This window comes from Marichromatium sp. AB31 (genome assembly GCF_003718685.1).
GTDB lineage: Bacteria > Pseudomonadota > Gammaproteobacteria > Chromatiales > Chromatiaceae > Marichromatium > Marichromatium gracile.
This window is the reverse complement of sequence record NZ_RHFI01000019.1, coordinates 1-55,250: the sequence shown is the minus strand read 5'-3', so window position 1 is coordinate 55,250 and position 55,250 is coordinate 1. Positions and strand designations below refer to the sequence as shown.

Below are 55,250 nucleotides of genomic sequence, written 5' to 3'. Positions count from 1 at the left end.
CCGCGATGTACTGCTCCGCACGCCGCACCATCCAGCGGTCGAACGGAGGCTTAACCCCTGATTCTCCGACCTTTTGCACGTACCGGTGCCAAAACGACCGTACCTTTTCCCTATAGGTTGACGGGTTGTTGTCCATGGCCTAGTCTCAGTTCGTGTATGCGTGGTTGGTTGGGACGGCTACATCGCGAAATTTTGAGGATAGCGAGGGTGCGTACACGAATCATAGACACGCTATGCAGATTCTGTCTAGTTCAGAAATTAGAGAATCTGGGTGGTGCCCTGACCGATAGGCTTCGATAAGATCAGAGTCTCTTGCTTTAAGGGTGAAGACGATGTATCCGACATGTCCGCAGTGTCACTCCAATCATGTGACCAAAAATGGATTCAACCGGCTGAAAAAGCAGTTGTACAAGTGTCAAGATTGCGGTCGCCAGTTCGTTCTCCATCCTGCCAAGGGGCCAGTTTCTCAGGAAACCCGCGAACTGATCGATCGGTTGCTGCTGGAAAAAATCTCCCTGGCCGGAATTGCCCGTGCGGTGAAGGTCTCCGAGGCTTGGCTGCAGAGCTACGTGAACGAGAAGTACAAGAAGGTCCCTCGTCAGGTCGCGCTAAGTCAGGTCGCGCTAAAAAAAACACCACACCCTACGGAGTAATCCTGGAGTGCGACGAACTGTGGTCCTTTGTCGGAAAACGCCTGAACAAACAATGGATCTGGCTCGCCATGGATCGCCTGACTCGGCGTATCGTCGGGGTCCATGTTGGCGATCGTACGGAGCGCTCCGCACAGGCGCTGTGGGATTCCATCCCAGCGCAATATCAGACTTCCGCTCCCGTCTACACAGATTTCTGGAGCGCCTATGCGAAGCAAAGGGACACCCACTTACCGTTGACGCTCCCAAGGCCCTCTTCTACGCTTCTCCCAACACCTGCAGCGGAGATGCCCCATGACCCGTCCCCGCGCCGCGCTCGTCTCCTTGTCCGATACGCCCTGGTATCACGTCGTCACGCGCTGCGTGCGCCGGGCGTATCTGTGTGGCTTCGATCGGCTGACGGGACGGAGTTTCGAGCATCGGCGCGGGTGGGTGGAGTTGCGGTTGCGCCAGCTCGCGGGGGTGTTCGCGATCGATGTGGCGGCCTATGCGGTGATGAGCAATCACGTGCATCTGGTGGTGCGGGTGGATGCGGATCGAGCGGCGGGGTGGTCGGATGCCGAGGTGCTGCGGCGCTGGCGGTGTCTGTTCCGGGGGCCGATGGTGGTGGAGCGGTTCTTGTCGCCGGCGACGCGGGTGGGGATGACCGAGGCGGAGCTGGATGGGGTCGCGGGGTTGGTTGCGACCTACCGGGCGCGGTTGGCGGATCTCTCCTGGTTCATGCGGGTGTTGAACGAGTCAATCGCGCGGGCGGCGAATCGGGAGGATGGGGTACGCGGGCGGTTCTGGGAGGGGCGCTTTCGTTCGCAGGCAATCCTCGACGAGACGGCGCTGCTGGCGGTGATGGCCTATGTCGATCTCAACCCGATCCGGGCGGGGATCGCGGAGACGCCGGAGGAGAGTGCGCATACCGGGATTGCGGCGCGGATTGCGGGCTTGCGGGCGGGCGACGAGGGCACGATGACCGGACAGCAGCTCGACATAGCGCACGGCTCAGCTGCTGAGCAACAAGCACCACCAGACGTCCATCCCGACTTGCAACGACCGATTCCCCAGCTAAAGACGATCACGCCCTCCGAGGCTGACGGCGCCTCTCCAGCCAGTCACATATCCACATCGCCCGAGGCCGCGGGCAACGCCTCACCGAATCCAGACGCCCGCAGCGTCACCCTCTGGGAGACCGTCTTCGATCGCCTTCCCCCTGCCCCACTACTGCCCTTCGGCAACCCCGCCGAGATCCCCGCGTCGATCCCCTTCACCTTCGACGACTATCTGACCCTGGTCGACTCGCTCGGTCGCGCCCTGCATCCACGCAAGCGCGGGGCGATCCCGGCGGAGTTGCCCGAGATCCTCTCCCGGCTCGGGATCGCGCCGGAGCGCTTCGTCGAGCACGCGGGTTTCCTACTCAAGGGGTTTGGTGCCGCGATCGGTGCGCCAGAGCGGCTGACGGCACTCGCCGCGCGCCGGGAGTGTCGTTATCTGCGGGGTGTCGGGCGGGCCAGGACGCTGTTCGGGCCGGGGCGGGGGCTGGCGGCCTGAGGCCGGCCAAGCGCCTGCCCGAGGTCCGGCTCATCTGAGACCGCACGACGGCTCGGCGCCGTTCTGGTGGACATCACGACGCCCTGTCGCGCCTTGCCGAGCCTTCACCGATCAGCGCACACCGGCTCAACGCCCCCAGGGCGGGACGGCGAACGCCTGCGTCTCGTCGTCGCTGCCCGGGGGCATGAAGTCGTGGATCGACTCATCGGTGAAGTAGCGCCAGAACGCCTCGGCCAGGGCGGGGTCGTGGATGCTGAAGGCGCCCGCGGTCTGTTGCGCGTCGAGGAAGGCGCGATAGGCATCGAGCGGTTCCGGGCCGAGCTGTTGATAGATGATGCGCCCGCCGTACTCTTGGTGGAGTGCACGGTTGACCTTCCAGTGACGGATCAGCGCGCGGGCCATGTCGCGCTGCATGACCGCCAGTTGTTCACGCTCCTCCGGGCTCAACCTGGTCTCGGCATCCAGTCCCGCCGCCGCCCGACCGGCGCGCAGCCGTTCGAGCAGGGCGGCGATCTCCTCTGGCTCGGCGACGATACCCTGCTCGTCGGCATAGTGCTCGAACAGGCGCCCGAGGATGATCTCCTGGAGCTGCGTGGCATCGACGTCGCGCAGCGACTCGCCGAAGAGGGTCGCGACCGGTGCCGGGGGCTCGAGCGGCGCCAGCTCGATGATGGAACCGTCGGCCATGGTGGCGAGGAAGAGGTGTCCGCCCTCGATGACATAGCTCCGCACCCACTGGAACTGCGCCAGATAGCGCTCGGACAGGGAGCCTGGCGGGCACAGCGCCCGGGTCGTCGCGATGGCGCCGAAGCGCAGCTGACCGGGCGCGTCCGACGCCCAGGTGCCGGTACCGAGCTGGCAGTCGGCGCGAATGGCCACCATGCCGTCATCGCGCAGTTCGAGACTGTACTCGGCGCCCTCCTCGGGGACATAGACCTGATCGTCCATCGACTGGATCTCGACCAGCCTCCAGGCCGTCCCCGCCAGGGGCGAGGACTCGGCCAGCGCCAGCGAGCTAACGCTGCACAGCAGCGCGATCAGCAGAATGGTCGGATATCTCATCGCCTCAGCCTCCCTCGATCGCGGCGAGTGGCACCTCATAGACCTCCTGGCCGTCGATGACGACGGTCCAGGTATCGCCATCGCGCGAGGCCTCGACGCTGCGGTTGGTGGCGTTGACGTAGCCGGTCATGAAGTTGATGGTGAACTGCTCACCGGCTGGGCTCTGCACCACGATCGAGGCCTGGCCCTCGTCCATGCGCAGGATGCCGGCCGGGCACTGGCCGAACGCCTCGGCGGTGAGGGCGCGACAGCGCAGCAGCGTGGTGGCGTCGTAGTCGGCGGTGGAGAAGGGCCAGGTCGGGTTGTCCGCGGCGGTCGTCGTCGGGCCGCGATCCCAGTAGACATAGAGGCTCTCGTCGGGGAAGCGGAAGATCAGCCCCTGGTCGCCGAGCCCGCTCTGGCGATAGACCGGGCGGCCCGCCTGATCGCGGAAGTTGCCCACCGCCTCACCGCTCGGCGCCAGCTCGTGCACCACGCCGTCCTCGCGGGTGATGGTCACATAGCCCTGGCGCTGGCTGAAGGTACAGGGAAGCGTCTGCTCGGCACGGTCCTCACCCTTGGGGTAGATCTCGCAGCGCGCGTCGGTCCAGTCGGCGGTGGCCGGGAGCGCCCACAGCCCGGTGACGACGACCAGCAACAGGGGTTGAACCCGCATAATCGATACCTCCTCGTGTGATGGCGCCCTCGCGCCCGGCATGGAGAGCGGCCAGCGCGCGCCGACCCGTGCTCTCTGAGGGCCGCGCGTCCTGGGTTCAAGGCTGGTCGCGCTCGCCGAACGCCTCTAAGATGCCGCCCCTCCCCCACTACCGCGAGACTCCCCGCCGTGCTGACGACCATCGCGCTCTATGCCCTGATCTGGCTGTCGATCCACTTCGGGGCGGGCTATCTGGCGCATCGCCTGCCCGAGCGCCTGCTCGCCGGGCTGCCGCTGCTCGGTCGCAGCTATCGCTGGGAGCTGGACGGTCGGCTCTATCAGCGGCTCGGCATCCAGACGTGGAAGGATCATCTGCCCGAGGCCGGGGCCTTCTATGCCGGCGGCTTCTCCAAGCGCAACCTGCGGGGTCAGGATCTCGCCTATCTGCACCGCTTCGTGCGCGAGACCACGCGCGCCGAGGTCTCGCACTGGCTGACCTGGGCGATGGCGCTGAGCTTCTTCGTCTGGACCCCCTGGCCGGTCGGCGTGGCGATGCTGATCTATGGTGCGCTGGTCAACGCCCCCTGCATCCTGGTGCAGCGCTACAACCGCGCGCGGCTGCTGCGCGCGATCGCGCTCCTAGCCCGGCGTGCGCACCGCGATCGAGCGCCCCTTCCAGCGCACGCTGTTGCACACCAGGGTGCGATAGAGCGAGCGGAAGAAGACCGCGACGAAGAAGGCCAGTGAGACCGGATAGGTGAGCGCCGTGGCCAGCCCGAAGTTGCCGAGCCGGCGCAACAGCCACCACAGCTGCGCGACATAGGCCGCGTAGGCGATCAGCCCCGCGACCACCCAGGTCGACAGCCCCTGGCTCGCCCAGCCCAGCGAGGCGTCGACGGCGGCCACCGCGCCATAGATCCAGTAGGTGGTCATCAGCAGCATCAGCGGACCGGTGGTCATCGCCCCGCGCGCGAGGTTCTTGGTCCAGCCGTCGGCGAGATCGCGCACCCCGTCGGGATACATGCGAAAGGCGATGGTGCCGGCGCCGATGAAGTTCGAGGTCGGCACGCCGCGTCGCGCCATCTCGCGCGCCAGCGCCACGTCATCGACGATCTCGGCGCGCACCAGACGATGCCCGCCGGTGCGGAAATAATCCGCGCGCGAGCACACCATGCAGGGACCGAAGCTGCCGTTGGCGCGCAGCGCGTCGCCGGCCAGGGTGAAGGAGCGGATGCTCGCCATCATGATGACGAAGAAGATCGACGACAGCCGCTCGTAGGCCGCGACCATGCGGTGATAGGGCTGCACCGAGACCAGCCCGCCACGCGCGGCATGGGTGGCGGCGATGCGCCGCAGTCCGGCGGGTTCGAGCTCGGTGTCGGCGTCGAGAAAGACCAGCAGGTCGCCGCTCGCCGCCTGCGCCCCGACCCAGCAGGCATGGGGCTTGCCGAGCCAGCCGGGCGGCAACTCGCCGAGACACAAGGTCTTCGCTCCGGCGGCACGCGCCAGCGCCGCGGTGGCGTCGGTGGAATTGTCGTCGACGACGATGACCTCGTACTCGGCGTGGTCCTGCGCGCGCAGCGAGGCGAGCAGCGGCGGTAACCGCGACTGTTCGTTGCGCGCCGGGATGATCACCGACACCTTGCCCCCACCGACCGGACGCGTCAGCGGCGGGCAGGCGCGCAACCGACCGAGAAAGATGAACGCGAGGCTCCACGGCAGGAGCAGCCAGAATAGCTCGATGGGCACGGCGGATGGACTCGTTTCGGGGTTGGAAGAGGGTGACGTGCGACGCTGAACGTCGCTGACGCCACGCTGCAACTCAGGGGCGGCGGCAGTATGGCCGGGGCGGCGGCGGAAGGCAAACTTTCCACAACGGATTCAGTCGACTGCGGCCCCTTTGCCCGATCCGAATGCACACCGACGGGCGACCCGCGCACCATTGACTACGCTTGCACCTAGCGCCCCGAACCCCGGGGCGGTGGCGATGGAGGGATTGGCGATGGTGACGCGAAAGATCGAGTCGATCAGCCCGGAGGAGCAGGATGCACTGCTCGCGCCGGCCTATGCGCGGCGACGCATGCTGGAGGCGGTGCCGCGATACCGTCTGCCGGAGCACGAGATCGAGCCCGAGACGGTCTATGACCTGATCCACGACGAGCTGATGCTCGACGGCAATGCCCGGCTCAACCTGGCGACCTTCGTCACCACCTGGATGGAACCCCAGGCCGAGCGGCTGATGGCCGAGGCCTTCGACAAGAACCTGATCGACAAGGACGAGTACCCGCGCACCGCCGAGATCGAGGCGCGCTGCGTCAACATCGTCTCCGACCTCTTCCACGCCCCCGAGCAGGGGATCGGCGCCTCGGCGATCGGCTCGAGCGAGGCGGTGATGCTCGCCGGAATGGCGCTGAAGTGGCGCTGGCGCGCGCGTCGCCGCGCCCGCGGCGAGGATACCCACCGTCCCAACCTGATCCTCGGGGCTAATGTCCAGGTGGTTTGGGAGAAGTTCTGCCGTTACTGGGACGTCGAGCCGCGCTACATCCCGATGGAGAAGGGGCGCTATGTCATTACCCCGGAGGAGGTGATCGCCCGCACCGACGCGCACACCATCGGCGTGGTCGCCATCCTCGGCACCACCTTCACCGGGGAGTACGAGCCGATCGAAGCGATCCACGCCGCGCTGGAGGCGCAGAACGCCACCACCGGCTGGGAAATCCCGATGCACGTCGACGCCGCCAGCGGCGGCTTCGTCGCCCCCTTCCTCGACCCCGAGCTGGTGTGGGACTTCCGCCTGCCGCTGGTCAAGTCGATCAACGTCTCCGGGCACAAGTACGGCCTGGTCTATCCCGGCGTCGGCTGGGTGGTGTGGCGCGGCCACGAGGACCTGCCCGAGGAGCTGATCTTCCGGGTCAACTATCTCGGCGGCGACATGCCGACCTTTACCCTCAACTTCTCCCGCCCCGGCAACCAGGTGGTGGGGCAGTACTACAACTTCCTGCGTCTGGGGCGCGCCGGCTACACCCAGGTGATGACGGCACTGCGCGAGGTGGCCACCGAACTGGCGCGCAACGTCGCCGACCTCGGCCCCTTCGAGCTGGTCAGCGACGCCAGCACCATCCCGGTGTTCGCCTTCAAGCTGCGCGACGAGATCACCGACTACAGCGTCTTCGACATCTCCCACAAGCTGCGCGAGAGCGGCTGGCAGGTACCCGCCTACACCATGCCCGAGCACGCCGAGTCGGTCGCGGTGCTGCGCGTGGTGGTGCGCGAGGGCTTCAGCGCCGACCTCGCCGAGCTGCTGCTCGCCGACCTCGCCAAGGCTGTCGCCCACTTCGAGGGGTTACGCGCACACGACCCGGCGCCGCCCGCGCCCAGCTTCGCCCACTGAGGGCGCGCGCCGGGGCGCGCTGGCCCCGGCGCACCGGCTCAGTCGCTGCCGGAGGCGTCCATGAAGGTGAAGGGCTCGGCGGCGGTGAAATGCGCGGCGGCGTTGCCGGCATAGACATAGCCGCCGTCGACCGGCAGGGTCTTGACCTCGGCCCCGGGCGAGAAATCGAGGTCGTCGAGCGCGACCCAGAAGGTGTTGGGCGTGGTCGCCGAGGAGAAGTAATAGACCCGATTCTTCTGGTCGGCGGCCACCGACCACAGGGTCGAGGCGAGGTTGGGCTGGTGCTCGACGCTGATGCCCAACGGCACCGAGACGGCGCGCTGCACCGAGAGCACCTGGGCGACGGCCTGGTTGGCATAGGTACGATTGGGCACGGCGTCGAGATAGTCGTCGTCGAGCGACTTGGGCACCGCATCGAGCAGGAAGGAGGCGCGCGCATAGCGATCGGCGGCGCGCACCGTGCCGGGCAGGAAGGCCATACCGCCGACCCCCTGCCAATAGGTATCGATCGCCAGCTGCTCGGCATAGGGCGGCGAGTTGGTCATCACCCGGTACTCGGGGCCGTGATGGACGACCAATTCGCCGTCGAGGTACTCGAAGATCGCCGAATCGCCACTGGGGTCGGAGAGCGAGAGATGGAGCGCGGCGGGCTTGCCGTTGGGCAGATCCTTGGCGACCACCCGCAGCGGCTGCTCGGTCAGCCCCTGCACCGCCTCGGCGACGGTGGCGTAGTTGTCGAGCGCGTACTGCGCCCAGAGCGCGATCGAGAGCGGCGGCAGCGCGGCGTCCTCACCGTAGTCGGACTCGGCCAGATAGAGCAGGTTGGCCACCAGCCCCTTCTCGTTCATGCCGTCACTGGTTGCCAGATCGTAGGACGAGGCGACCAGGCTGCCGTACTTCGACACCCAGCTCGGCGAGTCCGGTCCCGCCCGGCCATCGCGCGCCATGCCGCGCGGGAACACCCAGAGCGCGGTCTCCATCGACTGCATCCAGTCCATGTTGCGACCGGTGATCACCGTCTCGTCGTCGCCGACATAGAGGGTGCGGGTACAGGCCTCGCCGCCCTGGGGCAGGCCGATACCGGCGGCCAGACAGGCCGCGGCGACGGTCGTGATGCGCTTGCTCATACACAGGCTCCTGCGGTTGCGATCGGAACACCATCGGGTCCAGAGCGTTAAGCATAGCAGCACCACGAACGAACGCAGGACCAGCATTGACGAGACGCTCGGTGCGACTTGCCACCGACCGTTCGCACCCCGATCATCCGTCAACATCGACCAGCCAGGAATCGTCATGACTTCCCCCAAAGAACCACGCGACGACACCCCGGAGACGTCCCACCCGGCCCCCGGTGCTTACGGCATCCGCGGCAGCGCGACCCCGGAGTCGCTGATCCTCGAACAACTCAGCCAGGGTCCCAAGGCCCAGGCCTGCCGACGCTCCAAGGCGGCGCTGCACCAGCTCATCCGCGACGCCGAGCAGGCGCACAAGGCGCGCAGTCGGGTCGGCACCGAGACCTGTCCGCAGTGCGGCCAGCCCCACCTCGCCCACTATCGACTCGCCGAGCGCTTCCATCTGCTCGAGTGCGCGCACTGCGGCCACCACGGTCGCGGCACCAGCGCGGCAGCGGCGCGCGCCGATGCCGAGTCCGGTGTCGGCAGCGGTCGCGATTGGCGGACTGCGCCCGGCTAGCGCAGCCCGAAGACCTCCAGATAGCGCCCGGCGCTGGTCTCCAGACGGTACTCGGCGACTGCCTCGCGCAACCGCTCGGCGGGCAGCGGCCGATCGAGGGTGCGCTCGATCGCCTCGGCCAGGGCCGCGACGTCGCCGACGGCGACCAGCGGGCCGTACTCGCCGCCACGGGTGATCTCGCGCGGACCGCTGCGACAGTCGGTGGCGACCACCGGGGTGCCGAGCGCGAGCGCCTCGGTGAGCACGTTGGGCGAACCCTCCCAACGCGAGGACAACGCGAACAGCGCGGCGCGGGCGAGGAAGCGATAGGGGTTGGACGCGAACCCGGGCAACGCCACCGCCTCCGCCACCCCCAGCTCGGCGGCCAGACGCAGCAAGCGCTCGCGCTGACGGCCCTCGCCGAGGATCAGCAGCCGACACGGGCGTGTCTCGCGCACCCGGGCGAAGGCGCGGATCAGCGTCTCGAAATCCTTCTGGGTACGCAGCCCACCGACCCCCATGATCACCGGCTCGGCGCCGGGCGCGAACCAGGGGTGATCGACCTCGGCCGCGGCCAGTGCCGCCAGTTCCGGGGTGATGTTGGGGTTGCGGATCACCCGCACCCGCTCGCGCGGGATGCCGGTGATGGCGACGATGTCCTCGGCCACGCCGTCGGAGACCGCCACCACCGCGTCGGCGCGACGATAGAGCGCGCGCAGCCGGCGCGTCTCGCGCCAGCGCCACAGCCAGCCCTTGCCGCGGGCGCGCCAGCGCTCGCTCATCGCGGTGCCGGGACGCAGCACGTAGCGGGTGTCGCCGCCGAGCCGACGCTTGACCGCGAGCGCGACCCGGTCGTCGCGGGTCTTGGCGGTGAGCACCGCCGCCGGGCGGGTGCGCGCGACCAGCTCGGCGAGAAAACGGGTGCGCGCGCGCAGCCCGCTCGCCGCGAGCACGTGCACCCGCACCTCGGGCGGCAGGGTGTCGACGAAGGGCGCCCCGGCGTCGTTGACCACGAAGTCGACCGGATGGCCGTGCCCGGCGATCCCGCGGGCGATGTTGACCATCATCCGCTCCACCCCGCCGTCGCCGAAGCTGGGGATGAAGAGACACACGGGGCGGGGGCTCGGCTGGCTGGGGGTCGCTGGGGTCATGCTCGGGGTCCGGAGGCTGGCGGTGGGCCGACGCGTGGCCGGCGGGATGGACATCATTATGGCGAAAACCGGCGGGGTCCGGACAGCCGCGCGGCGCCCGGCGATTTCTGGGATCATAACGACCATCAGCAACCCCGCCGGTCGCCCCGGCCGGACACCATCGTTGCGCCGAACCCGATCAACCGACATGTCACCAAGCCCAGATCCCAACGCCCCGCGCATCCTGCTGGTGCGCCTCTCGGCCATCGGCGACGTGGTCTTCGCCTCGCCGCTGGTCGCGGCACTGCGCCGCAGTCATCCACACGCCCACATCGCCTGGCTGGTCCAACCCGAGTGCGCGCCGCTGCTCGCCCAGCACCCCGACCTCGACGAGGTGATCCCCTGCCCGATCAACCGCTGGCGCAGACTGGTGCGCGAGCGTCGCCTGGGCACGCTCGCGCGCGAGCTGCGCGCGATGCGCGCCGAGTTGCGCGCGCGCCGCTTCGATCGCGCCATCGACCTCCAGGGGCTGCTCAAGAGCGGCATGCTGACCTGGTTCAGCGGCGCGCCCGAGCGCATCGGTCTGGGCTCGCGCGAGGGCAGCCAGTGGCTGATGACCCACACCGTGGCGCGCGACGGTCCCTACAAGCGCATCGGCTCCGAGTATCTGCACCTGGCCCGGACCCTCGATCTCGCCGTCGAGCCCTTCGCGATGGCGGTGCACCATGGCGAGGCCGAGCGCGCGCGCGTCGCCGAGCTGGTCGCGCCGGCCGGGGCCGGGGCGCGGCTGGTCGCGCTCAGCCCCTTCACCACCCGGCCCCAGAAGCACTGGATCGAGTCGCGCTGGGCGGACCTCGCCGAACGGCTGCACCAGGAGCTGGGGCTCGTCCCGGTACTGCTCGGCGGCCCCGGCGACCGCGCGGCGGCGGCGCGGATCGTCGCGCGCTGCAAGGCGCCGCTGCTCGATCTCGCCGGCGCCACCAGCCTCACCGAGGCCGCCGCGCTGATCGACCGCGCAGCGCTCGCGGTGGCGGTCGACACCGGGCTCGGCCACATCGGCATCGCCATGAACACCCCGAGCCTGCTGTTGTTCGGCTCGACCTGTCCCTATCTCGACACCACCCGCGACAACGCCCGGGTGCTCTATCACCCGCGCCCCTGCTCACCGTGCAAGCGCCATCCGAGCTGTGAGGGGCGCTTCGACTGCATGCGCGAGATCACCGTCGAGGCGGTGGTCGAGGCCGCCCGCGAGCTGCTCGCCGATGACTGAGCCGAACCCTGAGCGGACATTGCGCGTCCTCCACGTCGAGGGCGGGCGTCATCTCTACGGCGGCGCCTTCCAGGTGCTGCACCTGCTGCGCGGACTGCACGCGCGCGGTCATCACAACCTGCTCGCCTGTCCGCGCGGCTGCGACCTGGCCCGGGCCGCGGCCCCGGTGGCCGAGGTCCACGGCATGCCGATGCACGGCGACGCCGACCTGCTGATGGCCGCGCGGCTGGCGCGGCTGATCGACCGCACCCGGCCCGACCTGGTACACCTGCACAGCCGCATCGGCGCCGACGTCATGGGCGGCATCGCCGCGCGGCTGCGCGGGGTGCCGGTGATCCACACCCGCCGCGTCGACAACCCCGAGCCGCGCTGGCTGGTGGCGCTCAAGTACCGGCTGCACGACCGCGTGGTGGCCATCTCCGAGGGCATCGCCCGGGTGCTGAGCGACGAGGGGCTGGCGGCCGACAGGCTGCGCGTGGTGCGCAGCGCGATCGACCCCGCACCCTATGCCGGGCCCTGCGCGCGGGCGCTGATCACCGCCCGGCTCGGGCTACCCGCCGACGCGCTGATGGTCGGGGTGATCGCCCAGCTGATCCGGCGCAAGGGCCATGCGATCCTGCTCGAGACCCTGCCCGCGCTGATCGCGCGCCACCCCCGGCTGCACCTCTGCTGCTTCGGTCAGGGACCGGAGGCGGCGGCGCTGGCCGAGCGTATCGACGCGCTGGGGCTGCAGGGCCGGGTCCATCTGTGCGGCTTCCGCGACGACCTCGCCGAGATCCTGCCCTGTCTCGATCTGGTGGTGCACCCGGCGCTGATGGAGGGACTGGGGGTGTCGCTACTGCAGGCGGCGAGCGCCGGGGTACCGATCGTCGCCAGCCGCGCCGGCGGCATCCCCGAGGCGGTGCGCGACGGCGAGAACGGGGTACTGGTCGAGCCGGGCGACGCCGAGGCGCTGGCCACGGCGATCAGCGCCCTGCTCGCCGACCCGGCGCGTCGCCGTGCGCTCGGCGCCGGCGGTCAGGCGCTGATGCGCCGCGACTTCTCCATCGACGGCATGGTCGAGGGCAACCTCGCCGTCTACCGCGAACTGCTCGCCGAGCGCGCTGGGAATCACAACCGCAAAGACGCGAAGCGCACAAAGGAATGATCGTCTTTGTGCACTTCGCGCCGGTATCAAACGTGCCCGAAAAGCCCGGCGACCGTGAAGATGACAACCGCAAAGGCGCGAAGTGCGCAAAGGGATGCGCGGCTTCGCGGACTCGGCGCCTGGATCAAGCGTCACGGCAAGGCTCAGTGGCAGGCGCAAGCGCCGACAGCGACCGGCCCCCAGCCTCCAGTCGCCAGTACCGCAGGCCATGACGGCTGCGAGAAGACGCCGAGCACGCGGCGGGATCGCCGCTGGGTTCGGCGTCTTTACCGAACAACCATCGACCCGCAAAGACCGCGATCAGGCATGAAGGCGTGCTGAACACCGAGCAAAGGCGCACTTTCGATCCCTTCGCGTCCTTCGCGCCTTTGCGGTTCAATCTTTCGCGGCTCGATCCTTCCCTTGCGCTCGCGGTCCGAGCCGATTCGACCTCAGGAATTCCGCATGTCCGACCCCAGTAGTCTGCAGATCGTCGCCAGCAAGGCGCTCGGTGGCGCCGAGCGTTGGTTCATCCGCTTCGCCGAGGCGCTCGCCGAGCGCGGTGCGCCGGCGGAGCTGGCGATCCGCCGCGACAGCGCGCTCGACGGCCACCCGCTCGGCGCTCTGGCCTGTCACCGCCTGCCCTTCCTCACCACCTGGGACCCCTATTCGCGCCATGCCCTCTCGCGGCTGATCGCGCGGCGCCGTCCCGAGATCGTGCAGACCTACATGGGACGCGCCACCCGGCTGACGCGGCTCTCGCCGCGCGGCGGCCCGATCCATCTCGCCCGGCTCGGCGGCTACTACAAGCTCTCGCCCTATCGCCATGCCCACGGCTGGATCGGCAACACCCGCGGGCTGTGCGACTGGATGGTGCGCCAGGGGCTGCCCGCCGACCGCGTCCATCACATCTACAACTTCGCCGACCCGGCGGTGCCGGTCGCAGCCGACACGGTCGCGGCGCTGCGCGCGCATCACGCCATCCCCGATGACGCCTGGGTGCTGGTCACGCTCGGGCGCTTCGTCCCGGTCAAGGGGCAGGCCCACCTGCTCGCGGCGCTCGCGGCGCTGCCCGAGCGCATCGCCGGACGAGCGCTGCGTCTGGTGATGGTCGGCGACGGCCCGCTGGCCGAACCGCTGCGCGCCCAGGCGCGCCAGCTCGGTCAGGAGGAACGCATCGTCTGGGCCGGCTGGCAGCGCGATCCCCGACCCTATCTGCAACTGGCCGATCTGGTGGTCTTCCCCTCGCTCGAGGCCGAGACCCTGGGCAACGTCATCCTCGAGGCCTGGAGCTGGGGGCGCCCCCTGGTCACCGCCGAGTTCCGCGGCGCGCGCGAACTCACCCGTCACGGCGAGGACGCCTGGTGCGTGCCCTGCGCCGACGCCGCGGCGCTCGCCACCGGCATCCGCGAGACCCTCGGCGACGAGACGCTGCGCGCCGCGCTGGTGGCGCGCGGGCGCGAGCGGGTCGAGCACGAGTTCGGCCGCGCGGTGATCATGGATCAGTATCTCGCGCTCTATCGCCGCCTCGCCGGCGGCTGACACCGACCACCGCCCCTACCACAGCCCCGGCGCATCCAGTATGTTTGAGCCGACGGCTCCAGCACGCACCCCGGCGCGTCACCACCGCCCGACCCAGGGTGCACAAGGACCTGGGGCCAGAGGAGCGCACGCGCGTGCGGCCCCGCGCCGGACACGCGCCCCGTCACCGCAGCCGGAGCCGAGTCACATGCACCCCGATACCCTGGTCCGCGATATCGACACCCTGTTCTCCCTGCCCGAGGTCGCGCTGCGGCTCAATCAGTTGATCGACCACCCCGAGACCACCCCAGCCGATCTCGCCGAGGTGATGCGCTGCGATCCCGCGCTCTCGGCGCGGTTGCTGCGGCTGGTCAACAGCGCCGGGCGCAGCCAGGTACAGGCGGTGGAGACGGTCGGTCAGGCGATCGGACTGATCGGCTATCGCGCACTGCGCGATCTGGTGTTCGCCACCTGCGCGGTGGAGATGTTCAAGGGGTTGCCGCCGGAGCGGGTGAACATGGAACGCTTCTGGCTCCATGCCATCGCCTGCGCGATCGCCGCGCGCCAGCTCGTGATGCGTAGCGGCAGGCACGACGGCGAGCGGCTGTTCATCACCGGGCTGCTGCACGGGCTGGGACGGCTGGTGTTCTTCGCGCGCTGCCCCGAGCGCTATCTGCGGGTACTCGAGCAGGTCGACACCAAGGGCGCGACGCTCACCGAGGCCGAGCGCGCCGAATTCGGCTTCGACGCCGACGCGGTGAGCGCGGCGCTGCTCGCGCACTGGCACTTCCCCGAATCGATCCGCGAGCCGATCGCCTGCCGCCTCCACCCGGAGCGCGCGAGCACCGCCGAGCGGACACGCGACGCCGCCATCCTCGGCGCCGCCGAGCGCATCGCCCGCGAGCTGCGCGATTGTCTGCTCGAGGGGCGCGCGCCCGACGCCGAGCTGCTGCACGCCCAGGCACGCGCGCTCGGGCTGGTCGACTCGGCGCTCGACGGCATGCCCGAGGCGATCAACCTGGAGGTGGTGGAGCTGTTCGAGACCCTGCTGCCGGGCTCGACCCTGCTGCCCTGAGGGCGGCTCAGTCGTCCCCCGGGACGAACAGCCCGACCAGATCGTCGAGGAAGTCGCGCCCGCGCGCGCTCGGTACCACCCGAGCCGGATCGGGCTCGATCAGTCCCAGCGCGCGCGCACGTTCGAGCGGGGCGGCCAGGCGCGTCACCGGTAGCCCGGTGGCGCGGACGAAGTCCGCCGGCGCAAAGCCCTCGACCAGCCGCAGCGCGTTGAGCGCGAACTCGACGATCAGGTCATCGGCATCGAGCACCCGCCGCTCCGCGATCAGCGCCTCGGGCGCGGCACCCAGATAGGCCTCGGGGTCGGCCAGGCGCGCCTCGCGCCACACCCGTTCGACCCGTCCGTCGCGCCAGCGCGAGAGCTTGGCGTGGGCACCGGCGCCGATGCCGAGATAGTCGCCGAAGCGCCAGTAGTTGAGGTTGTGACGGCAGCGCCGCCCCGCGCGTGCGTAGGCCGAGACCTCGTAGCGCGCCAGCCCGGCGGCGGCGAGCCGTTCCTGCCCGGCGGCGGCGATGTCGGCCACCAGGTCGGGGTCGGGCAGCGGCGGCGGGTCGTCGTGGAAGGCGCTACCGGGTTCCAGGCTGAGCTGGTAGTAGGAGAGGTGTTCGGGCGCGAGCGCGAGCGCTGCCTCGAGGTCGTCGCGCGCGAGCGACGGGGTCTGTCCGGGGAGGCCGAACATCAGGTCGAGGTTGAGGTTGTCGAAGCCCGCCGCGCGCGCCATCGTCACCGCCGCGCGCGCCTCCTCCGGGGAGTGGATGCGCCCGAGCGCGACGAGCCGCTCGGCCTCCAGGCTCTGCACCCCGATCGAGAGCCGGTTGACCCCGGCCTCGCGATAGGCGGCGAAGCGCCGCGCCTCGGCGGTACCGGGGTTGGCCTCGAGGCTGATCTCGGCATCGGGGGCGAGCGTCAGGCGCGCCCGTACGCCGTCGAGCAGGCGGGCCACCGCTGACCCCGGGAGCAGGCTGGGGGTGCCGCCGCCGATGAAGATCGAGACCACCGGACGGCGTGCCTCGGGGACGGCGAGCGCACGGTCGAGATCGGCGAGCAGGTGCTCGACATAGGCCGCGAGCGCGGCACCGGCGACCGGATGGGAGTTGAAGTCGCAGTAAGGGCACTTGCGCACGCACCAGGGCAGATGGATATAGAGCCCGAGGGGCGGCGCGCCGCCCCCGGCCCCGGCGGCGTGCCCGGTCACACCTGGTCGCGCGCGCGCAGGTAGGTCTGCTCGGAGATCGCGCTCCACTCGCGGGCCTGGGCGAGGAACTTGCGATAGGAGGTGTAGACCTTGGCCGAGAAGGCATCGCGCTCGGCGATCTCGGCGACCACCTCGTCGGCCAGGCCGCGCAGCTTGGCGATGACGTCATCGGGCAGACGGCGCAGCTCGACGCCGTGCTCGTCGACCAGGGTCGAGAGCGCCACCGGGTTGCGTGCGGTGTACTCGGCGAGCATGTCCTGGTTGATCACCTTGCAGGCGTTCATCACGATCGCCTGCAGGTCCTTGGGCAGCGACTCCAGCGCCTCGCGGTTGACCATCGCCTCCATGATGGTGCCCGGCTCGTGCCAGCCGGGATAGTAGTAGTAGCGCGCGGCCTTGTAGAGACCGAAGGCGAGGTCGTTGTAGGGACCGACCCATTCGGTAGCGTCGATGGTGCCGTTCTGCAGCGCGGTGAACAGCTCGCCGCCGGGGAGGTTGACCGGGGTGCCGCCGGCGCGCGCCAGCACCTCGCCGCCGAGACCGGGGATGCGCATCTTCAGCCCCTTGAGGTCGTCGACCGAGTTGATCTCCTTGTTGAACCAGCCGGCCATCTGCACCCCGGAGTTGCCCGCCGGCGCCGGCACCAGACCGAACCGGCCGTAGAGTTCCTGCCACAGCTCGAGTCCGCCGCCGTAGTAGATCCAGGCGTTCATCTCCTGGGCGGTCATGCCGAAGGGCACGGTGGAGAAGAACTGCGCGGCCTCGCTCTTGCCCTTCCAGTAGTAGGCCGAGCCGTGACCCATCTCGGCGGTGCCGCGCGAGACGGCATCGAACACCTCGAAGGCGGGGACCAGCTCGCCGGCGCCGTAGACGCGCACCGCGATGCGCCCGCCGCTCATCTCGCCGATCAGCTCGGCGAGCTTGTTGGCGCCGGTACCGAGCCCGGGGAAGTTCTTCGGCCAGGTGGTGACCATCTTCCAGCGATACTCGGCCTTGGCGTGCGCCGCCCCGGTGGCGGCCGCGCCGAGCGCCAGCGAACCGACACCCACCCCCTTGATGAAGTCACGACGTTGCATGGGTCCCTCTCTTCTCGTTGGTGTTGTGCGTGGCGACGGGCGCCGGACGGCGCCCGCCACGGACCTCAGTCCTTCTGCAACTGCGCCTTGAGCAGCTCGCCGAAGCTGCCGATGGCCTTCTCCTCGCCCTGCCCCTTGCGGGCCTTGGGCGCATAGGCGCTGGCGTCGACCACCGCCTCGGCGGCGCGCTCGGCATCGAGCGAGAGCTTGATGCGCTTGCGCTCGCGATCGATCGCGATCACCGTCGCCTCGACCTCGTCACCGACCTTGACCACCTCGCTCGGGTCGTTGATGCGCCGTCCGGCGCCGAGCTCGCTGATGTGGATCAGACCGTCGACCCCGGGGGCGATGGCGACGAAGACGCCGAAGGGCTGCAGCCGCGAGATCTTGCCGCTGACCAAGCTGCCAACCGGATGACGATCGGCAACCTCCAGCCAGGGATCGCGCGCGAGCGCACGGACCGACAGGGCGATACGCTCGCGCCGCTTTGCGGTGGCCGGCTCGATGCGCAGCACCGCGACCTCGACCACCTGCCCCTGGGTGAGCACCTCGTTGGGGTGCTTGATGTGGCCGTAGGCCAGCTCGCTGACGTGGATCATGCCCTCGATCCCGCCGAGATCGACGAAGGCGCCATAGTCCTTGAGCGAGGTGACGGTGCCGCTGAGCACCGCGCCCTCGACGAGCTTGGCGCGGGTCTCCTCGGCCTGGATGCGCTGCGCCTCCTCGAGCACCGCGCGGCGCGACAGCACCAGGTTGGGCCGCCGCCCGCCCTCGAGCTTGGTGACGCGGAAGTCGAGACGCTGGCCGACGAACTCGGAGAGATCCTCGATGAAACGGACATCGACCTGGGAGGCGGGACAGAAGCCGCGCAGCCCGGCGACCTGGACCTCCAGCCCGCCCTTGACCGCGCCGCTGACCTGGCCCTGCACCGGCTGTCCCGCCTGATAGGCGCGCTCGACCTCTTCGATGCCGTGGGAGCGCTGGCCGTGCTGGGTGCCGAGCAGCAGCATGCCGCTCTCGGGATCCTTGCCGCTGACCTTGCTCTCGATGCGATCGCCGATCTCGAGCTTGAGTTGGCCCTCGGCGTCGCGATGGGCGGCCAGCTCGATGCGCCCCTCGGACTTGGCGCCGAGGTCGACGAGGCCGTACTCGCCGTCGATCGCGATCAGGGTGCCGCTCACCGGCTCGCCCACCTTGGGCTCGCCCTTGACGGACTGCGGATTGGCCTGATCGAACTGTTGGAGGAGGTCTGCGAAACGCTCGGAGTCGGACATGATGTGCTTGCTGCCGCTAGGCTCGGGTTGATGGATCGGGGGATATTGTAGGGCGGAATCGACACGCGCCCCAGTCCCGACGGCGGGACGGGGCGCGATGGGCGCTCAGCGCTGCGAGATCGGCAGGTAGTCGCGCTGGTCCGGGCCGCAGTAGATCTGACGCGGACGACCGATGCGGTTGTTGGGGTCGGACATCATCTCCATCCAGTGCGACACCCAGCCGACGGTGCGCGCCACCGCGAACATCACCGTGAACATGTTGCGCGGGATGCCGAGTGCGCGATAGATGATGCCGGAGTAGAAGTCGACGTTGGGGTAGAGCTTGCGCTCGACGAAGTAGTCGTCGTTGAGGGCGATCTCCTCGAGTTCCATCGCCAGCTCGAACAGCGGGTTGTTGACGTCGGCGACCTCTTCGAGCACCTGGTGACAGACCTCGCGGATGATCTTGGCGCGCGGGTCGTAGTTCTTGTAGACACGGTGGCCGAAGCCCATCAGCCGGAAGGGGTCGTCCTTGTCCTTGGCCTTCTCCATGAAGCGCCGGACCTCCTTGACGTCACCGATCTCGAGCAGCATGTCGAGCACCGCCTCGTTGGCGCCGCCGTGGGCCGGACCCCACAGCGAGGCGATGCCGGCGGCGACACAGGCGAAGGGGTTGGCCCCGGAGCTGCCGGCCAGACGCACGGTCGAGGTGCTGGCGTTCTGCTCGTGGTCGGCATGGAGGATGAACAGCAGGTTGAGCGCCTTCTCGGCGATCAGCTCGGGCTCGTAGTCGTCGCACGGGGTGGCGAACATCATCCGCAGGAAGTTGGCGCAGTAGCGCAGGTCGTTGCGCGGATACATGATCGGCTCGCCGATGCTGTGCTTGTAGGCAGCGGCGGCGATGGTCGGCACCTTGGCGATCAGCCGGTGCGCGGAGATCTCGCGGTGGCGCTCGTCGTGGACGCTCAGCGAGTCGTGATAGAAGGCCGAGAGCGAGCCCACCACGCCGACCAGGATGGCCATCGGGTGGGCGTCGTGATGGAACCCCTTGAAGAAGTCCTTGAGGTTCTCGTTGAGCATGGTGTGACGGGTGATCACACCCTCGAAGTTATCGAGCTCCTGCTCCTTGGGCAGCTCGCCGTAGAGCAGCAGATAGGCGACCTCGAGGAAGCTCGCCTTGGTGGCGAGCTGTTCGATCGGATAACCGCGATAGCGCAGGATGCCCTGCTCGCCGTCGATATAGGTGATGGCGCTGTTGCAGGAGGCCGTGGACATGAAGCCGGGATCGTAGGTGAAGATGCCCGCCTCCTTATAGAGCGAGGAGATGTCGGCCGCGGCCGGACCCACGGTGCCACGACGCAACGGGAACTCGAACTGCTCCCCGGTCGCGTTGTTGTTGATGGTGACGGTATCGTTCGCCATAGGCTCGCTCCTGAGCGGTCCCGGGACGCCTGGTCGCGGGGCCGGTGGATGGTTGGGTGGATTCGCGTATCGCCCGAGGGGACCGCCCGCGCTCGGGCCGGCCCCGGCATCCGTCCGACTGGACGTCCGCGAATGGTCGGTTCGAAAAGCAGGGCCGCGCACGCGCGGCCCGGGGTCTTCAGCTGATCTCGCGCAGTCGCTCGATATCGGCGCGCACCGAGGCCGCCGAGCGGTCGAAGTCGGCGCGCTCGGTCGCTTCGAGGTCGAGTTCGACGACCTGCTCCACGCCCTGCCAGCCGAGCACGCAGGGCACGCCCATGGCGATATCGCGCTCGCCGTACTCGCCATCGAGGATGGCGACACAGGGCAGCAGCCGACGTCGGTTGCGCACGATGGCGTCGATCATCGTCGCCACCGCCGCACCGGGGGCATCGTAGGCGCTGGAGTTCTTGCGCAGCGCGAGGATCTCGGCGCCACCCTTGCGGGTGCGCTCCATGATCGCCGCGATACGCTCCTCGGGAAGGAAATGACTGAGGGGGATGCCGTTGATGGTACAGAAGCGCGACACCGGCACCATGGTGTCACCATGGCCGCCGAGCACCATGGTGGTGATGTCGCGCACCGAGAAGCCGGTCTCCTGGGCGATGAATCCGGCCATCCGCGAGGCGTCGAGCACCCCGGCCTGACCGAAGATCCGCCGCCGGTCCCAGCCGGTGCGCTGGGCGACGCGATAGGTGAGGGTGTCGACCGGGTTGGAGACGACCAGGATCATCGCATCCGGGGCGTGGGTCATGATCTCGTCGGTGACCGCGTCGATCACCCGCACGTTGGCCTCGAGCACGTCCGAGCGCGACATCCCCGGCTTGCGCGCCTGCCCCGCGGTGATCACCACCAGATCGGAGCCGGCGAGGATGCTCGGGTCATCGCTGCCGATCACCCGGCTGTCGAACTTGAAGAAGGGTGAGGTCTGAACGATGTCGAGCGCCACACCCTCGCTCATGCCCTCGTTCACGTCGAGCAGCGCCACCTCCCGGCACAGCTCCTGTTCGGCCAGGATCTGCGCGGTCGTCTCGCCGACTCGGCCGGCCCCACCAACGATGCTGATCTTGTTCACGTCGCTTGTCTCCCGTCGGTGAGCGGCGAGCCTCCTCTCGGGGCTGGCACGCCGCTCAGTGGATGGATGGGACGGAGATCGCGCCCGCTGCGGGCTCAGCCGGGATAGTGCGCCGGATACGGGGCACGCGCGACACCGCTCTCGATGGCGGCACGGGCCACCGCGGCCGACACCCGCTCGCGCAGACGCGGATCAAAGGGTTTGGGGATGATGTAGTCCGGGCCGAACTCCAGCGACTCCAGCCCCTCGTAGGCGGCGAGCACCTCGGCCGGCACCGGCTCGCGGGTGATGGCGCGCAGCGCCTCGACCGCGGCGATCTGCATACTCTCGTTGATCCGCGAGGCACGCACGTCGAGCGCGCCACGGAAGATGAAGGGGAAGCCGAGGACGTTGTTGATCTGGTTCGGGTAGTCCGAGCGACCGGTGGCCATGATCAGATCGTCGCGCACCTCGCGGGCGAGCGCCGGACGCACCTCGGGCACCGGGTTGGAGAGCGCGAAGACCACCGGACGCGGCGCCATCGAGGCGAGCATGTCGGCGGTGACCAGATCCGGCCCCGAGACGCCGATGAAGGCATCGGCCCCGTCCATGGCGTCGGCCAGGGTGCGGCGCTCGGTATCGGCGGCGATGCCGAACTTGTAGGGGTTGAGGTCCTGACGACCGACATGGATCACACCCTGTCGATCGATGGCGAAGATGTTGTCGCGGTGGGCGCCGAGGGCGAGCAGCAGACGGATTGCCGCGATCCCCGCGGCACCGGCGCCGAGCACCACGATGCGCGCCTCGGCAAGCGACTTGCCCTGGAGTTCGAGGGCGTTGAGCAGACCGGCGGCGATGATGATCGCGGTGCCGTGCTGGTCGTCGTGGAACACCGGGATGTCGAGCTGCTCGATCAGCGCCTGCTCGATCTCGAAGCAGTGCGGCGCGGCGATGTCCTCGAGGTTGATGCCGCCGAAGGTCGGGGCGATGCGCACCACGGTCTCGATGAAGGCCTGGGGGTGACGGGCCTCGACCTCGATGTCGAAGCAGTCGATGTCGGCGAAGCGCTTGAACAGCACCGACTTGCCCTCCATCACCGGCTTGCTCGCCTGTGCGCCGACCTTGCCCAGGCCGAGCACCGCGCTGCCGTCGGTGATCACCGCCACCAGGTTGCCCTTGTTGGTGTAGCGGTAGGCGTTCTCGGGATCGTCGTGGATGTGGCGCACCGGCTCGGCAACGCCCGGAGTATAGGCGAGCGAGAGCTCATGCTGGGTGCTGGCCGACTTGGTGACCTCGATACCGATCTTGCCGGGCCGCGGCTCGGCATGATAGGCGAGCGCCTGCTTGTTCAGGTCCGCGTCGTGATGGGCGAAGCTCTCGGGATCGGTCACTGCTGGTCTCCAACAAACAACATTGTTCAGGGTGCCACTGGGGCGATCGTAGCGAACAATCATGTTCGCGCCCGGCCCGCGAGTCAAACGGCGCGGACTCCACTGCGAGGCGTTCCGCTCGCGCGCGCGTAGCCTAGCGCGCCGGCGCCCACGCGGGGCCGTGCTGAGATCGCGAGGGGGAGTCGGGGCGACGCGCACGATGGCGCACGCGGCCTCAGGCGTGCAGGACACCCGGGCATGGGGAGCGGGAGAACTCCGCGCCAGCACGAGAGGTGCGGCGCGGCGGAGCGGGGACGACGCGGGCGGCGCGAGACTTAGCGCGCGTAGCGACGACGGAACTTGTCGACGCGACCGCCGGTGTCGATCACCTTCTGCTTACCGGTGTAGAACGGGTGGCAGGCGGAGCAGACTTCGACCTGCATGACATCGTTCCCCAAGGTGGAGCGGGTGGCAAATTCGTTCCCGCAGCTGCAGACCACCTTGACTTCGGCGTATTCCGGGTGGATTCCTTCTTTCATGGCTGACCCTTCTGGCCCGGCTCGGGCTGTGGAAAATTCAGTAAACGCGCGAGGATACCACGCACACCCACCCTGCGCAATTGTCAAGACCGAGGCATCGACCAGCGGTCGCGCATGCTGGCCGACGCCCACGCAATCGATCTACACTTGCCCCGCCGCGACCGCCAGACCGACCAGGATCGTCCCCTCTTCATGGCCCAGACCGACACCCGCGAGCCCCGCCATCGCACCGCGGCACACTGGCTCGACGCACTCGATGCGCGGCTCCAGCCCGCCCGTATCCGGATCGCCCGCTGCCTGCCGGAACGACTGCGTCGGGCGCTCATCGATCGCAACCGCAGACTGCTGATCGAGCCCGATGACGGCCAGGCCCGACTGACGCAGCTGCGCGGCGAGGCCCGCGAACCGGTCGGCAGCCTCACGCTCGACACCGAAGAGCGGCTGCCCGAGGCACTCGCCGACCATCGTCGTCGCACCACGCTGCGCCTGCCCGAGACCGCGGTGCTGCGCCGCGAGCTCTCGCTCCCCGCCCAGGTCAGACCGCGCCTGAGCGAGGTGCTCCACCACGAACTCGACCGGCTCTCGCCCTTCCCCGCCGACCAGCTCTTCTATGATGCGCGGCTGCTGCCGACGGCCAAGCGCGCCGCACGCATCCGCGTCGAGCTCGCGCTCTGTCCGCGCGCCCCGCTCGAGGACTGGCTCGCGCGGCTGGCGCGGGCCGGAGCCACGGTCGAGCGCATCGACTGGAACGGCGCCTGGCGCGGCGCCAACCTGCTCCCACCGCATCGGCGTCCCCGTCGTCGGCCGCCGCGACTCGGGACCGACGGCTGGCTCGCGCTGGCGCTGCTGATCGCGGCGCTGGCGTCCCCGCTGTGGCAGCGTCATGCCCATCTCGCGCAGCTCGAGCAGGCGCTCGGGGCGGCGCGCGCCCAGGCGCTCGAGAGCGACCGGGTGCGCCAGGCGCTCGAACAGGCCCGTCAGGGCAGTCTCGTCGCCCTCGAACAGCGCCGTCTCCAGCCCCGCGCGCTCGAACTGCTCGGCGCGCTCAGCACCCGCCTCCCCGACGACACCTGGGTGCAGAGCCTGGAGTTCGACGGTCGCCAGGTCGAGCTGACCGGTGAGTCGGCGAGCGCCACGGCGCTGATCGCCCTGCTCGAAGGCGCCCCCGGGATCGCCTCGGTGCGATTCCGCTCGCCGGTGGTCCAGATCGACCGCAACGGCAAGGAGCGCTTCAACCTCGCCTTCCGGCTGGAGGCGGCGGAGCCTGCACCATGACGCGGGGACGCACCGACTGCCTGCTCGTCTGGGGACTCGCCGGGTCGCTGCTGGCCGGCCTGCTCGCGCTGACGCTGCTGCCCTGGTGGCTCACACTCGACGCGCTCGATGCACGCATCGCCAGCGCCGAGGACCGGCTCGCGCGCTATCAGCGCATCGCCGCCGGGCTCCCGGTGCTGCGCACCGAACTCGAACGGGTACGCACCGATCCGACGCTCGCCGGGCTCTATGTCCAGGCCGCCACCGAGACGATCGCCGGCGCCGAACTGCAGCGCCAGCTCCAGGAGATCATCGCCGCCGCCCGCGGCCGACTGATCAGCGTCCAGCTCCTGCCGGCCACCAGCGCGGATGCCGAGGCACCCACCCGCCTCCATGTCCGCGCCCAGATCCAGGGCACCACCGCGACCCTGTTCGAGATCCTCTACCGCATCGAACAGGCCCGCCCCCTGCTCTTCGTCGAGCGGCTCTCGGCGCGCTCGGCGGCACAGCCGGAGCAGCGGCTGCGCGCCAGTCGCGCCGCCCCCCCGTCACTGGCCACCGCGCCCGAGGGGGCGCTGATGCTGCGGCTCGACGTATTCGGTTTCGTGCGCGGGGAGGAGACATGAGCCGCACGCCCGCGCTCATCGCGAACCTCGTGCTCGGCGGGGTCCTGGTCTGGCAGTGGCACGACTGGCGCACGCCGCTGCCCACCCCGGCCCCTCGGGCGACGGTGACCGAACACGCCGACGAGCCGCTCGCCGCACGGCTCGCGCCGCCGCCCCGGGCGCACTATGCCGAGGTGCTCGAACGACCGCTGTTTCGTCCCGACCGTCGCCCTCCCCCACCCCCGGCCCCCGTCCAGGCAAGCGCCGAACAGCACCGGGCGGCGATCGCGCTCGAACGCCTCACCCTCACCACGGTCCTGATCACCCCCCGTCAGCGCGCCGCCTGGGTGCGCATCGCCGACGACGGCGGCGACAGCCAGCGCGTCGAGATCGGCGATCGACTGGGCGACTGGAGGGTCTCGGCGATCCACCCCGACCACCTCCTGCTCGAGCGACAGGGCCGGGCCGATCGGCTACCATTGCGCGACTTCACCCGGCCTGGCGCGGCACCAGCGGCGACGCCCGACGGACCCGACCGGCGCCCGTCACCGTCGTCACGGCCCTGATCCAGGAAGCCAGATCGAGACCCGAGGTCCCATGGACGCAGACCCCAGACCACGCACCACCAGCGCCCTGTTGCTGACGCTGCTGGTCCTGCTCGTGCTCGGTGGCTGCGAGCGCGCCGACTGGGACCCCACGCTCAGGGTCGGCGACCCGGCCGGACACGTCGTCGATGCCGATCGCCAGCGCGGCGGCGAGCACCGTGGCGGTACCAGCGCCACCACCATCGCGCTCGGCGACGGCGACACCCGCGCCCGCACCCGCGACTTCATCGACCCCGGCAACGGCGCCGTGGTGCAGCGCATCGCCCGCCCCCAGGTCGACACCACCCCGGGCGAGGTCACCCTCAACTTCGAGCGTACCGACATCCGCGAGGTGGTACGGGTGATCCTCGGCGAGGTGCTGCAGCGCGACTATGTGCTCCATCCCGCGGTACAGGGCGAGGTCTCGCTGCAGGCCCAGGCGCTGCGACGCGAGCACCTGCTGGCGACCCTCGAGACCCTGCTGCGGATGAACGGCGCGGCACTGGTCGAGCACGGCGGCGGCTACCAGATCCTGCCGCTGACCAACGCGCTACAGGGCCAGGTCGTGCCCCAGCTCGGCGAATCGAGCCGCGCGCTGCCGGCCGGCTACAGCGTCCAGGTGATACCGCTGCGCTATATCGGCGCCGCCGAGATGGGGCGCATCCTCGAGCCGCTCGCCCCCGAGGGCAGCATCCTCCGGGTCGACACCCAGCGCAACCTGGTGGTGCTCGCCGGCACCGGCCCGGAGATGGCCAACCTGCTCGACACCATCCGGGTGTTCGACGTCGACTGGATGGCCGGGCTCTCGGTCGGCTTCTTCATGCTCGAGTTCGCCAAGGCCGAGGCGGTGGTCGAGCAGCTCACCACCCTGCTCGACACCAAGGAGGGCGGCGCGCTCGACGGGGTGTTCCGCTTCGTCCCGATCGAGAGCGCCAACGCGCTGCTGGTGGTCTCGCCGCAGCAGCGCTATGTCGAACGCGCGCGCGACTGGATCAAGCGTCTGGACATGGCCGAGGCATCGGGCGAGGCGACCGAGCGGCTGTTCGTCTATCGCGTCCGTCACGGCAACGCCGAATCACTCGCCGAGATCCTCTCGGAGCTGTTCGGGGGCGGTCGGGGCGAGGGGCAGCGCAGCCTCGGCGCGGTGGCCCCGGGGATGGAGCGGGTCACCCTCGATGCCGGCGGCGAGGGTGGCGAGACCGCGAGCGCCCGCCCCCGGGCCCGCGCCCACCGTCTCGACACCGGGGTCAGCATCGTCGCCGACGCGGTCAACAACTCGCTGCTGATCAAGGCCAGCGCCCGCGACTATCAGAAGATCCTCGACGCGCTCAAGCAGCTCGATATCGTCCCGCTGCAGGTGCTGGTCGAGGCGACCATCGTCGAGATCACCCTCACCGGCAATCTCGAATACGGCGTGCAGTGGGACTTCTTCGGCCTCGCCACCGCCGACCAGCGCAGCAACTTCCGTCTCGACGGCACCCTCGACGGCGCCAAGGACTCGGGCATCGGGGCCATCTTCCCCGGCTTCACCTGGTCGGTGATCTCGCGCCCCGACACCATTCGCGCCACGCTCAGCGCACTGGCCGGGCGCAACCTCGTCAACGTGCTCTCCTCGCCCTCGGTGATGGTGCTCGACAACCAGACGGCGAAGATGCAGGTCGGCCAGCAGGTGCCGGTGGCCACCGCCCAGCAGCAGAGCACCTCGACCACCGACCGCATCGTCAACAGCATCGAGTACCGCGACACCGGGGTGATGCTGTCGGTGAAACCACGCGTCACCCCCGGGGGCATGGTGCAGATGGAGATCGAGCAAGAGGTCAGCACCGTGGCCACCACCGAGAGCTCGAACCTCGACTCGCCCACCTTCCAGACCCGCAACATCACCAGCTCGGTGGCGGTGCGTTCCAACCAGGCGGTAGTGCTCGGCGGACTGATCCAGGACCAGCGCGAGGACGGCAAGCAGGGCGTCCCCGGGCTCTACGACCTGCCGATCGCCGGCGCCCTGTTCGGCGAGCGCAGCAAGAAGGCCAACCGCACCGAGCTGGTGGTCATCCTCACCCCCAGGGTGATCGCCAGCGACCAGGACCTCGAGGCCGTCACCCGCGACTTCCGCAGCAAGGTCAAGGGGTTGGAGTTCTAATGCTCGGTTCTCAGAAGACTGAACCGCAAAGGCGCGAAGGGCGCAAAGGACTTTGATCAGCGGGTATCGTTGCGGCTTCCGACTGGAAGCCGGCGGCTGACCTCAGACCGCACCAAGCAACCTATACCACTGTATCTATTGACTTTCTTCGCGTTCTTCGCGCCTTTGCGGTTCAACTTCCCCAGCGCCCGCCTCAGCGCGAGGCGGTGGCGAGCTTGAGGGCGAGGCCGGCGAAGACGGTGCCGGCCAGCCGGTTGAGCATCAACTGGGCGCGGGGTGAGCGGCGCAGCCGGGCGCCGAGGGTGCCCGAGGACCAGGCGATGGCGGAGAACACCAGCAGCGCCGAGAGCATGAACAGCGCACCGAGCAGCAACAGCTGCAGGGTCAGCGGGCCGCGCGCGGGGTCGGCGAACTGGGGCAGGAAGGCGAGGAAGAAGATCGCCACCTTGGGATTGGTGGCGCTCATCAGCACGCCACGGGCATAGAGCTGGGCGGGGCGCGGCGCAGTGGCGCCGCTGCCGTCGAGCGCGCAGGCCCCGGCGCGGAACGCCTGCCAGGCGAGATAGAGCAGATAGAGCGCGCCGAGCACCTTGAGCACGGTGAAGGCGAGCGCCGAGGCGGCGAACAGCGCGGCCACGCCGAGCGCCACCGCAGCGGTATGGAGCATCACCCCGGTGCACAGCCCGAGGGTGACGAAGATCCCCGCCAGCCGGCCGTGCAGGGCCGACTGGGTGAGGACGAAGATGTTGTCCGGCCCGGGCGCGAGCGCCAGGGCGACCGAGGCGGCGAAGAACAGCAGCGCGGTATCGAGGGGCAGCATGATGGGGCGACCGTGAAGAAGAACGATCGCCCATCAATACCACGCGCACCCCGCCCGCGCACCCCGCCCCACCCGAGACCGTCAGCTGCCCCCTGGAGCCTGGCGGCTGGCGGCTGGCGGCTGGCGGCTGGCGGCTGGCGGCTGGCGGCTGGTAGCTGGAAGCTGGAAGCGCATCCCTCCTTCGCGCCCTTTGGGCCTTTGCGGTTCAAATTCCTGGCGACTGGCGGCTGGAAGCTGGCGACTGACTCGAAAACAGCGTCATTCGAGATCCTCGGCGAGCAGCCCGTAACGGACCTGCCCGGCACACTTGTCGCGCAGCAGCACCCAGCCCGGCGGCGCCTCCGGCAACCCCTCCTGACGTCCGCGCTCGACATAGAGACGCCCGCCCGGCGCCACCCAGCCGTCCTCGATCAGTCGCGTCAGCGCCGGGGCGAGCAGGTCCGCGGCGAAGGGCGGGTCGAGGAAGATCAGGTCGAAGGGGCGCGGCGGAGTGGTGGCGAGCCAGTCCAGCGCATCGGCGCGGACCACCTCGACCGACCGCTCGCCGAGGGTACGGACATTGACCTCGAGCTGACGCGCCGCGGCCGCGGCGCGCTCGATCAGCACCACCTCGCCGGCGCCGCGCGAGCAGGCCTCGAGCCCGAGCGCGCCGCTGCCGGCGAAGAGGTCGAGACAGCGCGCCCCGGCGATCGTCGGCGCCACCCAGTTGAACAGGGTCTCGCGCACCCGATCGGCGGTCGGGCGCAGCCCCGGCTGATCGAGTACCGGCAGCCGACGACCGCGATGGCGGCCGCCGACGATGCGCAGTTGGTGCTGCCCCGACCTACTCGGGCGCATCGGCCCGTGCCGTCTGTCCGGCGCCACCGCCGACCTGCACCAGCACCATCCGCTCGGGATCGACCCGACGCGCGAAGGCATCGCGGATCTGCGCGGCATCGACCGCCTCGACACGCTCGGCAAAGCGCGCGAGATGATCGAGCGGCAGGTCGTAGAAGCCGATCATCGCCAGGTACTGGACGATGTCGCCGTTACTGTCGATGCGCAGCGGGAAGCCGCCGGTGATGTTGCGCCTGGCGGCGTCGAGCTCGTCCTCGGTCGGCCCCTCGGCGATGAAGCGCTCGAGGGTCTCGCGCATCACCGCGATCGCCTGCTCGGCCTGATCGTTGCGGGTCTGCAGCCCCATCAGGAAGGGACCGGGGCGGTCCAGCGGCAGGAAGTAGCTGTAGACGCTGTAGGAGAGTCCGCGCTGCTCGCGCACCTCGTGCATAAGCTGCGAGACCAGCCCGCTGCCGCCGAGGATATGGTTGCCGACATAGAGCGCGAAGTAGTCGGGATCACCGCGACGCATCCCCGGCTGACCGACGAGCACCGCCGTCTGGCTCGACGGGAAGGCGATGTGGCGCTGCGCTGCCTGCTCGAGCGCCGCCACCTCGGGCAGCGCCGGGGCCGCCTCGCCGCGCGGCAGCACGCCGACCACGCGCTCGGCGAGACGCTCGGCGCCGGCGCGATCGAGCGCGCCGACGATCGCCACCACCGCGTTGGCACCGACCAGATAGCGTTGGTGGAAGGCGACCAGATCGTCGCGGGTGATCGCACCCACCCCCTCGGCGGTGCCGGACGGGTCCTCGGCATAGGGGTGATCGCCATAGATCGCCCGATAGAAGGCGCGGCTGGCCTGGGTACGCGGCGACTCCTGCTGCTGGCGCAGCGCCACCAGACGATTCTCGCGCACCCGTTCGAGATCGACCGCGGGGAAGCGCGGCGCGGCGAGCAGGGCGGTGAGGGTGTCGAGGGCGGTATCGAGCGCCGGCTCACGGGTCAGGCTGCGCAGCGACACCGAGAAGATGTCGCGATCGACCCCGCTGCCGAACTCGGCGCCGACGCCCTCGAGACGGGAGGCGATGGTATCGGCGTCCCACTCACCGGCGCCCTGGGCGAGCATCGCCGCGGTCAGCGAGGCCAGCCCGGGACGGGCGCCGTCGCGCGCGCTGCCGGCATCGAAGGCCAGGCGCAGATCGACCATCGGCAACCCTGGGGCGGCGACGAACAGCACCCGGGCGCCGTTGTCGGTCTCCCAGGTCTGGATCTCGGGGGTGGCCTGGACGAGCCCGGCGGCGCACAGCAGCAGGGCGCCGAGCCAGAGGCGCGAGCGGAAGCGATCAACGGACATGAGCGGCTCCTCGATGGGACATGGCGGGTGCGGGTGCGGCGGCGGGATCGATCGGTTGCGGATCGAGCACGGCGACGGTGAGCCGGTCGGCCACCAGATACTTGCGCGCGACCGCCTGGATCTGCTCCGGGGTCACCGCGGCGAGCGCATCGACATAGCGATCGGCCAGCTCCCAGCCGAGCCCCACGGTCTCGAGCTGACCGAGCAGCATGCCCTGATAGAACAGCGAGTCCTTCTCATAGACCTTGTCGGCGATGAGCTGATTGCGTACCCGCTCGAGCTCGGCGGGGTCGACCGGCGCGTCCTGCAGCCGCGCGATCTCATCGCGCAGCGCCTGCTCGAGCTCGTCGATGGCGTGGCCCTGGGCGGGGACACCCTCGAACAGGAACAGCCCGGGCAGCCGCCCGAAGGCGCTGTAGCCGGCGCCGACCGAGGCGGCCACCTCGCGCCCGCGCACCAGCTCGCGCTCGAGACGCGCGCTCTTGCCGCCGTCGAGCACCGAGGCCAGGACCTCGAGCGCATAGGGCTCCCACGCGGTCTCGGCATCGATCACCGCCGGGGCCTTGTAGCCCATCAGCAGATAGGGCTCCTGCGCCGGGGCCTTGACCCGCAGCCGCTTCTCGCCGAGCTGCTCGGGCTCGGGGCGGCGCTTCGGGGTGGCGATCGACTCGGCCTGCAGCGGCCCGAAGTGACGCTCGGCGAGGGCGAAGACCTGCTCGGGATCGACATCGCCGGCGACCACCAGGGTGGCGTTGTTGGGGGCGTACCACTGCCGGTACCAGTCACGCAGGTCCTCGACCCGGAGCTCCTCCAGGTCGCCCGGCCAGCCGATCACCGGGATGCCGTAGGGCGAGGCGTCGTAGGCGGTGGCGTTGAAACGCTCGTAGGTGAGCGACTGCGGGTCGTCGTCGGTGCGCATCCGCCGCTCCTCCTTGACCACCTCCAGCTCCTTGGCGAACTCCTCCGGGTCGAGCGCCAGGTTGCGCATGCGCTCGGCCTCGAGCTCGAAGGCGATCTCCAGCCGATCGCTGGCGAGGTTCTGGAAATAGGCGGTGTAGTCGCGGCTGGTGAAGGCGTTCTCCTCACCACCGTTGGCGGCGATGATGCGCGAGAACTCGCCCGGGGCGAGTCGCTCGGTGCCCTTGAACATCATGTGCTCGAGCAGGTGCGAGATACCGGTGATACCGCCGTACTCGTAGCTCGACCCGACCCGATACCACACCTGACTGGTGAGCACCGGGGCGCGATGATCGGGCTTGACCAGGACCTTGAGCCCGTTGTCGAGCTGGTGTTCGTAAACCGTCTGGCCCGCGCCCGCCGCCAGCGGCAGCAGACAGACCAGGGTCGCAATGAATCGTCGTGACATGGACACCCCATAGTCGGAAAGACAAGGACGATAGATATGGTCAGCTTAACCGGTCCCCGAGTTCCGGGCAGCGTCGAAGCGCAATGGCGGCGCCAGCGGCCAGCGGCCAGCGGCCAGCGGCCAGCGGCCAGCGGCCAGCGGGAGATCCAACCACAAAGACGCGAAGGACACGAAGGGGTCGAGACGTAGGATGGGATGCGTGACCGTGCGCCGACGCCGGCGATTGACATCGACCCTATCCGGTCACGCACCCCATCACCCTCGGCTCACCGGCATGCTGCGCCTTGCCAAGCCGATCAGGCTGGCGGCTGGCGACTGGTGGCTGGCGACTGGAAGCTGGTGGCCGAAGGCTGCCGCCTGGCGGCGATCAGCCGTCGATCTGTTAGCATTGCGACATCCCGGGGCGGTCGCGACCGCCCCGCTCGGCGCGCCCGCGCGCACCGCCCCATCAACACGAGAATTCCCGTCGACATGTTTGGTTTCGGAAAGAAGCACAAGACCGCATCCAGCGACGCGCCCGCAACCGAGGCGCAGGAACAATCGTCGCGCAAGCCGCTGTTCGGACGCCTGTTCGGCGGCGGCAAGGACAAGACCACGACGCCCGAACAGGCGCCGGTCGCGGAGCTCGAGCGCGCAGCCCCGGCGCCAGCCGCGCCGAGCGCCGAGCCCACGCCCGCACCCGAGCCGCCGCCCGAGCCGCCGCAGCGCACCTTCGTGCCGCGCGCGCTCGAGCAGCGTCGCGAGGAGCCCGTCGCCTTCGAACTGCCCGACCTCCCCGACGAGGCCCCCGAGCCCGAGCCGGAGGGCGGCGGCAAGCTGTTCGGTCGGCTGCGCGAGCGACTCAGCCGCACCCGGGTCAAGCTCGGTGGCGGCATCGGTGAGCTGGTGCTCGGACGCAAGCGGATCGACGACGAGCTGCTCGAGGAACTCGAGACCCTGCTGATCACCGCCGATGTCGGCATCGAGGCGACCACCCGGATCATCGGCGATCTCACCGAGCAGGTGCGGCGCAAGACCCTCACCGACCCGCAGGCGTTGGTCGACACCCTCAAGGCCGAGCTGCGCGGCATCCTCGAACAGGCCGACGCCCCGGTCGCCCAGCCCGCCGAGGGCAAGCCTCAGGTGCTGCTGATGGTCGGCATCAACGGCGCCGGCAAGACCACCACCATCGGCAAGCTCGCCAAGCGGCTGCAGGAAGAGGGCAACAGCGTGATGCTCGCCGCCGGCGATACCTTCCGTGCCGCCGCCGTCGAGCAGCTCCAGACCTGGGGCGAGCGCAACAACATCCCGGTGATCGCCCAGCACACCGGCGCCGACTCGGCCTCGGTGATCTACGACGCGCTGCAGGCGGCGACCGCGCGCGGCACCGACGTGCTGATCGCCGACACCGCCGGGCGGTTGCACACCAAGAGCAACCTGATGGACGAGCTCAGCAAGGTGGCGCGGGTGATGAAGAAGATCGACCCCGAGGCGCCGCACGAGGTGATGCTGGTGGTCGACGCCACCACCGGGCAGAACGCCCTCGCCCAGGCCGAGCACTTCCATCGCGCGGTGGGGCTGACCGGCATCACCCTCACCAAGCTCGACGGCACCGCCAAGGGCGGGATCGTGTTCGCGATCGCCGAGCGGCTGCAGGTGCCGATCCGCTTCATCGGCGTCGGCGAGACGATCGAGGACCTGCGCTACTTCGACGCCGACGAGTTCGTCGACGCCCTGCTCGGCTGAGCGCCGCTGGAGGCGCGACCGAGCCGCCCAACCGCCGCCCCGGCGACCGCGCCGGGGCCGTGCCCGGAGTGCACCGCGCGATGATCGAGTTCGACCACGTCCACAAACGCTACCCCGAACGCGGCGAGGCGCTCAGCGACATCAGCTTCGCGCTCGCCGCCGGCGAGATGGCCTTCCTCACCGGTCACTCGGGCGCGGGCAAGAGCACCCTGCTGCGGCTCATCGGGCTGCTCGAACGCCCCAGCCGCGGGCGCGTGGTGGTCGACGGACGCGACCTCGGCGCTCTGCCCCGCCGCCAGATCCCGCTGCACCGCCGCCAGGTCGGGATGATCTTCCAGGACCACCGTCTGCTGGCCGATCGCAGCGTGTTCGACAACGTCGCCCTGCCCTTGCAGGTGATGGGCTACGGCCAGCGCGAGATCGGCCGACGGGTGCGCGCCGCGCTCGATCACGTCGGCCTGCTCAAGCGCGAGCGCGCCACCCCGGTGGCGCTCTCCGGCGGCGAGCAGCAGCGTGTCGGCATCGCCCGCGCGGTGGTCGCGCGCCCGCCGCTGCTGCTCGCCGACGAGCCCACCGGCAACCTCGACCCCGAGCTCTCGCGCGAGATCTTCGAGCTGTTCGAGCGCTTCCAGTACGTCGGCGTGACCCTGCTGATCGCCACCCACGATCTCAGCCTGGTGGCGCGCATGCCCTATCGCACCCTGACCCTGGCCGACGGTCGGCTGGTCAACGACTCCCGGGGATGGTGAGCATGTCGCGCGTGCGCCGTCCCAGTGCCCGTCCCTCCGAGCTGCTGCTGATCTGGCTCGCCCACCATCTGCGCAGCGCCCGCGAGTCGCTGCGCCGGCTGTTCGGCATGCCGCTGCCGACGACCATGACGGTGGCGGTGCTCGGCATCTCGCTGGCGCTCCCGGCCACCCTCTATGTCGGCACCGACAACCTGCGCGCGATGACCGGGCGCTGGGACCAGACCGCGGCGATCTCGCTGTTCCTCCGTCACGAGGTCGACAGCAGCGCGGCGCGGGCGCTCGCCGAGCGCCTGCGCGCGCGCCCCGAGCTGGCCCGTGTCGAGCTGATCGAGCCCGAGCAGGCGCTCGCCGAGTTCAAGGAACTCGGCGGCTTCGAGGGCGCGCTCGAGGCGCTCGATGACAACCCGCTGCCGGCGGTCCTGGCGCTCTACCCGACCCCGAGTCACGCCACCACCGGGCAGCTGCGCGCGCTCGAACAGCAGATGGTGACCCTGCCCGAGGCCGACTTCGCACGCATGGACACCCTGTGGATCGAGCGGCTGCAGGCGATCCTCGCCCTCGCCGAGACCGCCACCCTGCTGCTCGGCGCCCTGCTCGGGCTCGGGGTGCTGCTGATCGTCGGCAACACCATCCGGCTGGAGATCCTCAATCGGCGCGGCGAGATCGAGATCATGGAGCTGGTCGGCGCCACCGCCGCCTTCATCCGCCGTCCCTTCCTCTATGCCGGTGCCTGGTACGGGCTGCTCGGCGGGCTCTGCGCCACCCTGCTGGTGACCTTCTCGACCGGGGCGCTGCAGGGCTCGGTGTCGCGACTCGCCGCGCTCTACGGCGGCGAATTCCGGCTCGCCGGACTGGGGCTCGACGGCACCCTGGTGGTGCTGCTCGCCGGCATCACGCTCGGACTGGTGGGGAGCTGGATCGCGGTCGGGCGTCACCTGCGCGGGGCCGAGGCGGACTAGACCAGCGGGTTGGCGACGCGACGCGGGATGCCGGGGTCGGCGAAGTCCAGCCCCTCGGGGAGTTCGATGGTGGTGCTCAGCGGCAGGTGGTCGGAGAGGGCGTAGTCGATCACCTCGGCGCGGGTCACCCGCAATGGGCGCGAGACCAGGATGTGGTCGAGGTTGTGCCGGGGGCGCCAGCTCGGGAAGGTCTTGCGCTCGCAGTCGAGACCACGCATCCCCGAGTCGACCACCATCGCGCGCAGCCCCTTGGAGCCGCAGCCGCAATTGAAGTCACCCATCAGCACCAGATAGGGATACTCCTCGGCCAGCTCGAGCAGATAGCCGAACTGGCGGCGGCGCGCCCGCCAGCCGAGGGCGAGGTGGACGATACCGACGGCCAGACGACCGCCCTGCTCGAAGGGGAATTCGGCCACCATCACCCCGCGCCCGGGCAAACCCGGCAGGCGGTGCTCGCTCACCCGCTGCGGTCGCAACCGGCTGAGCAACCCGTTGCTGTGCTGGGCGAAGGGCGCGAGATTGCGGTTGACCTGCCGGTACCAGTGCGGAAAGGCGCCCTGCCGGGCGAGATACTGGATCTGGTCGACATAGGCGCTGCGCAGGCTGCCGGCGTCGACCTCTTGCAGCCCGACCACGTCGAAGCGCTGCAGCAGCTGGGCGATGCGCGCAAGGTTGATCAGCCGCTCGGAATGCGGCAGCAGATGCTTCCAGCTATTGGTGAAATAGTCGCTGTACCGACGCGAGTAGATCCCCGCCTGGACGTTGTAGCTCAGCAGATTCAGTTGCCGCATGTTCGGCTCGTCGGACTGCTCGTCGGTGGCCAGACCCTAGCACAGCCCGCCGACTCGACCAAGCACCTGGCCGAAAAAGAAAAAGGGCAGCCGAGGCTGCCCTTTCGCGTGATGCGCGCGGTCGCTGGATCAGTCGTTGCGCAGACCCTGGATGTACTGCGACACCGCGGCGATCTCCTTGTCGGTCATACGCGCGGTGACGCCGCGCATCATGCCGTTGGGATCGTTGGCGCGCTCGCCCTTGCGGAAGTACTCGAGCGTCTGCTTGACGTAGTCGGCATGCTGACCGGCGAGACGCGGGAACTTGGACAACCCCTGGCCCATGCCGGCCGGCCCGTGACAGCCACTGCAGGCGGGCACGCCGCTCTTGGGGTTGCCGGCGCGATAGATCTTCTCGCCGAGTGCGGCCAGCTCACGATCGGCAACACCACCGGTCTGCACCTGCTGCGAGTAGTAGGCGACGACGTCGCGCATCTCCTTCTCGGTCAGCGGCATCGCCATCGGGGTCATCTGCACGTTGTAGCGCTCGCCGTTCTTGAACTGCACCAGCTGCTTATAGGCGTACTCGGGGTGCTGACCGGCGAGCTTCGGCCACAGCGGCACGATGCTGTTGCCGTCAGCCGCGTGACACGCCTGACAGATTGCCTTCGCCTTGGCCTCGCCCGCTTTGGGGTCGCCCAGTTCGAATCCGTCCGCGGCCATCGCCGCGCCGCTCATCAATACCGCCGCCGCCGAAACCGAAATCAGCCAAGTCTTCATCATTGCAAATGCCCAGTGTTCGTGGTTCATGGCCGCGCCGCCGTCCGGTGACGGGTGGGCCTCGAGGAAGAAGGTGGAGAAAATCCTGCGATATATATCAGAATTTCGTCATATGGGTCAAATTACACGCCGTTCCCGACATGTCTCTGCAGAGACAGACCAGCAGCCGTAAAGATCCCGACCGTCTCTCGTCGAGCGCGGGGTCGATGCGGGCGAGGCCTCAATGACCCTGGTGCCCCATCCCGCCTCCGAGCGCACGCACCGGGACATCGAGTCCGATCCGGGAACCGTCGTCGAGCTGCAGCTCCAGCGCCACCAGCTCATCGACCAGCAAGGGCTGTCGCAGCCCGATCAACATCAGGTGCAGCCCACCGGGGGCGAGGCGTACCCGCTCACCGGCGGGTAGCGCGATACGCTCGATCCGGCGCATCCGCATCATCCCGCCCTCCTCGCGGTGGGTGTGCAGCTCGACCACCTCGGCCACCGGGCTCGTCGCCGCGACCACGGCCCGGTCCACCGCACCGTCGTTCTCCAGCACCATGAAGGCCGCGCTGTTGGGCTGCCCCGGTGGCACGGCACGCACATAGGCCCCATCGACCACCACGCCGTCGGGTTGGGCCGCCCACAACGGCGCCAGCCAGCACGACAGCAACACGATCAGCAGAAGGCTCCTCATCACGACTCCTCCGAATGGAATGGGCCTGCCGACCCGGTCGGCGCAAGACCGAGCAACCCGTGAATACGCTCGACGATCCGCTCGGGCGCGGTGGCGTGGGGGAGCTGCCCCACCAGGCGTCCCTCGGGATCGACCAGCACGGTATTGGCCGAGTGGTCGACCAGATAGCCGAGCGCCGAGTCCGGTTGCTCGACCCGCCGGTAGGCCGCGCCGTAGCGTGCGGCGATCTCGGCCAGCTGCTCGGGGGGACCGGTCAGACCGATGATCGCGGGATGGAAATAGGCGGTGTACTGACGCAACCGCTCGGGGTCGTCGCGCTCGGGGTCGACGCTGACGAAGAGCACCTGGACGCGCTCGCGGACCTCCGGGGTCAGCTGGCCGAGCGCATGGGCGATGAGGGCGAGGTTGGTCGGACAGATATCCGGGCACCAGGTGTAGCCGAAATAGATCAACACGACCTTGCCGCGCAGTCCCGACAGGCTCACCGGTCCAGCGGCGGAGACCAGGGTGAAGTCGCCCCCTCGCGGCGCTGAGGCGAGGGCGGGTCCGGGGACGGACGGGGACAGGCGCTCGAACAACAGCCAGCCGACCGGCACGAGCAGCGCCAGCGAGAGCGCGATGGTGACCAGGAGCGATGGCGTCCGTTGCATGGATCTCCCTGCCGAGCGGCTCGGCTCGCAACCCCACGATGGTCCAATAGTGCGTGGAGTCGCGACCGACATCAAGCCGGAGCCCCGCAAGCGGTCAGCCTTCAGCCGCCAGCGAGCGTCATCGCGCCACCCCTCGCCCCACGACTGGCGACTGGCGACTGGCGACTGGCGGCTGATGGCTGATGGCTGATGGCTGGCCGCTGGCCGCTGGCCGCTGGCCGCTGGTAGCTGGCGGCTGGCCGCTGGTAGCTGGCGGCTGGTAGCTGGTAGCTCTCCCCCCCTTCGCACCCTTTGGGCCTTTGCGGTTCAAAATTCCTGGCGACTGGCGACTGGCGACTGGCGACTGGCGACTGGCGACTGAAGGCTGATCGCCCCCCCTTTGCCCCGCGCCCCCGATCGGTTTCAATGCCCTCTTTAACCCGCCATCACAGGAGCCCCTCGATGGATCAGGCAGCGGACGGACGGCGCGCATGGGCGCGCTGAGTCAGTGGTGGCGCGCGCGCCGGATCGAGCGGGTGAGTCGGATGTTCTCGACGCGCGATTGGGAGTCGGCCTGGGAGGCGCTGCCACTGCTCGCCGGGTTCGACCCGGAGACGGCCGAGCGGCTGGAGACCCTGGCGCTCGAGTTCCTCCGCACCAAACGCATCGAGTGTGCCCAGGGCGTCGCGCTCACGGCTACCGAGCGACTGCGGATCGCGCTGCAGGCGGCACTGCCGGTGCTGGAGCTGGGGCTCGACTGGTACCGCGGATGGTACGCGGTGATCGTCTATCCCGAGGAGTTCGTCCCCGAACGCGAGGTGATGGGTGACGACGGCGTGGTGTGGATCGAACAGGAGGCCAAGAGCGGCGAGTCCTGGGAACAGGGCCCGGTGATCCTGTCCTGGGCCGATGTCGTCGCAGGTGGCCGCGGCGAGGGCTACAACGTCGTCATCCACGAGCTCGCCCACAAGCTCGACATGCGCGCCGGCGCGCCCAACGGTTGCCCGCCGCTGCACCCGGGGATGTCGAGCGCCGACTGGCAGCGTGACCTCGCCGCCGCCTATGCAGACCTCTGCACCCGGGTCGAGGCCGACGAGGAGACCGCGATCGACCCCTATGCCAGCGAATCGCCGGCGGAATTCTTCGCGGTGACGAGCGAATACTTCTTCGAGTGGCCTGAGTTGCTGATCGAGACCTATCCGGCGGTCTACGCACAGCTGCGCGCCTTCTACCGCCAACACCCGCTGGCGCGACTGGCAGCGGACGCCTGAGCCCGACGCGGACCCAGGCGCGAACGGGTCACTCCTGATCCCAACCCTCGGGCACGCCGTCGAAGAAGTCGACCAGCCCGGTCTCGAGCGAGTACTCGGCACCGACCACCATCAGCCCTTCGCGCTCGATCAGCGATTCGAGGATCGCCGAGCCGTGACGCAGATGGTCGACCGAGGCGCGCACGTTGGCGCGCACGGCGGCATGGCGCAGCGCCTCGCGATCCTCACGCAGCTCGGTCTCGAGCAACCCCTCGATCGAGGGCTTCACCCGGTCGACGATGGCGGCGACGTTGCGCGACTCGCTGTCGGCGCCGTCGAGCATGGTCTCCAGGGTGGCACTGATCGCACCGCAGCAGGAGTGACCAAGCACCACCACCAGCTTGGTGTCGTAACGCGAGGCGGCGAACTCGACGCTGCCGACCTGCGAGGGCGCAACGATGTTGCCCGCCACCCGGATCACGAACAGGTCGCCGAAGCCTTGGTCGAAGACCAGCTCGGCCGGCACCCGCGAGTCCGAGCAGCCGAGGACGATGGCAAAGGGGCTCTGCCCCGACAGCAACCCGGCGAAGTCGGCATGGGTGATCGCGTTGTTGGAGGCGCGGAGTTCGGCGGCGAAGCGGCGGTTGCCATCGCGCAGACGGCGCAGGGCATCCACGGCGGAGATCTTGTTGGTCATGAAGCAGTCTCAGTCGTTGTCGTCGCGAAGATGGACGGCGGACGGAGTCCGCGCGTCCGGGAAACCTCACCCGCGACCGGGGCGTTCAGCGGGCCACGTCGACGAGCGCGGCGAGCCGGCGGCGCGGCTCGACGCAGTCGACACCCGCCGCCTCGAGGCGCGCGAGCAGCGCCTCGCCGTCGCGCACCAGGGTGCGACGCTGCAGCTCGTCGAACAGCGCGAGCGCGGCGTCGAACTCCTCGGCGGGCACGCTCAGCAGGGTCGGCAGCAGCTCGCTCGGCCCGATCGGCCCCTCGGGGTCGAGCAGATCGCCCACCAGCGGCTGGCGCAGCAGCGCGAAATGGGTCGCGCGGGCGCGCTCGAACTCGGCCAGCGCGGCGCTCGCCTCGGGGTCGTCGCGGGTGGCGCGGGCGAGACTGCGGGCGATCGTCTCGATCAGCCCGGCGAGCGCCTCGCGCTCGCGCTCGAGCGCCGCGGGCAGCCCGAAGCTCTCCTCGTAGAGCTGCTCGAGCGTCTCCTTGAGCGCCATCACCTCGGTACCGTCGCCGTGCTCGCCGAGCTTGGCGGCGCGCTCCAGCTGTTGCGCGAAGCGCTCGCGAAAGCGCTCGAGCGCCGCCCGATCGGCGGCGCGCGCGGCCTCCAGCGCCGCCGGATCGAGCGGCGCCGGCGGCCAGCCGAAGAGCGGATTGTCCTGACCGCGCAGCAGTTGGCGCTCGCGGCGCCCGGGGATGTGGTTCGACTCCATGACGCGCTCCAGCGTGATGAGGGATCGGCGCGCTCAGTCGGCGGCGCGCAGCATGGCGATGACCTCGGCGGTGCGCGGACGCACCCCGCGCCACAGCCGGAAGGACTCGGCGGCCTGCTCGACCAGCATGCCCAGGCCGTCGAGACTGTGCGCCACGCCGTGTGCCCGTCCCCAGCGACAGAAGGCGGTCGGCGCCGCGCCGTAGAGCATGTCGTAGGTCCAGCCGCCGGGGGCGAGCAGATCGGCGGGGATCGGCGGCACCGTGTCCGAGAGCCCGCTCGAGGTGGCGTTGATCACCAGGTCGAAGCGCTCGCCGGCCAGCGCCTCGAAGCCGCAGCCGGAGACCGGCACCGCGCCCGAGCCCAGCGCTGCCAGGGTATGGGCGCGCTCCGGGGTACGGTTGGCGATCACCAGCTCGCGCAGCCCGCTCTCGAGCAACGGCACCAGCGCGCCGCGCGCCGCGCCGCCGGCGCCGAGCAGCAGCACCCGGGTGCCGGCGAAGACGAAGCCGTGGTTGTCGGCGAGATCGCGCACCAGCCCGATGCCGTCGGTGTTGTCGCCGCGCAACCGGCCGTCGGCGAGCGCGATCAGGGTGTTGACCGCGCCGGCGACCTCGGCGCGCTCGCTGCGCTCCTCGACCAGCGCCCAGGCCTGCTCCTTGAACGGCAGGGTGACGTTCAGGCCGAGCCCGCCCTGGGCGAAGAAGCGTTGGACATCGCCGGCGAAGTCGTGCCGATCACCGAGGATCCGGCCATAGTCGATCGCCTCCCCGCACTGCTGGGCGAAGGCGGCGTGGATCGTCGGCGACTGACTGTGTTCGATCGGATTGCCGATGACGGCGTAACGATGGAGCATCTCGGGGCGACCTGTCCGGCGCGGTGAGGCGCATTCGCAAAGACCCGCCCCGGAGGCCCGGCGCGGGTCAGGAAACTGTCGATCGAGGGCGCTCGCGCAGCGCGAGCGCCCGGGAGCCGGAGCGCGCGAAGCGGTGCCGCGCGCCCGGGGACATCAGGGGATCAGGCCCCCAGCCAGCGGGCGATGTCCTTGGAGTAGTAGGTGAGGATACCGTCACCACCGGCGCGCTTCATCGACACCATCGCCTCGAGCACCACCGCGCGCTCGTCGAGCCAGCCGTTCATGCTCGCGGCCTTGAGCATCGCGTACTCGCCGCTGACGTGATAGACGAAGGTCGGGGCACCGAACTGGTCCTTCACCCGACGCACGATGTCGAGATAGGGCATGCCGGGCTTGACCATCACCATGTCGGCACCCTCGGCGAGATCGAGACCGACCTCGTGCAGCGCCTCGTCGGTGTTGGCCGGGTCCATCTGGTAGGTGTACTTGTTGCCCGCGCCGAGGTTGGCCGAGGAGCCGACGGCGTCACGGAAGGGGCCGTAGTAGCTCGAGGCGTACTTCGCCGAGTAGGCCATGATGCGGGTGTGGATGTGACCGTCCTGCTCGAGCGCGGCACGCACCGAGCCGATGCGCCCGTCCATCATGTCGGAGGGGGCGACGATGTCGGCGCCGGCCTCGGCATGGGAGACGGCCTGACGCACCAGCACCTCGACGGTGGGCTCGTTCATCACGTAGCCCTGGTCGTCGATCAGGCCGTCCTGACCGTGGGTGGTGAAGGGGTCGAGGGCGACGTCGGTCATGATGCCGAGCTCGGGCACCGCGTCCTTGAGCGCGCGCACCGCGCGCTGCGCCAGACCGTCGGGGTTGTAGGCCTCGCGCGCGTCGAGCGACTTGGCCGAGTCCGGGGTGACCGGGAACAGCGCCATCGCCGGGATGCCCAGACGGTGGACCTCGCGCGCCTCCTCGACCAGCAGGTCGATGCTCAGACGCTCGACTCCGGGCATCGACTCGACCGCCTCGCGCTCACCCTTGCCCTCCAGCACGAACACCGGATAGATCAGGTCGTCCGGGGTCAGGGTGGTCTCGCGCATCATCCGGCGCGAGAAGTCGTCGCGACGCATCCGGCGCATGCGGGTGACGGGGAAGGCGGCACGCGAAGTATCAAGGGGAGACATCGACATCAAACCTCGGGGGACGAATCCTGGGCGCCCGGGCCCATCCCGGCGCTTCAGCCGGATAACATAGCTCAGCCGCCGTCGCGGCTCCAGTCGCGACGGCGGCAAGACCACGAATCAAGCGGTCTCGGTCAACCAGTCGCGCGGCGCGAGGAAGCGCTCGTGGAGCTCGGCCTCGGGGCTGCCGGGCTCGGGGGTGAAGTCGTAGCGCCAGCTCACCGCCGGCGGGAGCGAGACCAGGATCGACTCGGTGCGTCCGCCCGACTGCAACCCGAACAGGGTGCCGCGGTCGCACACCAGGTTGAACTCGACGTAGCGCCCCCGTCGATAACACTGGAAATCGCGCTCGCGCTCGCCGTAGACATGCGCCCAGCGCCGCTCGACGATCGGCAGATAGCCGCTGAGATAGTGATCGCCGACGCTGCGCATGAAGGCGAAGCTGTTGTCGAAGCCGTCCTGGTCGAAGTCGTCGAAGAAGATCCCGCCGATACCGCGCGGCTCGTTGCGGTGCGGAAGGAAGAAATAGTCATCGCACCAGCGCTTGTAGCGCGGATAGAGCTCCTCGCCGAAGGGCGCGCAGGCGTCCCGGGCATTGCGGTGCCAGTGCACCGCGTCCTCCTCGAAGCCGTAATAGGGGGTGAGGTCGAAGCCGCCGCCGAACCACCACACCGGATCGTCCTCGGGATGCTCGGCGAGGAAGAAACGGACATTGAGGTGCGATGAGGGCACATAGGGGTTCTGCGGATGGACCACCAGCGAGACCCCCATCGCCTCGTAACTGCGTCCGGCCAGCTCCGGGCGCGAGGCGCTCGCCGCCGCCGGCAGGGCCTCGCCGCGCACGTGCGAGAAGTTGATCCCGCCCTGCTCGAACAGCATCCCGTCCTGCATCACCCGGGTACGGCCACCACCGCCGCCGGGGCGCTCCCACAGATCCTCACGGAAGTCGGCACCACCGTCGGTGTCGCGCAAGGCCTCGCAGATACGATCCTGCAGGGTCAGCAGATAGGACTTCACGGCCTGGGTATCGGGTCGGTCGGACATCGGTGCGCGCCTCGTGCTGGGTTCGATGATGAGCGGGGTTGCGCCCCGCCGGGGATCGATCATAGAACAGCCCGGCGCAACATCCACCCATGGCCGACGTCATTCAGGCCCTGCGATCACGCAACCGTTCGAGCAATTCGAGCAGCGGGGCGGCCTTGTCGAAGGTCTCGCGATACTCGGCCTCGGCCTCGGAATCGACGACGATGCCGCCACCGGCCCACAATCGCGTCTGGCCCGCGGCATGCACCAGCGTCCGGATGGCGATGTTGGTATCCATCGCGCCGTCATGGCCGAGATAGCCGATGGCACCGCAATAAGGGCCGCGCGGCGCCGGCTCGAGCTCGTCGATCACCGCCATCGCCCGGCGCTTGGGGGCGCCGGTGATCGAGCCGCCGGGGAAGGCCGCGCGCAACAGCTCGACGGCGGAGCGTCCGGGCGCGAGCCGCCCGCTGACCGTGCTCACCAGATGATGCACCCGCGCATAGTGCTCGATCGCGAACAGCGCCGGCACACGCACGCTGCCGTAGTCGCACACCCGTCCCAGGTCGTTGCGCAGCAGGTCGACGATCATCAGGTTCTCGGCGCGGTCCTTGGGGCTGAGCCGCAGCGTCTCGGCCAGGGCACGGTCGCGCGCCGGATCGGGGTGGCGCGGCCGGGTCCCCTTGATCGGCTTGGTCTCGACCTGCCCGTCGCGCACCTCGAGGAAGCGCTCGGGCGAGGAGCTCAGCACCTGCCAGTCCGGTCCCTGCAGATAGGCCGAGAAGGGCGCGGCATTGAGTTCACGCAGCAATCGATAGGCGTGCCAGGGATGACCGCTGGCAGACACCGAGAAGCGTTGGGCGAGATTGACCTGATAACAGTCGCCGGCGTGCAGATAGGCGTGGATGCGCGCGATCGCCTCGACATAGGTGGCGTGCGACCAGTCGGGGCGCACCGCTCCGTGGGTGCGATAGGGCGGCAACCGCGGCGCCGCCGTCTCGAGCAGGCGCGCGCGACGCTCGAGTTCATCCTCGGTCGGGGCGAACAGCCGAGCGCGCCGCTCGTGATGATCGACCACCAGGCCCCAGTCATAGAGCCCGACGGCGAGGTCGGGCGGCGCACCCGGCTCGCGCACCCGCTCGGGCAGCCGGTGCAGACGGCGCCCGAGGTCGTAGCCGAAGAAGCCGATGGCGCCACCGGCGAAGGGCAGCCCGTCGGGGCAGGGGCGTGATGGACCGAGGGCCTCGGCGAGCAGGCCGAAGGGATCGGCGCCGGAGCGACGCCGGGCACCGTCGGCCTCGATCAGCGTGGTCTCGCACCCGCGCGTCACCAGCACCAGGCGTGGATCGGCGCTGAGGATGTCGTAGCGTCCCTGGTCGGTGAAGGGTCGCCCGCTGTCGAGCCACACCGGCCAGCGGCGGCGCAGCAGCGGCGCGAAACGCGCCGCGCAGTCCTCGACATAGTGGAGCTCGCGGGTCAGCGGACCCGCCGGGTGACGATCAGGCATCGGTGATCGGTTCTCGTGACAGACGACCGCCGGCAGACTTGGCGATACCGCGCCCCACCCTCACTGTCGAAGCGACGAGGCGGGACGCAGCCGCGCCCGCAGACCTGCGGAGGAACGACGACCATGGCGACCCCACGACCACTGTCATCACCCGATATCACCCGACGGCTGAACGAGGCGCTGCCACACTGGCGCCATCAGGACGGCGCACTGAGGCGCGACTATCGCACCGGCGGCTGGCGGGCGACGCTGCTCGCGGCCAACGCCATCGCCCATCTCGCCGAGCTCGCCTGGCATCACCCCGAGCTGGAACTCGGCTACGATCATGTCGGGATCCGGCTCAGCACTCATTCGGCCGGCGGGGTCACCGACCTGGACCTGGCGCTGGCCGAGGAGATCGAACGCTGGCTCGGATGGCGTCCGGGGCCGGACTCAGCGTTGAGCGGTACCCCGGCGGAACATGCCTATCTCATCGACGATCCAGGATGACCGAGAGACCGACACGAAAAAAGCCCGCGATATGCGGGCTTTCATCGATGCTCGGGCGCGTGGCACCGAGATCGCGACCTGCGCTCGGTCGACTGCAGGGGCAGATCATGCCGCATAGGCGGACTTACTTGATCTTGCCTTCCTTGTACATCACGTGCTGGCGAACGACGGGATCGAACTTCTTGATCTCCATCTTGCCGGGCTGATTGCGCTTGTTCTTGGTCGTGGTGTAGAAGTGACCGGTCCCTGCGCTCGAGTTGAGACGGATCTTTTCGCGTGCTGCCTTGGCCATGGTGGATTCTCCGGTTAGACGCGCTCGCCACGTGCGCGGATATCGCCGAGCACGGTGTCGATGCCCTTCTTGTCGATGATCCGCATGCCCTTGGCAGAGACCCGCAGACGCACCCAGCGGTTCTCGTTCTCCACCCAGAAGCGGTGAACGTGCAGATTCGGCAGGAAGCGACGCTTGGTCTTGTTGTGAGCGTGCGAGACATTGTTGCCGGTAATGGGACGCTTACCGGTTACCTGGCATACCTTGGACATGGCGAAGATCTCTACGAAGTCGTCGAGCGTTTGAGTACATAAAGAAGCGGGATCCTAGCACGAGAATTCAATTAGATGCAAGCACTTCACCCCCGCTCGTCACCTCCCCCGCCCCGCTCACCCTTGGGGCCGAACCACAGTACCCGCTGTCCCGGGGCCGCCCTGAAGGGGGCGTCGGCGGCAGCCAGACGCACCCCCTCGGCGGCATCGATCAACAACACCAGGCGTGCACCCTCGGGCAGGCTGCGGCGCAATGCATCGAGGTCGAACCCCTCACCGAGACGGGTGACCTGGAAGGTCCAGCCGCGATACCACTCACGCTGCAGGTCCTCGAACTGCAGCCCTTCGGAGAGGAAGGGCCGACCGCGTGATCCGGCGCCGGGACGACGCTGCGCGTGCCCGGACTCGACCGGGAACTGATAGACCCGGCGCCGCTCGAAGGCCGGCGCATACTGGGCGCAGATCAGCGAGTCATAGGCGTCGTTGCCGCTGATCGCCAGCAAGCTGCCGAAGTCGGTCAGCTCCAGCTCGCCCTCGGCGTGCTCGGAGAGCAGCTCGCCGTAATAGACCGGCACCCCGGCCTGGCGCGCCGCGCGCAGCCGATGCCAGGAGCGATCGGCGAGTCGCACCGGCACCTGCTGGGCGTGCAGGGTCTCGGCGAGGGCGCAGCTCCAGGGACTGGCGCCGCAGATCAGCAGCCCCTCGCGGGCCGCTGCGCTCAGCCCCAGGCGCCGCGCCAGCCAGCCGAGCGAGAAGCCGTGCGCCACCACGGTGACCAGGATCAGCGTGAACACCAACGGCAGCAGCAAGGCGCCATCGGCAAAGCCGCGCGCCACCAGCCCCGGCCCCAGCACCCCGGCGACCGCCGCGGCGACGATCCCGCGCGGCGCGATCCAGCCGAGCAGCACCCGCTCGCGCCACTCCAGCCCGGAGCCGAGGGTAGCGAGCAGCACCGCCAACGGCCTGACCACCAGCACCATGGCCACGATCAGCAGGGCGCTGCGCCAGTCGAGCGCGAGCAGGATCTCGGGGTCGAGATCGGCCGAGAGCAGCAGAAAGATGCCCGAGACCAGCAACACCGCCACCGATTCCTTGAAGCGGCGCACCTCCTCGATGCTCGGCAGCCCCATGTTGCCGAGCACCACGCCCATCACCGTCGCCGCCACCAGCCCGGACTCGACGAAGACCAGGTTGGCCAGCGCGAACACCCCGAGCGCGACCCCGAGCGCCAGCGCGCCCTTGAGATACTCCGGCACCTGACCGGCGAGATAGAGCCGACCCAGCGACCAGCCCGCCGCGGCACCGAAGGCCGCCGCACCGATCAGCCCCAGCAGCAGCTCGGCAAGGGTATGACCGAGTTCCGGCGACCCGGGCGAGACCATCGCCTCGAACAGCACCACCGCGAGCAGCGCGCCGATCGGGTCGTTGACGATGCCCTCCCACTTCAGCAGCGAGGCCGGGCGACGCCGCAGCCGCGCCTGACGCAACAGCGGCAGGATCACCGTCGGCCCGGTGACCACGGCGATGGCGGCGAACACCAGCGCCACCGGCCACGACAACCCGCCGAGCAGATGCGCGGCCAGGGTCCCCAAGCCGAGACTGAGCGCCACCCCGAGGGTGGCCAGACGCCACACCCCGGCGGCGGTCTGGCGCAGCTCGTGCCAGCGCAGGCTGAGCCCGCCCTCGAACAGGATCGCCGCCACCCCGAGCTCGATCAGTGCCGGATAGGCCGGGCCCAGCGACTCGCTCGGTCGGATCACCCCCAGCACCGGCCCGGCCAGCAGGCCGCAACCGAGCAGCAACACGATGGTCGGCACCCGCGCGCGCCAGCCGACCCACTGCACGGCGATACCGAGCGCGGCGATCAGTGCGAGGGTTTCGGTCAGGTTGGACATGATTGGAGCCCTGGGGGCGACGCTGCGGATCCCAAGCCCGCACGCACCCCGCAGGGGCGTCCGCGATCACGGCCCGGCGCGCAACCAGCGACGGATCTGGGCGAGATGGCGACGGCTCACCGTCAACCGCTCGGGACGCCCCTGCAGCCGCGCCACGGTCGAGCCGTCGGGACGCTTCTCCAGCCCCTCCAGCCGACTGCGCGCGACCAGCGCATTGCGATGGATACGCAGAAACAGCTCGGGGAACTCGCGCTCGAAGGAGCGCAATGATTCGTCGACCAGCAACTGGCCCTCGGGATGGTAGACGGTGACGTACTTGTGCTCGGCCTGCAGATAGACGACATCACGCACCGCCACCCGCACCACACTGCCGCGATAGGGCGCGCTGATCTCGCTGCGCCGCTCCTCGCCCCGGCCCGGCCAGGAGGGGCGGTTGGCCGCCTGACGCCCCCAGGCCAGCCCCTGACTGCGCCGCAGCACCGCCTCCAGCCGCTCGCCCTCGACCGGCTTGTCGAGCCGTTCGAGCACCGCCGGCGGAGCCAGCAACTCGCCACCACGGACGCGCTCGCCGGGGGTCATCAACACCACCCGTGGCGGACGCTCCAGGGTGGCCAGCCGTGCCGCCGTCTGCAGGCCGTCAAGCCCGGGGATCTGCAGATCGAGCAGGACCAGATCGATGGGTTGGCGACGACAGCGCTCGATCGCCTCGAGCCCGTTACAGGCCTCTCCGGCCACTTCGTGGTCTCCCTCGGTCTCGGCGAGCAGCTGACGCAGCCGCTCGCGTGCCGAGGTTTCATGATCGACGACCAGGATCTTCATGCTGACTCACCCCTATCCATGGATGGATTACAGCGTTCACGGGAGAGGAACAGTGCCCCCCGCGACGCAGGGTGGCTCACACCCTGCGCATTCGCATTCCAATGGGTCTTCAGAGCGAGGCTCTCAACCCCACTCCTCGCCCCTTCCCTGTGCACGAGGCCCCGGCGGGACCGCCGTCACGCCCCTCAAGGATGGGCCGTTGCCGGGCCCGGCTCAAGTCGATCGTGTGTACCACACCGCCCCATCCCGCACCAGCGCCGGGGGGCACCTGCCAGCAGGCGCCGGACAACGTGTAGAATCAATGGATTCTCAACCCCCCGGATCACTTGAGCATGCACGACACCAACCAATCCGCCAAACCCTGGGCCGGACGCTTCAACGCCCCCACCGATGCCTTCGTCGAGGCCTTCACCGCCTCGGTCGACTTCGACCGCCGCCTCTATCGCTACGACATCCAGGGCTCGATCGCCCACGCCACCATGCTCGCCCGCCAGGGCATCCTCACCGAGGCCGAGCGCGACGCCATCGTCGACGGGCTCGAGCAGGTGCGCGCGCGCATCGAGGCCGGCGAGTTCGAGTGGTCGATCCCGCTCGAGGACGTCCACATGAACATCGAGTCGGCGCTCACCCAGGCGATCGGCGACGCCGGCAAGAAGCTCCACACCGGGCGCTCGCGCAACGATCAGGTGGCCACCGACGTGCGCCTGTGGCTGCGCGAGGAGATCGACACCATCGCCGGCGAGATCCGTCGCCTGCAGCACGCGCTGCTCGATCTCGCCGAGCGCGAGGCCGACACCGTGCTGCCCGGCTTCACCCACCTCCAGGTCGCCCAGCCGATCACCTTCGGTCATCACATGATGGCCTGGTTCGAGATGCTCGAGCGCGATCGCGACCGCCTCCTCGACTGCCGCCGTCGGCTCAACGTGATGCCGCTCGGCGCCGCCGCGCTCGCCGGCACCACCTACCCCATCGATCGCGCCCACACCGCCGCGCTGCTCGGCTTCGATCGCCCCGCCGAGAACTCGCTCGACGCCGTCTCCGATCGCGACTTCGCCATCGAATTCAGCGCCGACGCGGCGATCCTGATGATGCACCTGTCGCGCTTCTCCGAGGAGCTGATCCTGTGGTCCTCGGCACAGTTCGGCTTCGTCGAGCTCTCCGACAGCTTCTGCACCGGCTCCTCGATCATGCCGCAGAAGAAGAACCCCGACGTGCCCGAGCTGGTACGCGGCAAGAGCGGTCGCATCTTCGGCCACCTGATCGGCCTGCTGACCCTGATGAAGGCCCAACCCCTGGCCTACAACAAGGACAACCAGGAGGACAAGGAGCCGCTGTTCGACACCGTCGACAACCTCAAGGGCTCGCTCAAGGTGTACGCCGACATGATGGCCCATGTCAGCTGCAACCACGAGCGCATGCGCGAGGCCGCGCGCCAGGGCTTCAGCACCGCCACCGACCTCGCCGACTATCTGGTGCGCAAGGGCATCCCCTTCCGCGACGCCCACGAGATCGTCGGCAAGGCCGTCGCCCTCGGCGTGCGCGAGGGTCGCGACCTCGCCGAGCTGCCGCTGGAGTCGCTGCAGCAGTTCTCCGAGGCGATCACCGACGACGTCTACGCGGTGCTCACCCTCGACGGCTCGGTCGCCGCACGCGACCACCTCGGCGGCACCGCGCCGAACCAGGTACGCGCGGCCATCGCCCGCGCCCGCCAGCGCCTCGCCGACTGAGCGCACCCACCCCGCGCCGACGGCGCGGGGTGACGCGGCGCACGCCGCGGACTCAGTTCAGACAGAACTCGCGGATCAACCCGCGCAGCAGCGTCAGGGTCGGCGGGATGCGCTCGAGCGCGAGGAACTCGTCGGGCTGATGGGCCTGGGCGATGTCGCCCGGACCCAGCACCACGGTGTCCATCCCCAGCTGATTGAGGAAGGGCGCCTCGGTGCCGAAGTTGACCGCCTCGGCCGGGTGCCCGGTGAGCCGCTCGCAGGCCCGCACGATGGCCGCCTCGGCGGCGGTCTCGGCCGGCGGGATAGCCTCGAACAGGGGCGCGACCGTCCACTCCAACCCGCGGCGCCGACCGACCCCGGCGACCCGCTCGGCGAGCGCGGCGCGCACCGCCTCGGCTGACATCCCCGGCAACAGCCGCAGATCGATCAGCAGCTCGCACTCGCCACAGATCCGGTTGGGGTTGTCGCCGCCGTGGATATGGCCGAGGTTCAGCGTCGGCGTGGGGATCGCGAAGGCCGGGTGATGATGCCCCTGACGCAGCTCCTCGCGCCAGGCCAGCAGCGCCCCGATCACCTCGTGCATGCCTTCCAGCGCACTGTTGCCGAGCGCCGGATCACTGGCGTGACCACTGCGCCCGATCAACCGCAGCGACTCGTTCATCACCCCCTTGTGCAACCGCACCGGACGCAGCCCGGTGGGCTCGCCGATCAGCGCGTGACGACCGAGCCTGCGCCCGGCGGCGACCAGCGCCCGCGCCCCGTTCATCGCCGACTCCTCGTCGGCGGTAGCGAGCAGCGTCAGCGGCGCGCGCAGATCGGCGCCGTCCAGCCCGCGTGCGGCCTCCAGGACGAGCGCGAAGAAGGCCTTCATGTCAGCGATGCCGAGCCCGTAGTAACGCCCGTCGACCTCAGTCAGGCGCAGCGGATCGTGGCTCCAGCGCGACGCGTCGAAGGGGACGGTATCGGTATGTCCGGCGAGCACCAGCCCGTCCGTCCCCGCGCCCAGGGTCGCCACCAGATTGACCTTGCCGGGATGCCCCGGCACATCGAGCACCTCGACGCGGAAACCGGCCCGCTCCGTCCACTCGGCGAGCAGTGCCACCAGCGGGCGATTGCTCTGATCGAGGGCGGGGTCGACACAGCTCACCGACGCGGTCGAGACGAGTGCCCCGAGCATCTGCTCGAGCCGGGGTGGATCGACGGACATATGACGAACTCCTGAGGGTCGAGGATGGGCATGTCGAGTGACGGCGACAGCGGACCGGGAGACACGGTTCAAGTGCCGCTCGCGCCGCCGGGACGAGTCAGTCCGACGCCTGGGCGGCGAGCAGGGCGCGCTCGAGCGCGGCGAAATCGGGCAGCCAGGCGTGACGCTCGCCGAGCGCGAGCGCCGACAGGGCGAAGGGGTGCGGGTCCTGCTCCGTGATCAGGTTGTCCGGCGCCGCCCGCTCGAGCCGCGGCATGCCGCGACTGTAGAGCGCGACGAAGGGCAGCGCCGGGTTCCCCGCGGGCATGAAGCAGACCACCACCCGCGCATGCGCCCGCCCTCGCCCCTGCCCCTCGGGCGGTGGCGCAAAGGCCACCGCCGGCACCCGCCGACCACGCCACTGCAGCTCACCGAGCAGCCACTCGGGCGTATCGGGGAGCGGCTGCACCGCGTCTGCCGAGACGATCTCGGCCACCGCGCTCGCCGGCACCAGCAGATCGCGCCCCTGGGTGGGCAGCAACATCACCCGCACCTCGCCGTGATCGGCGCCTCCCTGTCGCGGGATCATGACGCAGCCCCCGTGAGCACCGAGGCGATCTCGCCGAGCAGCTGCGATTCCTGATAGGGCTTGCCGAGATAGCGGTCGACACCGAGATCGAGGGCGTGCTTGCGGTGCTTCTCGCCGGTGCGCGAGGTGATCATGATGATCGGCAGCGCGCGCAGTCGCTCGGAGCGACGGATGTGGCGGGTCAGCTCGAAGCCGTCCATCCGCGGCATCTCGATATCGAGCAGCAGCAGGTCGGGCATCCGCGCATCGAGCAGGGTCAGCGCCTCGACCCCGTCCTTGGCGGTGATCACCTCCATGCCCTCACGTCGCAGCAGGCGGCTGGTGACGCGGCGCACCGTCAGCGAGTCGTCGACCACCATCACGCACACCGGACTCTCGCCGCGGGTGTCGGCGCCGCGGGCCGGGCGGTACTCCTGCAGCGCCTTGGAGCGCAGCAGCGCCAGGGCATCGAGGATCAGCGCCACCCGACCGTCGGGCAGCACGGTGCCGCCGCTCAGCCAGCGCACATCGGCCAGCTGCGGACCGAGCGGCTTGACCAGGATGCGCTGGCTCTCGATCAGGCTGTCGACCTGCAGCGCCACGCGCTGCTCGCCGACCCGTGCCAGCAGCAGCGGCAAGCGGCGCTGCTCGCCGAGCTCGGGCTCCTGGTGCGGATCGAGCACGCCGCCGAGATAGACCACCTGATAGTCCTGGCCGAGATGACTGAAGCGACGTTGGGCGCCGGCGTGGATCGCGACGAGCTGCTCGCGATCGATGCGCGCCACCGCCTCGACGCTGCTGTGCGGCACCGCGTAGACGTTCTCGCCGACCTTGACCAGGAAGGCCTCGATCATCGCCAGGGTCAACGGCAGACGGATGGTGAAGGTCGCCCCCTGACCGCGGCGCGAGGTGAGATCGATGCCGCCGTTGGCGGCCTTGATCTCGGAGGCGACGACATCGAGCCCGACCCCGCGCCCGGAGATCTGGGTGACCTCGCTGCGGGTGGTGAAGCCGGGTTCGAGGACGAACTGCAGCAGCGCCTCGTCGGGGATCTCGGCCTCGGGCGAGAGCATCTCGCGGGCGATCGCCTTGGCGCGGATCGCATCCAGATCCATCCCCTTGCCGTCGTCGCTCAGGCTGATCAGCGCATCGTTGCCCTCGCGACGCAGCGCCAGCACCAGCGCGCCGGTCTCCGGCTTGCCCGCCGCGAGGCGCGCCTCGGGGGTCTCCAGACCGTGATCGACGGCGTTGCGCAGCAGGTGCTCGAGCGGCGCCACCAGCCGGTCGAGCACCGCGCGATCGAGCGCCACCTCGGGACCGATCACCTCCAGTCGCGCCGACTTGCCCAGGCTCTCGGCGGTCTGGCGCACCAGTCGGTGCAGCCGCGGCACCACTTGCACGAAGGGCACCAGCCGGGTGCGCAACAGGCCGTGCTGGAGGTCGTCGGCGAGCCGCGCCTGCTGGGTCAGCAGATCGGCGACCTCGCGCTGATAGCCGCCGAGCAACTCCTTGACGCTGCCCAGATCGTCGAGGGTCTCGGCGAGGCTCCCGGAGAGCTGGTGCAGGTTCGAGAAACGATCGAACTCGAGCCGGTCGAAGCCCTGCTCGCCACCCTCATCGGTCTCCGTCTCCTCGCCGCGGCCGCGCAGCTGACGCTGGGTCTCCAGTTCGAGGGCGCGCAGCTGGCCGCGCAGCCGGCTCAACGTCTGCTCCAGCTCGCCGAGGCTGAAGCCGAACTGGGCGTTGCGCTGACTGAGACGGGCGCGATAGATGCTGATCTCGCTGGCGTCGTCGACGAGCTGGTTGAGCAGGTCGGCGCGCACCCGGATCTGCGCCGCGGCGGTCTCCGGCACGCTCGGCGCCGGCGTCGCCGGTGTCGGCTGAGCCAGCTGAGCCGGGACCTCGGAGGTGAGCGGGTGCAGCTCGGCGACCGGCGTCGGGGTCCCGCCGGCGCCACTCGGTTGCTCCTCGACCCCGTCGAGCGCCGCCACCAGCGCCGAGAGACGCGGCACCGGGGCGCCGCGCTCGAGCGCCTCGACCTGATTGGCGAGGGCGTCGACGGCGCGCTGCGCCAGCTCCAGGGTGGTGTCGGTGATCGCGCGCTGATCGTCGTGGATCGCCTTGAGCCGGGTCTCGAGAGCGTGACTGAGGTCACCGATCACCGTCAGCCCGGTGAGCCGGGCGCTGCCCTTGAGGGTATGGAGGATGCGGTTGATGCCGTCGAGCGGCTCGAGCTGCTGGGGCGCGAGCTGCCAGGCCTGGAACTCGGCGTCGAGCTTGTCGAGCAGCTCGCGCGCGTCCTCCAGGAACAGGGTCGCGAGCTCGGGGTCGGGCGCGGCGACGCTGTCCTCTTCGACGTCGACCGAGGCGGCGACGGCGGGGCGCTCTGGCGCTGGCGCTGGCGCTGGCGCTGGCTCTGGCTCTGGCTCTGGCTCTGGCTCTGGCTCTGGCTCTGGCTCTGGCTCTGGCTCTGGCTCTGGCTCTGGCTCTGGCTCTGGCTCTGGCTCTGGCTCTGGCTCTGGCTCTGGCT

General features: G+C 69.6%; 52 protein-coding genes and 1 pseudogene. 20 read left to right on the top strand and 33 right to left on the bottom strand.

Annotation, left to right across the window (positions count from 1 at the left end; translation table 11 throughout):
• Positions 1–332: 332 nt before the first annotated feature.
• The 3 genes and pseudogenes from EBL84_RS17370 to EBL84_RS13110 all read left to right on the top strand — a co-directional run bounded on the left by EBL84_RS17370 (position 333) and on the right by EBL84_RS13110 (position 2,189).
• Positions 333–653 (top strand): hypothetical protein, encoded by a 321-nt coding sequence (locus EBL84_RS17370; RefSeq protein WP_223807014.1) that lies wholly within the window; start codon positions 333–335, stop codon positions 651–653.
• A pseudogene (locus EBL84_RS17590) lies at positions 554–859 on the top strand (IS1 family transposase); the annotation flags it as partial. The gene EBL84_RS17370 and the pseudogene EBL84_RS17590, both read left to right, overlap by 100 nt.
• A gap of 85 nt (positions 860–944) precedes the next feature.
• Positions 945–2,189: a transposase gene (locus EBL84_RS13110; protein ID WP_123141221.1), complete on the top strand. Its 1,245-nt coding sequence runs from the start codon at positions 945–947 to the stop codon at positions 2,187–2,189.
• 126 nt (positions 2,190–2,315) lie between these two features.
• Here EBL84_RS13110 and EBL84_RS13105 read toward each other — a convergent pair whose 3' ends face one another.
• Positions 2,316–3,251: an META domain-containing protein gene (locus EBL84_RS13105; protein WP_190287967.1), complete on the bottom strand. Its 936-nt coding sequence runs from the start codon at positions 3,249–3,251 to the stop codon at positions 2,316–2,318.
• Positions 3,252–3,255: 4 nt separating this feature from the next.
• Positions 3,256–3,906 (bottom strand): hypothetical protein, encoded by a 651-nt coding sequence (locus EBL84_RS13100; RefSeq protein ID WP_123141219.1) that lies wholly within the window; start codon positions 3,904–3,906, stop codon positions 3,256–3,258.
• 168 nt (positions 3,907–4,074) lie between these two features.
• Between EBL84_RS13100 and EBL84_RS13095 the strand changes: the two genes are divergently transcribed.
• Positions 4,075–4,632, top strand: a complete 558-nt coding sequence (locus EBL84_RS13095; RefSeq protein ID WP_190287966.1) for a hypothetical protein — start codon at positions 4,075–4,077, stop codon at positions 4,630–4,632.
• Here the strand turns inward: EBL84_RS13095 and EBL84_RS13090 are convergent.
• Positions 4,525–5,634, bottom strand: coding sequence for a glycosyltransferase family 2 protein (locus EBL84_RS13090; protein ID WP_123141218.1), 1,110 nt, complete (start codon positions 5,632–5,634; stop codon positions 4,525–4,527). The two genes, EBL84_RS13095 and EBL84_RS13090, sit on opposite strands and share 108 nt — an antisense overlap.
• 253 nt (positions 5,635–5,887) lie before the next feature.
• On the opposite strand from EBL84_RS13090, the gene EBL84_RS13085 reads away from it, so the two are divergent.
• Positions 5,888–7,276, top strand: a complete 1,389-nt coding sequence (locus tag EBL84_RS13085; protein WP_123141217.1) for a glutamate decarboxylase — start codon at positions 5,888–5,890, stop codon at positions 7,274–7,276.
• Positions 7,277–7,314: 38 nt separating this feature from the next.
• On the opposite strand, the gene EBL84_RS13080 is transcribed toward EBL84_RS13085, so the two are convergent.
• Positions 7,315–8,403: a linear amide C-N hydrolase gene (locus EBL84_RS13080; RefSeq protein WP_123141216.1), complete on the bottom strand. Its 1,089-nt coding sequence runs from the start codon at positions 8,401–8,403 to the stop codon at positions 7,315–7,317.
• Positions 8,404–8,569: 166 nt separating this feature from the next.
• On the opposite strand from EBL84_RS13080, the gene EBL84_RS13075 reads away from it, so the two are divergent.
• Positions 8,570–8,968: a hypothetical protein gene (locus EBL84_RS13075; RefSeq protein WP_123141215.1), complete on the top strand. Its 399-nt coding sequence runs from the start codon at positions 8,570–8,572 to the stop codon at positions 8,966–8,968.
• Here EBL84_RS13075 and EBL84_RS13070 read toward each other — a convergent pair.
• Positions 8,965–10,098 (bottom strand): glycosyltransferase, encoded by a 1,134-nt coding sequence (locus EBL84_RS13070; protein ID WP_123141214.1) that lies wholly within the window; start codon positions 10,096–10,098, stop codon positions 8,965–8,967. The two genes, EBL84_RS13075 and EBL84_RS13070, sit on opposite strands and share 4 nt — an antisense overlap.
• Positions 10,099–10,285: 187 nt before the next feature.
• Between EBL84_RS13070 and waaF the strand changes: the two genes are divergently transcribed.
• The 4 genes from waaF to EBL84_RS13050 all read left to right on the top strand — a co-directional run bounded on the left by waaF (position 10,286) and on the right by EBL84_RS13050 (position 15,069).
• On the top strand, positions 10,286–11,347 hold the full coding sequence (gene waaF, locus EBL84_RS13065) for a lipopolysaccharide heptosyltransferase II (RefSeq protein ID WP_123141213.1): 1,062 nt from the start codon (positions 10,286–10,288) through the stop codon (positions 11,345–11,347).
• A gap of 19 nt (positions 11,348–11,366) precedes the next feature.
• The gene (locus EBL84_RS13060) at positions 11,367–12,494 is read left to right on the top strand and encodes a glycosyltransferase (protein WP_123141212.1); all 1,128 of its coding nucleotides are present in this window, start codon (positions 11,367–11,369) and stop codon (positions 12,492–12,494) included.
• A gap of 444 nt (positions 12,495–12,938) precedes the next feature.
• The gene (locus EBL84_RS13055; protein ID WP_123141211.1) at positions 12,939–14,015 is read left to right on the top strand and encodes a glycosyltransferase; all 1,077 of its coding nucleotides are present in this window, start codon (positions 12,939–12,941) and stop codon (positions 14,013–14,015) included.
• A gap of 187 nt (positions 14,016–14,202) precedes the next feature.
• Positions 14,203–15,069, top strand: a complete 867-nt coding sequence (locus EBL84_RS13050; RefSeq protein ID WP_123141210.1) for an HDOD domain-containing protein — start codon at positions 14,203–14,205, stop codon at positions 15,067–15,069.
• A gap of 7 nt (positions 15,070–15,076) precedes the next feature.
• Here EBL84_RS13050 and hemW read toward each other — a convergent pair whose 3' ends face one another.
• The 7 genes from hemW to rpmE form a co-directional block, all read right to left on the bottom strand.
• Positions 15,077–16,264, bottom strand: a complete 1,188-nt coding sequence (hemW, locus tag EBL84_RS13045) for a radical SAM family heme chaperone HemW (protein ID WP_123141209.1) — start codon at positions 16,262–16,264, stop codon at positions 15,077–15,079.
• Positions 16,261–17,340, bottom strand: coding sequence for a TRAP transporter substrate-binding protein (locus EBL84_RS13040; protein ID WP_123141208.1), 1,080 nt, complete (start codon positions 17,338–17,340; stop codon positions 16,261–16,263). The genes hemW and EBL84_RS13040 overlap by 4 nt, the downstream gene beginning before the upstream one ends.
• 65 nt (positions 17,341–17,405) lie before the next feature.
• On the bottom strand, positions 17,406–18,614 hold the full coding sequence (locus EBL84_RS13035; RefSeq protein WP_123141207.1) for a 30S ribosomal protein S1: 1,209 nt from the start codon (positions 18,612–18,614) through the stop codon (positions 17,406–17,408).
• 105 nt (positions 18,615–18,719) lie between these two features.
• Complete coding sequence (locus EBL84_RS13030; protein ID WP_062274247.1) at positions 18,720–20,015, bottom strand: citrate synthase; 1,296 nt, start codon at positions 20,013–20,015, stop codon at positions 18,720–18,722.
• A 178-nt stretch (positions 20,016–20,193) separates the two neighbouring features.
• Positions 20,194–21,129: a malate dehydrogenase gene (gene mdh, locus EBL84_RS13025; RefSeq protein ID WP_123141206.1), complete on the bottom strand. Its 936-nt coding sequence runs from the start codon at positions 21,127–21,129 to the stop codon at positions 20,194–20,196.
• Between the two features lie 95 nt (positions 21,130–21,224).
• Entirely contained in the window at positions 21,225–22,499 is a 1,275-nt protein-coding gene (locus EBL84_RS13020) for a malic enzyme-like NAD(P)-binding protein (RefSeq protein ID WP_123141205.1), read from the bottom strand.
• A gap of 314 nt (positions 22,500–22,813) precedes the next feature.
• Complete coding sequence (gene rpmE, locus EBL84_RS13015; protein ID WP_005222923.1) at positions 22,814–23,017, bottom strand: 50S ribosomal protein L31; 204 nt, start codon at positions 23,015–23,017, stop codon at positions 22,814–22,816.
• A gap of 192 nt (positions 23,018–23,209) precedes the next feature.
• Here rpmE and EBL84_RS13010 point away from each other — a divergent pair, with 192 nt between their 5' ends.
• The 4 genes from EBL84_RS13010 to gspD are packed head-to-tail and all read left to right on the top strand — an operon-like array spanning position 23,210 to position 27,600.
• Positions 23,210–24,292 carry a PilN domain-containing protein gene (locus tag EBL84_RS13010; protein WP_148040300.1) on the top strand — a complete coding sequence of 361 codons (1,083 nt, stop codon included), beginning with the start codon at positions 23,210–23,212 and terminating at the stop codon, positions 24,290–24,292.
• Positions 24,289–24,897, top strand: a complete 609-nt coding sequence (gene gspM / locus EBL84_RS13005) for a type II secretion system protein GspM (protein WP_123141203.1) — start codon at positions 24,289–24,291, stop codon at positions 24,895–24,897. The genes EBL84_RS13010 and gspM overlap by 4 nt, the downstream gene beginning before the upstream one ends.
• Positions 24,894–25,442 (top strand): type II secretion system protein N, encoded by a 549-nt coding sequence (locus tag EBL84_RS13000; RefSeq protein WP_123141202.1) that lies wholly within the window; start codon positions 24,894–24,896, stop codon positions 25,440–25,442. Before gspM ends, EBL84_RS13000 begins: the two co-directional genes overlap by 4 nt.
• A gap of 31 nt (positions 25,443–25,473) precedes the next feature.
• Positions 25,474–27,600, top strand: coding sequence for a type II secretion system secretin GspD (gspD, locus tag EBL84_RS12995; RefSeq protein ID WP_123141201.1), 2,127 nt, complete (start codon positions 25,474–25,476; stop codon positions 27,598–27,600).
• 193 nt (positions 27,601–27,793) lie between these two features.
• Here the strand turns inward: gspD and EBL84_RS12990 are convergent, their stop codons facing one another.
• The 4 genes from EBL84_RS12990 to EBL84_RS12975 all read right to left on the bottom strand — a co-directional run bounded on the left by EBL84_RS12990 (position 27,794) and on the right by EBL84_RS12975 (position 31,956).
• Positions 27,794–28,420, bottom strand: coding sequence for a LysE family translocator (locus tag EBL84_RS12990; protein WP_190287965.1), 627 nt, complete (start codon positions 28,418–28,420; stop codon positions 27,794–27,796).
• Between the two features lie 258 nt (positions 28,421–28,678).
• Positions 28,679–29,257 carry a 16S rRNA (guanine(966)-N(2))-methyltransferase RsmD gene (gene rsmD / locus EBL84_RS12985; RefSeq protein ID WP_123141226.1) on the bottom strand — a complete coding sequence of 193 codons (579 nt, stop codon included), beginning with the start codon at positions 29,255–29,257 and terminating at the stop codon, positions 28,679–28,681.
• Positions 29,244–30,590, bottom strand: a complete 1,347-nt coding sequence (locus tag EBL84_RS12980) for a pitrilysin family protein (RefSeq protein WP_123141199.1) — start codon at positions 30,588–30,590, stop codon at positions 29,244–29,246. The genes rsmD and EBL84_RS12980 overlap by 14 nt, the downstream gene beginning before the upstream one ends.
• Entirely contained in the window at positions 30,580–31,956 is a 1,377-nt protein-coding gene (locus EBL84_RS12975; protein WP_123141198.1) for a pitrilysin family protein, read from the bottom strand. Before EBL84_RS12975 ends, EBL84_RS12980 begins: the two co-directional genes overlap by 11 nt.
• Positions 31,957–32,427: 471 nt before the next feature.
• On the opposite strand from EBL84_RS12975, the gene ftsY reads away from it, so the two are divergent.
• The 3 genes from ftsY to ftsX all read left to right on the top strand — a co-directional run bounded on the left by ftsY (position 32,428) and on the right by ftsX (position 35,389).
• Positions 32,428–33,681, top strand: coding sequence for a signal recognition particle-docking protein FtsY (gene ftsY / locus EBL84_RS12970; RefSeq protein ID WP_190287964.1), 1,254 nt, complete (start codon positions 32,428–32,430; stop codon positions 33,679–33,681).
• 80 nt (positions 33,682–33,761) lie between these two features.
• Positions 33,762–34,430, top strand: a complete 669-nt coding sequence (ftsE, locus tag EBL84_RS12965) for a cell division ATP-binding protein FtsE (RefSeq protein ID WP_062274214.1) — start codon at positions 33,762–33,764, stop codon at positions 34,428–34,430.
• 2 nt (positions 34,431–34,432) lie between these two features.
• Positions 34,433–35,389, top strand: a complete 957-nt coding sequence (gene ftsX, locus EBL84_RS12960) for a permease-like cell division protein FtsX (protein WP_123141224.1) — start codon at positions 34,433–34,435, stop codon at positions 35,387–35,389.
• Here ftsX and EBL84_RS12955 read toward each other — a convergent pair.
• The 4 genes from EBL84_RS12955 to EBL84_RS12940 form a co-directional block, all read right to left on the bottom strand.
• The gene (locus EBL84_RS12955) at positions 35,386–36,180 is read right to left on the bottom strand and encodes an endonuclease/exonuclease/phosphatase family protein (protein WP_123141197.1); all 795 of its coding nucleotides are present in this window, start codon (positions 36,178–36,180) and stop codon (positions 35,386–35,388) included. The two genes, ftsX and EBL84_RS12955, sit on opposite strands and share 4 nt — an antisense overlap.
• A 129-nt stretch (positions 36,181–36,309) precedes the next feature.
• On the bottom strand, positions 36,310–36,942 hold the full coding sequence (locus EBL84_RS12950) for a cytochrome c (RefSeq protein ID WP_123141196.1): 633 nt from the start codon (positions 36,940–36,942) through the stop codon (positions 36,310–36,312).
• 217 nt (positions 36,943–37,159) lie between these two features.
• Positions 37,160–37,615, bottom strand: coding sequence for a copper chaperone PCu(A)C (locus tag EBL84_RS12945; RefSeq protein ID WP_123141195.1), 456 nt, complete (start codon positions 37,613–37,615; stop codon positions 37,160–37,162).
• Positions 37,615–38,265 (bottom strand): SCO family protein, encoded by a 651-nt coding sequence (locus tag EBL84_RS12940; RefSeq protein WP_123141194.1) that lies wholly within the window; start codon positions 38,263–38,265, stop codon positions 37,615–37,617. The genes EBL84_RS12945 and EBL84_RS12940 overlap by 1 nt, the downstream gene beginning before the upstream one ends.
• A gap of 470 nt (positions 38,266–38,735) precedes the next feature.
• Between EBL84_RS12940 and EBL84_RS12930 the strand changes: the two genes are divergently transcribed.
• A complete protein-coding gene (locus EBL84_RS12930) occupies positions 38,736–39,515 on the top strand; it encodes a zinc-dependent peptidase (protein WP_123141193.1) in 780 nt (259 codons plus the stop codon).
• Between the two features lie 28 nt (positions 39,516–39,543).
• On the opposite strand, the gene EBL84_RS12925 is transcribed toward EBL84_RS12930, so the two are convergent.
• The 6 genes from EBL84_RS12925 to pabB all read right to left on the bottom strand — a co-directional run bounded on the left by EBL84_RS12925 (position 39,544) and on the right by pabB (position 45,493).
• Entirely contained in the window at positions 39,544–40,191 is a 648-nt protein-coding gene (locus EBL84_RS12925; RefSeq protein WP_062274195.1) for a carbonic anhydrase, read from the bottom strand.
• A gap of 85 nt (positions 40,192–40,276) precedes the next feature.
• Entirely contained in the window at positions 40,277–40,936 is a 660-nt protein-coding gene (locus EBL84_RS12920; RefSeq protein WP_123141192.1) for a hypothetical protein, read from the bottom strand.
• Positions 40,937–40,969: 33 nt separating this feature from the next.
• Entirely contained in the window at positions 40,970–41,791 is an 822-nt protein-coding gene (gene aroE, locus EBL84_RS12915) for a shikimate dehydrogenase (protein WP_123141191.1), read from the bottom strand.
• Positions 41,792–41,952: 161 nt separating this feature from the next.
• Positions 41,953–42,966, bottom strand: a complete 1,014-nt coding sequence (hemB, locus tag EBL84_RS12910) for a porphobilinogen synthase (protein WP_123141223.1) — start codon at positions 42,964–42,966, stop codon at positions 41,953–41,955.
• Between the two features lie 117 nt (positions 42,967–43,083).
• On the bottom strand, positions 43,084–44,007 hold the full coding sequence (hemF, locus tag EBL84_RS12905) for an oxygen-dependent coproporphyrinogen oxidase (RefSeq protein WP_123141222.1): 924 nt from the start codon (positions 44,005–44,007) through the stop codon (positions 43,084–43,086).
• Positions 44,008–44,110: 103 nt separating this feature from the next.
• Positions 44,111–45,493: an aminodeoxychorismate synthase component I gene (gene pabB, locus EBL84_RS12900; protein ID WP_123141190.1), complete on the bottom strand. Its 1,383-nt coding sequence runs from the start codon at positions 45,491–45,493 to the stop codon at positions 44,111–44,113.
• A 123-nt stretch (positions 45,494–45,616) separates the two neighbouring features.
• Between pabB and EBL84_RS12895 the strand changes: the two genes are divergently transcribed.
• Entirely contained in the window at positions 45,617–45,982 is a 366-nt protein-coding gene (locus tag EBL84_RS12895; protein WP_123141189.1) for a 4a-hydroxytetrahydrobiopterin dehydratase, read from the top strand.
• Positions 45,983–46,106: 124 nt separating this feature from the next.
• Here the strand turns inward: EBL84_RS12895 and rpmG are convergent, their stop codons facing one another.
• The 4 genes from rpmG to EBL84_RS12875 form a co-directional block, all read right to left on the bottom strand.
• Positions 46,107–46,274 carry a 50S ribosomal protein L33 gene (rpmG, locus tag EBL84_RS12890; RefSeq protein ID WP_005222974.1) on the bottom strand — a complete coding sequence of 56 codons (168 nt, stop codon included), beginning with the start codon at positions 46,272–46,274 and terminating at the stop codon, positions 46,107–46,109.
• 14 nt (positions 46,275–46,288) lie between these two features.
• On the bottom strand, positions 46,289–46,525 hold the full coding sequence (gene rpmB, locus EBL84_RS12885; protein ID WP_005222976.1) for a 50S ribosomal protein L28: 237 nt from the start codon (positions 46,523–46,525) through the stop codon (positions 46,289–46,291).
• Between the two features lie 86 nt (positions 46,526–46,611).
• A complete protein-coding gene (locus tag EBL84_RS12880; protein WP_123141188.1) occupies positions 46,612–48,420 on the bottom strand; it encodes a sodium:proton antiporter in 1,809 nt (602 codons plus the stop codon).
• Between the two features lie 66 nt (positions 48,421–48,486).
• Positions 48,487–49,239, bottom strand: a complete 753-nt coding sequence (locus EBL84_RS12875) for a LytTR family DNA-binding domain-containing protein (protein ID WP_123141187.1) — start codon at positions 49,237–49,239, stop codon at positions 48,487–48,489.
• Positions 49,240–49,571: 332 nt separating this feature from the next.
• On the opposite strand from EBL84_RS12875, the gene argH reads away from it, so the two are divergent.
• The gene (gene argH / locus EBL84_RS12870; RefSeq protein WP_123141186.1) at positions 49,572–50,966 is read left to right on the top strand and encodes an argininosuccinate lyase; all 1,395 of its coding nucleotides are present in this window, start codon (positions 49,572–49,574) and stop codon (positions 50,964–50,966) included.
• Positions 50,967–51,018: 52 nt separating this feature from the next.
• Here the strand turns inward: argH and argE are convergent, their stop codons facing one another.
• The 3 genes from argE to EBL84_RS12855 form a co-directional block, all read right to left on the bottom strand.
• A complete protein-coding gene (gene argE / locus EBL84_RS12865) occupies positions 51,019–52,173 on the bottom strand; it encodes an acetylornithine deacetylase (protein ID WP_123141185.1) in 1,155 nt (384 codons plus the stop codon).
• A gap of 97 nt (positions 52,174–52,270) precedes the next feature.
• Entirely contained in the window at positions 52,271–52,741 is a 471-nt protein-coding gene (locus tag EBL84_RS12860) for a chemotaxis protein CheW (protein WP_062274163.1), read from the bottom strand.
• Positions 52,738–55,250 (bottom strand): response regulator (locus EBL84_RS12855; protein ID WP_148040299.1); only part of this gene is annotated, 2,513 nt, incomplete at its 5' end. The genes EBL84_RS12860 and EBL84_RS12855, both read right to left, overlap by 4 nt.

Excerpts from the sequence above, each read along its gene's own strand:
- gspD (WP_123141201.1), top strand. The coding sequence starts at position 25,474 with ATGGACGCAGACCCCAGACCACGCACCACCAGCGCCCTGTTGCTGACG.
- EBL84_RS17370 (WP_223807014.1), top strand. The coding sequence starts at position 333 with ATGTATCCGACATGTCCGCAGTGTCACTCCAATCATGTGACCAAAAAT.
- EBL84_RS12930 (WP_123141193.1), top strand. The coding sequence starts at position 38,736 with ATGGGCGCGCTGAGTCAGTGGTGGCGCGCGCGCCGGATCGAGCGGGTG.
- EBL84_RS12920 (WP_123141192.1), bottom strand. The coding sequence starts at position 40,936 with ATGGAGTCGAACCACATCCCCGGGCGCCGCGAGCGCCAACTGCTGCGC.
- EBL84_RS13085 (WP_123141217.1), top strand. The coding sequence starts at position 5,888 with ATGGTGACGCGAAAGATCGAGTCGATCAGCCCGGAGGAGCAGGATGCA.
- EBL84_RS12980 (WP_123141199.1), bottom strand. The coding sequence starts at position 30,590 with ATGTCCGTTGATCGCTTCCGCTCGCGCCTCTGGCTCGGCGCCCTGCTG.
- EBL84_RS12955 (WP_123141197.1), bottom strand. The coding sequence starts at position 36,180 with ATGCGGCAACTGAATCTGCTGAGCTACAACGTCCAGGCGGGGATCTAC.
- EBL84_RS13110 (WP_123141221.1), top strand. The coding sequence starts at position 945 with ATGACCCGTCCCCGCGCCGCGCTCGTCTCCTTGTCCGATACGCCCTGG.
- EBL84_RS12975 (WP_123141198.1), bottom strand. The coding sequence starts at position 31,956 with ATGTCACGACGATTCATTGCGACCCTGGTCTGTCTGCTGCCGCTGGCG.
- EBL84_RS13040 (WP_123141208.1), bottom strand. The coding sequence starts at position 17,340 with ATGCAACGTCGTGACTTCATCAAGGGGGTGGGTGTCGGTTCGCTGGCG.
- EBL84_RS13055 (WP_123141211.1), top strand. The coding sequence starts at position 12,939 with ATGTCCGACCCCAGTAGTCTGCAGATCGTCGCCAGCAAGGCGCTCGGT.
- EBL84_RS13035 (WP_123141207.1), bottom strand. The coding sequence starts at position 18,614 with ATGTCCGACTCCGAGCGTTTCGCAGACCTCCTCCAACAGTTCGATCAG.
- hemF (WP_123141222.1), bottom strand. The coding sequence starts at position 44,007 with ATGTCCGACCGACCCGATACCCAGGCCGTGAAGTCCTATCTGCTGACC.
- EBL84_RS13100 (WP_123141219.1), bottom strand. The coding sequence starts at position 3,906 with ATGCGGGTTCAACCCCTGTTGCTGGTCGTCGTCACCGGGCTGTGGGCG.
- EBL84_RS13000 (WP_123141202.1), top strand. The coding sequence starts at position 24,894 with ATGAGCCGCACGCCCGCGCTCATCGCGAACCTCGTGCTCGGCGGGGTC.
- pabB (WP_123141190.1), bottom strand. The coding sequence starts at position 45,493 with ATGCCTGATCGTCACCCGGCGGGTCCGCTGACCCGCGAGCTCCACTAT.
- rsmD (WP_123141226.1), bottom strand. The coding sequence starts at position 29,257 with ATGCGCCCGAGTAGGTCGGGGCAGCACCAACTGCGCATCGTCGGCGGC.
- EBL84_RS13010 (WP_148040300.1), top strand. The coding sequence starts at position 23,210 with ATGGCCCAGACCGACACCCGCGAGCCCCGCCATCGCACCGCGGCACAC.
- gspM (WP_123141203.1), top strand. The coding sequence starts at position 24,289 with ATGACGCGGGGACGCACCGACTGCCTGCTCGTCTGGGGACTCGCCGGG.
- EBL84_RS13050 (WP_123141210.1), top strand. The coding sequence starts at position 14,203 with ATGCACCCCGATACCCTGGTCCGCGATATCGACACCCTGTTCTCCCTG.
- EBL84_RS12945 (WP_123141195.1), bottom strand. The coding sequence starts at position 37,615 with ATGAGGAGCCTTCTGCTGATCGTGTTGCTGTCGTGCTGGCTGGCGCCG.
- EBL84_RS13080 (WP_123141216.1), bottom strand. The coding sequence starts at position 8,403 with ATGAGCAAGCGCATCACGACCGTCGCCGCGGCCTGTCTGGCCGCCGGT.
- ftsX (WP_123141224.1), top strand. The coding sequence starts at position 34,433 with ATGTCGCGCGTGCGCCGTCCCAGTGCCCGTCCCTCCGAGCTGCTGCTG.
- argH (WP_123141186.1), top strand. The coding sequence starts at position 49,572 with ATGCACGACACCAACCAATCCGCCAAACCCTGGGCCGGACGCTTCAAC.
- ftsE (WP_062274214.1), top strand. The coding sequence starts at position 33,762 with ATGATCGAGTTCGACCACGTCCACAAACGCTACCCCGAACGCGGCGAG.
- EBL84_RS12990 (WP_190287965.1), bottom strand. The coding sequence starts at position 28,420 with ATGCTGCCCCTCGATACCGCGCTGCTGTTCTTCGCCGCCTCGGTCGCC.
- EBL84_RS12880 (WP_123141188.1), bottom strand. The coding sequence starts at position 48,420 with ATGTCCAACCTGACCGAAACCCTCGCACTGATCGCCGCGCTCGGTATC.
- rpmE (WP_005222923.1), bottom strand. The coding sequence starts at position 23,017 with ATGAAAGAAGGAATCCACCCGGAATACGCCGAAGTCAAGGTGGTCTGC.
- EBL84_RS13075 (WP_123141215.1), top strand. The coding sequence starts at position 8,570 with ATGACTTCCCCCAAAGAACCACGCGACGACACCCCGGAGACGTCCCAC.
- rpmB (WP_005222976.1), bottom strand. The coding sequence starts at position 46,525 with ATGTCCAAGGTATGCCAGGTAACCGGTAAGCGTCCCATTACCGGCAAC.
- EBL84_RS12875 (WP_123141187.1), bottom strand. The coding sequence starts at position 49,239 with ATGAAGATCCTGGTCGTCGATCATGAAACCTCGGCACGCGAGCGGCTG.
- EBL84_RS12950 (WP_123141196.1), bottom strand. The coding sequence starts at position 36,942 with ATGATGAAGACTTGGCTGATTTCGGTTTCGGCGGCGGCGGTATTGATG.
- waaF (WP_123141213.1), top strand. The coding sequence starts at position 10,286 with ATGTCACCAAGCCCAGATCCCAACGCCCCGCGCATCCTGCTGGTGCGC.
- EBL84_RS12925 (WP_062274195.1), bottom strand. The coding sequence starts at position 40,191 with ATGACCAACAAGATCTCCGCCGTGGATGCCCTGCGCCGTCTGCGCGAT.
- hemB (WP_123141223.1), bottom strand. The coding sequence starts at position 42,966 with ATGTCTCCCCTTGATACTTCGCGTGCCGCCTTCCCCGTCACCCGCATG.
- argE (WP_123141185.1), bottom strand. The coding sequence starts at position 52,173 with ATGTCCGTCGATCCACCCCGGCTCGAGCAGATGCTCGGGGCACTCGTC.
- EBL84_RS13105 (WP_190287967.1), bottom strand. The coding sequence starts at position 3,251 with ATGAGATATCCGACCATTCTGCTGATCGCGCTGCTGTGCAGCGTTAGC.
- EBL84_RS13030 (WP_062274247.1), bottom strand. The coding sequence starts at position 20,015 with ATGGCGAACGATACCGTCACCATCAACAACAACGCGACCGGGGAGCAG.
- rpmG (WP_005222974.1), bottom strand. The coding sequence starts at position 46,274 with ATGGCCAAGGCAGCACGCGAAAAGATCCGTCTCAACTCGAGCGCAGGG.
- ftsY (WP_190287964.1), top strand. The coding sequence starts at position 32,428 with ATGTTTGGTTTCGGAAAGAAGCACAAGACCGCATCCAGCGACGCGCCC.
- EBL84_RS13070 (WP_123141214.1), bottom strand. The coding sequence starts at position 10,098 with ATGACCCCAGCGACCCCCAGCCAGCCGAGCCCCCGCCCCGTGTGTCTC.
- EBL84_RS12895 (WP_123141189.1), top strand. The coding sequence starts at position 45,617 with ATGGCGACCCCACGACCACTGTCATCACCCGATATCACCCGACGGCTG.
- EBL84_RS12940 (WP_123141194.1), bottom strand. The coding sequence starts at position 38,265 with ATGCAACGGACGCCATCGCTCCTGGTCACCATCGCGCTCTCGCTGGCG.
- EBL84_RS12860 (WP_062274163.1), bottom strand. The coding sequence starts at position 52,741 with ATGATCCCGCGACAGGGAGGCGCCGATCACGGCGAGGTGCGGGTGATG.
- aroE (WP_123141191.1), bottom strand. The coding sequence starts at position 41,791 with ATGCTCCATCGTTACGCCGTCATCGGCAATCCGATCGAACACAGTCAG.